Below are 50,697 nucleotides of genomic sequence, written 5' to 3'. Positions count from 1 at the left end.
CCCGCTTGCGCGGGCCATCGGCGGTTTGCTCTCTGTTGCACTGGTCGTGGGTTTCCCCCCCAGGCGTTACCTGGCACCCTGCCCTATGGAGCCCGGACTTTCCTCCCCTCCGCCCGTCTCCCCCGAAAGGGACGACGACGAAGCGGCGACTGTCTGGTCAGCTTCGGCGCGCAGTATAGAGGGTTTGCACGCCGCTGTCACCCTCAGGTATGGGAAAGCCGTGATTAACGCGCCACTTCCACCTTCGCCAGTTTTTCGTAATAGCATGCAATCGCGCTGTGATCTGCCGTGCCCAGGCCATCGGCACGCAGCGCCTGCATCATCTCCATGACCGCCGCGGTCAGCGGCAGCTGCGCGCCCACGCCGTGGGAGGTATCAAGTGCGTTCGCCAGATCTTTGATATGCAGGTCAATGCGGAAACCGGGTTTGAAATTGCGATCCATGACCATTGGCGCTTTGGCATCCAGCACGGTGCTGCCCGCCAGACCACCGCGAATAGCCTGGTAGACCAGGTCCGGATTGACGCCTGCTTTGGTTGCCAGCGTCAGCGCTTCAGACATGGCGGCAATGTTGAGTGCCACAATCACCTGGTTTGCCAGCTTGGTCACGTTACCCGCCCCAATCTCTCCGGTGTGCACCACGGAGCCCGCCATCGCTTTCATCAGGTCGTAGTATCTATCGAAAACGGCTTTATCACCGCCGACCATCACCGACAGCGTGCCGTCGATCGCTTTCGGCTCACCGCCGCTGACCGGCGCATCCAGCATATCGACGCCCTTTGCCTTTAGCGCCTCGCTGATTTCACGGCTTGCAAGCGGTGCGATAGAGCTCATATCGATCAGCACCAGGCCAGGCTTCGCGCCCTCGATAATGCCGTTTTCACCCAGCGCAACCTCTTTGACATGCGGGGAGTTAGGCAGCATGGTGATGATGACATCGCACTGCTCGGCAATGGCTTTAGCGGTGGTGGCCGTTTCAGCGCCAGCCGCTATCACCTCTGCCACGGCCTGCGGATTGTGATCGGATACCACCAGTGAGTAACCCGCTTTGATGAGGTTCTTACTCATTGGTTTACCCATGATGCCCAGGCCAATAAAACCCACTTTCAGCGTCATAATCTGTTTCCTCAATGATGGTTATTTTTTAAAAGCGTCGGCTAATTTCTGCGTGGCCGAGCGGAATACGCCGAGGTCGCTACCGACGGCAACAAACGTGGCTCCCCACTCCAGATAGCGACGGGCGTCAGCCTCAACAGGCGCCAGAATGCCGCACGGTTTGCCGTGAGCTTTAGCGCGGGCAAAGATGTGCTGGATCGCGCGCTGCACGTCAGGGTGGCTGGCGTTACCCAGATGGCCAAAGGCGGCCGCCAGATCGCTTGGGCCGACGAAGATACCGTCCACGCCGTTTGTGGCTGCAATCGCGTCAACGTTATCAACGCCCTGCTGGCTCTCGATCTGAACCAGAATGGTGATGTTGTTATTGGACTGCGCGAAGTAGTCCGGCACGGTGCCAAACATATTGGCGCGATGCGAAACGGAAACGCCGCGGATCCCTTCGGGAGGATAGCGCGTTGACGCCACGGCCAGCGCCGCTTGCTCTTCCGTCTCCACAAACGGGATCAGGAAGTTGTAGAAGCCGATATCCAGCAGACGCTTAATAATCACCGGTTCGTTGGTGGGGACACGCACCACCGGGGCACTGTTGCTGCCTTTCAGCGCCATCAGCTGCGGAATAAACGTGCTGATATCGTTTGGCGCATGTTCGCCGTCCAGCACCAGCCAGTCGAAACCGGCCAGGCCCAGCACTTCGGTGCTGATAGGGTTTGCCAGCGCGGACCAGCAGCCAATCTGAATCTGGTGTGCCGCGAGGGCCGCTTTAAATTTATTCGGGAAGATAGCGTTATTCATCGTATTTACCTTTTTAATTCCGCAGCCTTTTTCAGCATCATTTTATTTATTCAGACACCGCGCCATCATGATATTTATTATTCGGACATATTCTGGCGTAATAAAATCGTCATTCAGTATAAGATGCAATCCACGACCGCACATTGTTTTAATGCTCAGGTATTACGGTATATTTTGATAAAAATTTTTGCATATGCACAAAGCACTGGGCGCTAATGCACAGAATCAAGGATTACGGGCTCGCGAGCGATCGGGATCACATTTTGATATTGAATCTGCTGACATGCTTTATCTCTGAAAGCCGCGTATTTATTTCTACCATCAGAAAAACGGCTGAACTTATTATCAGAATTTTGCTGGAGAATACTGAACAATGGCCGACATTGAAATTCGACAGTCATCGCCGACGGCGTTTTATATAAAAGTCCACGACACCGATAATGTGGCGATTATTGTAAACGATAATGGCTTAAAAGCGGGCACCCGCTTTCCGGACGGGCTGGAACTGATTGAGCATATTCCGCAGGGACATAAGGTCGCCCTGGTGGATATCCCTGCTAATAGCGAAATCGTACGTTACGGTGAAGTCATCGGCTATGCCGTTCGCTTTATACCACAGGGGAGCTGGGTTGAGGAGTCGCTGGTGGCGCTTCCGGAAGCACCGCCGCTGAATACGCTTCCGCTGGCAACCCGCGTGCCGGAACCGCTTCCTCCGCTGGAGGGCTATACCTTCGAAGGCTACCGCAACGCGGACGGCAGCGTCGGCACAAAGAATCTGCTCGGCATTACCACCAGCGTACACTGCGTGGCGGGCGTAGTGGATTACGTGGTGAAAATCATCGAACGCGATCTGATGCCGAAATACCCGAACGTCGACGGCGTGGTTGGCCTGAACCACCTCTACGGCTGCGGCGTGGCGATTAACGCTCCCGCTGCCGTGGTGCCTATCCGTACCATCCACAATATCGCCCTGAACCCGAACTTTGGCGGCGAGGTGATGGTCATCGGTCTGGGGTGTGAAAAATTGCAGCCAGAGCGCCTGCTGCAAGGTACCGAAGATGTCAAAGCCATTCCGGCAGACGAGGCCAGCATCGTGCGCCTGCAGGACGAGCGCCACGTGGGTTTCCGCTCAATGGTCGACGATATCCTGCAGGTGGCTGAACGCCATCTGGACAAGCTCAACCGCCGCCAGCGCGAAACGTGTCCGGCGTCGGAGCTGGTGGTCGGAACCCAGTGCGGCGGCAGCGATGCCTTCTCCGGCGTGACGGCCAACCCGGCGGTGGGCTTTGCGTCCGATCTGCTTGTTCGCTGCGGCGCAACGGTGATGTTCTCCGAGGTGACCGAAGTGCGTGACGCCATCCATCTGCTGACGCCGCGCGCCGTTAATGAAGAGGTCGGCAAGCGTCTGCTTGAGGAGATGGCCTGGTACGATAGCTATCTCGAGATGGGCAAAACCGACCGCAGCGCCAACCCGTCTCCAGGCAACAAGAAAGGCGGCCTGGCAAACGTGGTGGAAAAAGCCCTTGGTTCGATTGCCAAATCCGGGCAGAGCGCGATTGTGGAAGTGCTCTCTCCGGGCCAGCGCCCGACGAAACGCGGCCTGATTTACGCGGCAACGCCGGCCAGCGATTTCGTTTGCGGCACGCAACAGGTCGCGTCCGGCATTACGGTGCAGGTCTTTACCACCGGGCGCGGCACGCCGTACGGCCTGATGGCGGTACCGGTGATCAAGATGGCGACCCGCACCGAGCTGGCAAACCGCTGGTATGACTTAATGGACATCAACGCGGGTACTATCGCGACCGGAGAAGAGAGTATTGAGGACGTGGGCTGGAAGCTGTTCCACTTCATTCTGGATGTCGCCAGCGGGCGGAAGAAAACCTTCTCCGATCAATGGGGATTACATAACCAGCTGGCGGTGTTCAACCCGGCACCGGTGACGTGATGGCTCCTCACCCTGCCCTCTCCCCCCAGGGGAGAGGGTAAAAAACCTTAAACCAGCACCACATCAATCCCGCTTTTCCGCAACCCGTCCAGGCTCTCCGCCGGAATGCCTTCATCGACAATAATCATATCAATCCTTTGCGTATCAATGATTTTATGCAGGCTTGAGCGGTTAAATTTGCTGGAGTCAGTGACAACGATAATACGCTCCGCCACCTCGCACATTTTGCGGTTCAGACGGGCTTCATCCTCGTTGTGCGTGCTCACGCCGCGGTCGAGATCGATGGCGTCAACGCCCAGGAACAGCAGGTCAAAATGGTAATTCTGTAGCGACTGCTCGGCCTGGTCACCGTAGAAGGATTGCGACTGACGGCGCAGATGCCCGCCGGTCATCAGCAGTTCCACCCCTTCCGCTTCCAGCAACGCATTCGCCACGTTCATCCCGTTGGTCATCGCAATGACGTCCGTGTGCTGGCGCAGCATGCGGGCGATTTCAAACGTTGTGGTGCCGGAGTCCAGAATAATACGGTGCCCGGGTTTGACCAGCGCGGCAGCGGCCTGGGCGATACTGCGCTTCACCGCCGTATTCAGCGAGCTTTTGTCCTCCACGGAAGGCTCAGCGCCCGGCATGTTGCCTTCGCAAATCAATGCCCCACCGTAAGCGCGAACGGCAATGCCCTGCTTCTCCAGGAACGCCAGGTCGTTGCGGATCGTCACCGTCGATACGCCGTACAGATGAGACAGATCGTTAACCTGCACGCTTCCCTGCGCCCGCAACCGCTGAATGATCTGCTCTCGCCTTTCACTGGTGCCGGTGATGCGCTTTTCCGCGGATGAATCGGTGCTGCTCATACGAGCTCCTTAATAAATAGTCTTTCGTTTCATTTCGTTTTGTCTATTAAGGCCTTTCCTTTGCGGGAATGCAACCCCCGCCTGGCGACCTTGCGCAAGATAGTCGTGGGCTGAAACCTTTCATTATGTTTCTTTTGTGAAACAGATCGGAAATCTATTATCTTTCTTTTTATTTTTATATCACCATGATGCAGGATTAAATGAAACAAAACGAAAGAAAAGTATCATTACCATCCGAAATGGAGAGGAAAGTGAAACATCTGACAGAAATGGTGGAACAACATAAACGAGGGAATTCAAACGGGATCTATGCCGTCTGTTCCGCACATCCGCTGGTACTTGAAGCTGCCATTCGTTACGCGCATTCGCATCAGTCACCGCTGCTGATCGAGGCCACCTCCAACCAGGTGGATCAGTTTGGCGGCTATACCGGCATGACGCCTGCGGATTTTCACGGGTTTGTCTGCCAGCTGGCCGAGTCGCTCGGTTTCCCGGCGTCACAGCTGATCCTCGGCGGCGATCATTTGGGCCCTAACCGCTGGCAAAATCTCCCTGCGGAACAGGCTATGGCAAATGCCGACGATCTGATCAAAAGCTATGTTTCTGCCGGATTCAAAAAGATCCACCTCGACTGCAGCATGTCCTGCGAGGACGACCCGGTTCCCCTGACCGACACGATCGTTGCCGGACGCGCCGCACGCCTGGCGAAGATTGCCGAAGCGACCTGTCGCGAGCAGTTTGGTGGATCCGATCTGGTCTACGTTATCGGCACGGAAGTGCCCGTTCCCGGTGGCGCGCACGAGACGCTCACCGAACTTGCCGTCACCACGCCGGACGCGGCCCGCGCCACGCTTGAAGCGCACCGCCACGCGTTCGAAAAGGAAGGCTTAAGCGACATCTGGCCGCGCATTATTGGCCTCGTGGTCCAGCCTGGCGTGGAGTTCGATCACGCGCACGTCTGCGACTATCAGCCGCAGAAAGCCGTTGCCCTGAGCAAAATGGTTGAAGCCTACGATACGCTGGTGTTTGAAGCGCACTCCACCGACTACCAGACGCCGCAGGCGCTGCGAAAGCTTGTCAACGATCACTTTGCGATTCTGAAAGTTGGCCCCGCCCTGACCTTCGCCCTGCGCGAAGCGCTGTTCTCACTGGCTGCCATAGAAGAGGAGCTGCTGCCGGCAAAAGCCAGCTCCGGCCTCCGCCACGTGCTGGAAAACGTCATGCTCGATCGCCCGGAATACTGGCAAAGCCATTACCACGGTGACGGCAACGCGCGTCGACTGGCGCGCGGCTACAGCTACTCTGACCGCGTGCGCTACTACTGGCCGGACAGCCAAATAGACGACGCCTTTGAACGGCTGGTGCGTAACCTGGCAGACGAGCCTGTTCCTCTGCCGCTGATCAGCCAGTACCTGCCGTTGCAGTACGGCAAAGTTCGCGAGGGCGCTCTCAAGTCAACGCCACGGGAACTCATCATCGACCACATTCAGTACATACTCCAGCAGTACCACGCCGCCTGTGAAGGCGTAACGACTCAAAACGCATAATTAGAAAAGAGGAAAACGCTATGCCAAACATTGTCTTATGCCGCATCGACGAACGACTGATCCACGGTCAGGTGGGCGTGCAGTGGGTGGGGTTTGCGGGGGCAAACCTGGTGCTGGTCGCTAACGATGAGGTTGCTGAGGATCCGGTTCAACAGAACCTGATGGAAATGGTGCTCGCGGAAGGGATCGCCGTGCGCTTCTGGTCGCTACAAAAAACGATCGACAGCATTCACCGCGCCGCTGACCGCCAGAAAATCCTGCTGGTCTGCAAATCACCCGCCGATTTTCTGAAGCTGGTTGAGGGCGGCGTGCCCGTCACCCGTATCAACGTCGGAAACATGCACTACGCCAGTGGCAAACAACAAATTGCCAAAACGGTCTCTGTCGACGCGAACGATATCGCCGCGTTCAACGGCCTGAAAGCGGCCGGTGTGGAATGCTTCGTTCAGGGCGTTCCAACAGAAACTGCTTTGGATCTCTTTAAACTGCTCTGAGGGATTCACAATGGAAATCAGTCTGTTGCAGGCGCTGGGGTTGGGCATACTCGCCTTTATCGCCGGTCTGGATATGTTTAACGGGTTAACGCACATGCACCGCCCGGTGGTACTCGGGCCGCTGGTCGGCCTGATTCTGGGCGATTTGCACACCGGCATTTTGACCGGCGGTACGTTAGAGCTCGTCTGGATGGGGCTGGCCCCGCTCGCCGGTGCCCAGCCGCCGAACGTCATTATCGGCACCATCGTGGGTACCGGATTTGCCATCAGCACCGGCGTGAAGCCAGAAGTCGCGGTTGGCGTCGCCGTGCCGTTTGCCGTGGCGGTTCAGATGGGGATTACGTTCCTCTTCTCGGTGATGTCCGGCGTCATGTCGCGCTGCGACCGCATGGCGGCCAATGCAGATACAAACGGTATAGAACGGGTTAACTATCTTGCGCTGCTGGCGCTCGGCATCTTCTATTTTCTGTGCGCGTTCCTGCCGATCTACTTCGGTGCAGAACATGCGAAAACCGCCATTGACGTTCTGCCAGCGCGTCTGATTGACGGCCTCGGCGTGGCGGGCGGCATCATGCCAGCCATCGGCTTCGCCGTGCTGCTGAAGATCATGATGAAAAACGTCTACATCCCTTACTTCATTATCGGTTTTGTTGCCGCCGCCTGGCTCAAGCTTCCGGTGCTGGCGATTGCGGCGGCCGCGCTGGCCATGGCGCTGATCGACCTGATGCGTAAATCACCTGAACCGACGGCTCCCGCCGCTCAGAAAGAGGAATTCGAAGATGGCATCTAACCAAACCACCCTGCCGGGCGTGTCTGAAAGCGAAGAGACGCTGCTGACCGGCATGAATGAAAACGTCTACGAAGACCAGAGCATCGGTGCCGAGCTGACGAAAAAGGATATTAACCGTGTGGCCTGGCGTTCCATGCTGCTGCAGGCCTCGTTTAACTACGAACGTATGCAGGCCTCCGGCTGGCTGTACGGGCTACTGCCCGCGTTGAAAAAGATCCACACCAACAAGCGGGACCTGGCGCGAGCGATGAAGGGCCATATGGGCTTCTTTAACACCCACCCGTTCCTGGTGACCTTTGTTATCGGCATCATTCTGGCGATGGAGCGATCCAAGCAGGATGTGAACAGCATCCAGAGCACCAAAATTGCCGTCGGCGCGCCGCTTGGCGGTATTGGCGACGCCATGTTCTGGCTAACCCTGCTGCCTATCTGCGGCGGTATTGGTGCCAGCCTGGCGCTGCAAGGATCGATTCTGGGCGCCGTGGTCTTTATCGTGCTGTTTAACGTGGTACACCTCGGCCTACGTTTTGGCCTGGCGCACTACGCTTACCGGATGGGCGTCGCGGCCATTCCGCTGATAAAAGCCAACACCAAAAAGGTCGGCCACGCGGCGTCTATCGTCGGGATGACGGTGATCGGCGCGCTGGTGGCAACCTACGTCCGCCTCAATACCACGCTCGAAATCAAGGCGGGTGATGCCGTGGTCAAACTGCAGGCCGACGTCATCGACAAGCTGATGCCCGCGTTCCTGCCGCTGGTCTACACCCTGACGATGTTCTGGCTGGTACGCCGCGGCTGGAGCCCGCTGCGGCTGATCGGTATCACCGTGCTGCTGGGCGTTGTCGGTAAATTCTGTCACTTCCTGTAAAAGCAAAGAGGTTGCGATGTTAGGCATTATTTTGACGGGTCACGGCGGTTTTGCCAGCGGGCTTGAGCAGGCGATGAAGCAGATCCTCGGCGAGCAGCCGCAGTTTATCGCCATTGATTTTCCGGAGACGTCCACCACCGCGCGGCTGACCGCTCAGCTTGAGCAGGCGGTGAGCGAACTCGATGCGCAGCACGATATTGTGTTTCTCACCGATCTGCTCGGCGGCACGCCGTTCCGCGTGGCGTCGACGCTCGCGATGCAAAGGCCGGGCAGCGAAGTGATAACCGGCACCAACCTGCAGCTGCTGCTGGAGATGGTGCTGGAGCGTGACGGATTAAGCAGCGAAGCGTTTCGTCTGCAGGCGCTGGAGTGCGGACACCGCGGCCTGACGAGCCTGGTAGACGAGCTGGGGCGCTGTCGCGAGGAAGCCCCTGCCGAGGAAGGGATATGAGCCCGCTGCTGCGCGCGAGGCGGGTGCTTACCGAACAGGGCTGGCTGGACGACCACCAGCTACGCATTGAAAGCGGTGCGGTTGCGGCGATTGAACCCATCCTGGCGGGCGTTACGACGCGCGATGCGGAGCTGCTTTGCCCGGCCTATATCGATACGCACGTCCACGGCGGCGCGGGCGTGGACGTCATGGATGATGCCCCCGACGTGCTGGATACCCTGGCAATGCATAAAGCCCGCGAAGGCGTGGGCGCATTTCTGCCTACCACCGTGACCGCGCCGCTGGAAGCCATCCACGACGCGCTTGTGCGTATTGCCCGGCGCGCCCGGTCCGGCGACCCCGGCGCGCAGCTCCTGGGCAGCTATCTGGAAGGACCGTACTTTACGCCGCAGAACAAAGGGGCGCATCCGCCGGAGCTGTTTCGGGAGCTGGATATCGCCGAGCTGGACAGGCTGGTTGCCGTTTCACAGGACACGCTACGGGTGGTGGCGCTCGCGCCAGAAAAGCCCGGCGCGCTGCAGGCGATCCGCTATCTTAAACAGCGCGGTATACGCGTGATGCTGGGCCACAGCGCTGCCACGTACCGGCAAACTCTTGCCGCGTTTGATGCGGGTGCCGACGGGCTGGTTCACTGCTACAACGGCATGACGGGGCTGCACCACAGAGAGCCCGGCATGGTCGGCGCAGGGCTTACGGACAAACGGGCGTGGCTGGAGCTGATTGCCGACGGCCACCACGTCCATCCGGGGGCGATACGCTTATGCTGCTGCGCGCAGGATCGCGTGGTGCTGATTACCGATGCCATGCAGGCGGCAGGTATGCCGGACGGTCGTTATACCCTGTGCGGTGAAGAGGTCACGATGCAAAACGGCGTGGTTCGAACCGGCTCCGGCGGGCTGGCGGGCAGCACGCTGTCGCTGGATGCCGCGGTCAGGAATATGGTGGAGTATGCGGGCGTAACCGCCGAAGACGCTATCCATATGGCCTCGCTGCACCCTGCCCGGCTGCTGGGCGTTGACGGTCAGCTCGGATCCTTAGCCCCGGGTAAACGCGCTAATATCATTGCGCTGGACGGGGGTTTACACCTCCAGCAGATCTGGATCCAGGGCCAGGCTCTCCCCCTTTAGGCCTTTCATTGTGTCTCCTGTTGGCCTTACGACACCCGATCGTAAGGCCTTTCTTTTCCTTTCCTTGACTCTTCCCTTTCCTTTCCCGATCACACTTTTCGTTTTATTTCTTTTCTTACATTGAACTTTCGATTTCTTTTCTATAGATTTTATTTAACTGCTTAAGTGAACAAGTGAAACGAAACGAAAGATAGCGACACGATTGCCAGCGTCTGATGTGGAATTCACACGACTAAGGACTGAGTTATGCCACAAACCACTACCGCCGCGACAACCGGCACATGGACCGAGGAAGAGATCCGCCAGCAGCCTGCCAGCTGGATCCGCTCGCTCAACAACATCGATAACCTGCGTGCTTCGATCGACAGTTTTCTGACGCCGCTGCTGCGCAAGGACGATCTGCGGATCGTCCTGACCGGCGCGGGCACGTCCGCCTTTATCGGTGATATCGTTTCTCCCTGGCTCGCGAGCTATACCGGGAAAAACTTCACTGCCGTCCCGACAACCGATCTGGTGACGAACCCGATGGACTACTTCAGCCCTGCGCATCCGCTGCTGCTGATTTCGTTTGCCCGCTCCGGCAACAGCCCGGAAAGCGTCGCGGCCGTCGAGCTGGCAAACCAGTTCGTGCCGGAGTGCTACCACCTGTCGATTACCTGCAACGAGGCGGGGAGCCTGTACCAGAACGCCGTCGACAGCGATAACGCATATGCCCTGCTGATGCCTGCCGAAACGCACGATCGCGGGTTCGCGATGACCAGCAGCATCACCACCATGATGGCGAGCTGCCTGGCGGTGTTCGCCCCGGAAACGATCAATCGCCACACCTTCCGCGACGTCGCCGAACGCTGTCAGGCGATCCTCACTACGCTCGGCGATTTCAGCCACGGCGTCTTTGGCAGCGAGCCGTGGAAACGCGTCGTCTATCTGGGAAGCGGCGGCCTGCAGGGCGCGGCGCGCGAATCGGCGCTGAAGGTGCTGGAGCTGACGGCGGGCAAGCTGGCGGCGTTTTACGACTCCCCGACGGGCTTCCGCCACGGGCCGAAATCGCTGGTCGATAGCGAAACGCTGGTGGTGGTGTTCATCTCCAGCCATCCGTATACGCGTCAGTACGATCTGGATCTTCTGGCCGAGCTGCGCCGCGATCGCCAGGCACTGCGCGTCGTCGCCATCGCCGCTGAAAACGATCCGGTCATTGAAGCGGGTCCGCACATTCTGCTGCCGCCTTCACGTCCGTTTATCGATATGGAACAGGCGTTCTGCTTCCTGATGTATGCCCAGGTCTTTGCGCTCACCCAGTCGCTAAGCGTAGGCAATACGCCCGATACGCCATCCGCCAGCGGGACGGTCAACCGCGTAGTGCAGGGCGTTGTTATTCACCCGTGGCAGGCTTAAGAGGATCGGCTCATGAGTATTATTTCTACCAAATATCTTCTGCAGGACGCGCAGGCAAAGGGCTACGCCGTGCCGGCGTTCAACATCCACAACGCGGAGACGATCCAGGCGATCCTCGAAGCGTGCAGCGAAATGCGATCGCCGGTGATCCTCGCGGGCACGCCGGGCACCTTTAAGCATATTGCGCTGGAAGAGATCTACGCCCTGTGCAGCGCGTACTCCCACACCTACGACATGCCGCTGGCGCTGCACCTCGATCACCACGAATCGCTGGACGATATACGCCGCAAGGTCAATGCGGGCGTGCGCAGCGCAATGATCGACGGCAGCCACTATCCGTTTGAACAAAACGTGAAGCTGGTGAAGTCGGTGGTCGATTTCTGCCACCTCAACGACTGCAGCGTCGAAGCCGAGCTGGGCCGCCTGGGCGGCGTGGAAGATGACATGAGCGTAGACGCCGAAAGCGCGTTCCTCACCGATCCGCAGGAGGCGAAACGCTTCGTCGAACTGACCGGCGTTGACAGCCTTGCCGTCGCCATCGGCACCGCGCACGGTCTGTATACCAAACGCCCGAAAATCGATTTCCAGCGTCTGGCGGAAATCCGCGAAGTGGTCACCGTGCCGCTGGTGCTGCACGGCGCGAGCGATGTGCCGGATGAGTTTGTACGCCGCACCATCGAGCTGGGCGTGTGCAAAGTCAACGTGGCAACCGAGCTGAAAATTGCTTTCTCTGACGCGGTTAAGGCCTGGTTTGCCGAAAACCCGCAGGGCAACGATCCGCGCTTCTATATGCGGGTCGGCATGGACGCCATGAAAGAGGTGGTCAGAAGCAAGATCGCCGTTTGCGGCTCGGCAAACCGGCTCCTGCTTCCTGCCGAAGCCTGATCCCATCGCGCATGACGTCAATACCTAAAAAATAACTATAAGCCTCGCAAATATGAAGGCGCGTCCTTAAGCCGGACAGCGCCTTCCATTATCCTAAAAATCCGAGGAGTCCCTACATGACACAGGAAAAGTCGTTTAAATCGAAAGCGTGGGCGTTTTTCCAAAGCCTGGGAAAGACGTTTATGTTCCCGGTCTCTCTTTTGGCCTTTATGGGGTTGCTGCTGGGTATCGGTAGCTCCGTCACCAGCCCTTCCACTATTAAAAGTTTTCCCTTTCTGGGCGGTGAGTTAACGCAGCTGACCTTTGGCTTTATCGCCATGGTGGGCGGCTTCGCCTTTACCTATCTGCCGCTGATGTTTGCCATGGCGATCCCGATGGGCCTCGCCAAACGCAACAAGGCCGTGGGCGCCTTTGCCGGGTTCGTTGGCTACATGCTGATGAACATGAGCATCAACTACTATCTGACCGCCACCCACCAGCTTGCCGATGCCGCCACCATGAGGCAGGTTGGGCAATCGATCGTACTGGGGATCCACACCCTGGAGATGGGCGTGCTGGGCGGTATCGTGGTCGGGGTAATCACTTACTTCCTGCACGAGCGTTTCCAGGACACCGTGTTACACGATGCCTTTGCCTTTTTCAGCGGCATTCGTTTTGTGCCCATCATTACCGCACTCACGCTGTCGCTGGTCGGGCTGTTTATCCCGCTATTGTGGGAATACGTGGCGCTGGGGATTGCCGGCATTGGCCATATCATTCAGAGCACCAGCGTTTTCGGACCGTTCCTGTACGGCGTAGGCGTGCTGTTGCTTAAACCCTTTGGTCTGCACCATATTCTGCTGGCGATGGTGCGCTTCACGCCGGCAGGCGGCATTGAGATGGTCAACGGCCATGAAGTGGCCGGCGCGCTGAATATCTTCTACGCCGAGCTGAAAGCCGGACTGCCGTTTAGCCCGCACGTTACTGCGTTTCTGTAACAAGGCTTTATGCCGACCTTTATCTTTGGCCTGCCTGCCGTGGCGTACGCCATCTACCGCACCGCGCGCCCGGAAAACCGCCCGGTGATTAAGGGGCTGCTGCTTTCCGGCGTGCTGGTTTCCGTCGTCACCGGTATCTCTGAGCCGATTGAGTTTCTGTTCCTGTTTATCGCCCCCGCGCTTTACGCCTTCCATATCGTGATGTCTGGCCTGGCGCTGATGGTGATGGCCCTGCTGGGGGTCACCATCGGCAACACCGACGGCGGGATTTTGGATCTGCTGATCTTCGGCGTGATGCAGGGGATGTCGACCAAATGGTATCTGCTGTTCCCGGTCGGTATCGCCTGGTTTGCCATCTACTTCTTCGTCTTCCGCTGGTACATCCTCAAACACGATATCAAGACGCCGGGCCGTGAGGTGGACGCGCAGGGTGCGCAGCAGGCCGTCGAAGCCAACACCCGCGCGCGTGGAAAATCGAAATACGATCACGGGCTTATCCTGCGCGCGCTCGGTGGCAAAGAGAACATCGAGTCGCTCGACAACTGCATCACCCGCTTGCGCCTGGTCGTGAAGGAGATGGGGCTTATCGATCAGCAGACGCTGAAAGCGGCTGGCGCCCTTTCGGTGGTGGTGCTGGACGCGCACAGCGTTCAGGTGATCATCGGCCCGCAGGTGCAGAGCGTCAAAACCGGCATTGAAGCCTTAATCTAACAGGGGGTTGTTGTGTTTGATTTCGACAAAATCATCGAGCGTAAAAGCGATAAGTGCCGTAAATGGGACCATGCGTTTGTCTGCTCACGCTTTGGTGATGTCCCGCAGGGGTTTATCCCGCTGTGGATCGCCGATATGGATTTCACCTCGCCGCCGGCCGTTATTGAAGGCTTCCAGCGCATCGTGGAGCACGGCACCTTTGGCTATACCTGGTGCTTCGACGAATTCTACGACGCGGTGATGGCCTTCCAGCGCACGCGGCATCAGGTTGAGGTGGAGAAGTCGTGGATCACCCTGACCTACGGCACCGTCTCCACGCTGCATTACACGGTCCAGGCGTTCTGCACGCCTGGCGACAGCGTGATGATGAACACGCCGGTCTACGATCCGTTTGCAATGGCGGCGCAGCGCCAGGGCGTGCGGGTGCTTGCTAACCCGCTATCCGTGAAGCAAAACCGCTATCAGCTGGATTTTAATCTGGTTGAAGATCAGCTCAAAACCCATCGTCCAAAACTGTGGTTCTTCTGCTCGCCGCATAACCCCTCGGGCAGGATCTGGCGCGCGGATGAGATACGCCAGGTCTCCGATCTCTGTAAACGCTACGGCACGATTCTGGTGGTCGATGAGGTTCACGCTGAGCACATTCTGGACGGCACATTCGTCAGCTGTCTGACCTCGGGCTGCGCCGCACAGGACAACCTGATCGTGCTGACGTCGCCAAATAAAGCCTTCAACCTGGGCGGGCTGAAAACGTCCTACTCCATGATCCCGGACGATTCGCTGCGCCAGCGCTTCCGCCAGCAGCTTGAGAAGAACTCAATTACCTCACCCAATATGTTCGGCGTATGGGGGATTATCCTCGCCTACCAGCACGGCCTGCCGTGGCTCGACGCGCTGAACGGCTACCTGCAAGGTAATGCCCGCTACCTTGCGGACGCTATTCAGACCCATTTTCCGGCCTGGAAGATGATGACCCCGGAATCGTCATATCTGGCCTGGATAGACGTAAGCGCCGACGACCGCAGCGCCACAGCGTTGACCCAACATTTCGCCCAACAGGCCGGTGTCGTGATTGAAGACGGCAGCCACTACGTGCAAAACGGCGAAAACTACCTGCGGATTAACTTCGGCACCCAGCGCTACTGGCTGGAGCAATCCATCAACCGAATGCTGAAGCATTACTGATTAGGATCTTAACCGATGAAAAAAGTGCTCACTCTCTCGCTGCTGGCTCTCTCTGTTTCTCATGGCGCGGCAGCAGCGAACTACGCGCTCAATAACGACAATATTGCTCTGTCGTTTGATGACGCAAACTCAACGGTAGTGGTTAAGGACAATAAGGCTAACCATCCGCTCACGCCGCAGGAGCTGTTCTTTCTGACGCTGCCGGACGAGACAAAAATCCACACCGCGGATTTCACCATCAAGCACGTCGAAAAGCAGGGTAACGCAATTGTCATCGACTTTACCCATCCGGGCTTTAACGTAACGGTGAAGCTGAACCTGGTGAAGGGAAAATACGCCAGCATCGACTACACCGTTGCCGCAGTCGGCCAGCCGCGGGACGTGGCGAAAATTACCTTCTTCCCGACGAAAAAGCAGTCTCAGGCACCCTATGTTGACGGGGCGATCAACAGTTCGCCGATCGTTGCTGATTCGTTCTTTATTCTGCCGAACAAGCCCATCGTTAACACATACGCCTATGAAGCGACCACCAATCTCAACGTAGAGCTGAAAACGCCGATCCAGCCAGAGTCGCCGGTCAGCTTTACCACCTGGTTCGGCACCTTCCCGGAAATCAGCCAGCTGCGCCGCAGCGTGAACCAGTTTATTGATGCCGTGCGTCCACGACCGTACAAGCCTTATCTGCACTACAACAGCTGGATGGATATCGGCTTTTTCAATCCGTACACCGAGCAGGATGTGCTGGGGCGAATGGACGAGTGGAATAAGGAGTTTATTACCGGACGCGGCGTGGCGCTGGACGCCTTCCTGCTGGACGACGGCTGGGACGACCTTACCGGGCGCTGGCTGTTTGGCCCGGCATTCAGTAACGGTTTTGGCAAGGTTCGGGAAAAAGCCGACAGCCTGCACAGCTCGGTTGGACTGTGGCTCTCGCCGTGGGGCGGCTACAACAAGCCGCGCGACGTTCGCGTCTCGCATGCAAAAGAGTATGGATTCGAAACCGTCGACGGAAAGCTGGCGCTGTCAGGACCGAACTACTTTAAGAACTTCAATGAGCAGATCGTTAAGCTTATCAAAAACGAACGCATTACCTCATTCAAGCTGGACGGCATGGGTAATGCCAACGCGCATATCCAGGGCAGCCCGTATGCCTCGGATTTTGACGCCTCTATCGCCCTGCTGCATAACATGCGCAGCGCCAACCCGAATCTGTTTATTAACCTGACGACAGGTACCAACGCCAGCCCGTCCTGGCTGTTCTACGCCGATTCTATCTGGCGCCAGGGCGATGACATCAACCTGTACGGCCCCGGCACGTCGGTGCAGCAGTGGATGACCTACCGCGATGCGGAAACGTACCGCTCCATTGTGCGCAAAGGCCCGCTGTTCCCGCTGAACTCGCTGATGTACCACGGGATCATCAGCGCGGAAAACGCCTATTACGGGCTGGAAAAAGTACAAACGGACAGCGACTTTGCCGATCAGGTCTGGAGCTACTTCGCCACCGGCACGCAGCTGCAGGAGCTGTATATCACCCCTTCAATGCTGAACAAGGCGAAGTGGGATACCATGGCGCAGGCGGCGAAATGGTCGCGGGATAACGCAAGCGTGCTGGTAGACACGCACTGGATTGGTGGTGATCCAACCGCGCTGCAGGTTTACGGCTGGGCATCCTGGAGCAAGGACAAAGCGATTCTCGGCTTGCGTAACCCGTCGGATAAGCCACAAAGCTACTTCCTGGATTTGGCGAAAGATTTCCAAATCCCGACGGGAAACGCGGCGCAGTTTAGTCTGAAGGCGGTGTACGGCAGTAATTCAACCGTACCGGAGGCGTACAAAAACGCGGTGGTGATTACGCTGCAGCCGCTGGAAACGCTGGTGTTTGAGGCGGTACCTGCTAGCTAAAAGACGTATAACGATCTGCAGGCCGGGTAAGGCGCAGCCACTACCCGGCAAAAACTGGCAGGGGATGCCTTACTCCCCCTGCAGCTCCAGCGCATGCTTATACAGCGCATTTTTCTTCACGCCGTGGATCTCTGCCGCCAATGCCGCCGCTTTCTTCAGCGGCAGTTCCGCCTGCAGCAGCGTCAGCGTGCGCAGCGCGTCGGCAGGAAGCGCGTCTTCTTCCGCCTCGTGCCCTTCGACAATCAGCACCATTTCACCCTTGCGGCGGTTTTCGTCTTCCTTCACCCACGCCAGCAGCTCGCCCACCGGTGCGCCGTGGATGGTTTCCCAGGTTTTAGTCAGCTCGCGCGCCAGCACCACATAACGGCCTTCTCCCCAGACGGTCACCATATCTTCCAGGCTTTCCAGCAGGCGGTGCGTGGATTCGTAGAAAATCAGGGTGCGCGGTTCTGCTTCCAGGTCTTTTAAGACGTCGCGGCGGCCTTTGGATTTGGCAGGCAGGAAGCCTTCATAGCAGAAACGGTCAGACGGCAGACCTGCAGCGCTTAATGCAGCAATCGCGGCGCACGGCCCGGGCAGCGGCACAACGCGAATACCGGCTTCGCGACAGGTACGCACCAGGTGATAGCCGGGATCGTTGATCAGCGGCGTACCGGCGTCGGAGACCAGAGCAATGTTCTGCCCCTCTTTCAGCTTCGCCACCAGCGTTTCGGCTTTTTGTTGCTCATTGTGATCGTGCAGAGCAAACAAACGGGCGTTAATCGCGAAATGTTGCAGCAGCAGGCCGGTGTGGCGAGTATCTTCAGCAGCAATTAAATCAACAGCTTGCAGTACGGTGAGCGCACGTTGGGTAATATCAGACAAATTCCCGATAGGAGTAGGTACAATATAAAGCTGGCCTTGAGAATTATCTGCCGTTTCGTGTTGTTTCATTGTTTCGTCCGTATTGCCGATTTAATATTGAGCATTGCGTAAAAAAAATCACTGGATACAGTATGGTACCGTTAACGTTTCTTCGAAAAAAAGCCACGCGCAGCGTGCCGCTTCTGCTGGCAGCCCTGATCTTTGCAGGCTGTGGCACCCAGGCACCTGACCAGAGCACCGCCCATCTTCAGGGTTCTGCTCAGGCTGATTCTGGCTTTTATCTGCAGCAAATGTCGCAGAGTTCAAATGATACCAAGACCAACTGGCAATTACTCGCCATTCGTGCACTGCTGAAAGAGGGTAAAACCCAGCAGGCTGCCGAACTGTTTAACCAGTTGCCGAAAGATCTTAACGACGCCCAGCGTCGCGAGCAGAGCCTGCTCTCTGCCGAGCTGAAGGTCGCGCTGAAAGATTACGCCGCCGCGAAGAAGATCCTCGGGGACATTGACGTGAGCGCGCTGGATAAAAACCAGCAGGCTCGCTTCTGGCAGGCGGGCATTACCGCTGAGCAGGGGCGCCCTTCCCTGACGCTGCTCCGCGCCCTCATCGCGCAAGAGCCGCTGCTCGGCGGTGCCGAAAAGCAGAAAAATATTGATGCCACATGGCAAGCGCTGGCTTCGATGACGCAGGAACAGGCGCAGGCTCTGGTCATCAACGCCGATGAAAACGTTCTTCAGGGCTGGCTGGATCTGCAGCAGATGTGGTTTAACAACCGCAGCGATCCAAAGATGCTGAAAGCCGGTATTACGGACTGGCAGACACGTTACCCGCAAAACCCGGGTGCGAAAATGCTGCCAACCCAGCTGGTGAACGTGCAGAACTTTAAGCCAGCGTCCACCAGCAAAATCGCCCTGCTTCTGCCGCTCAACGGCCAGGCGGCGGTGTTTGGCCGTACCATTCAGCAGGGCTTTGAAGCAGCGAAAAACGGCACGACGTCGGTCACCGGCAGCGCTGTTCCCGCTCAGGCGGCCCAGGCGGCTAACGTGAGTGATGTTGTCAGCCCATCCGCCGCCGAGACCAGCGACCTGACCACGGCGCAAGCTCCGGCGCAGGGCACGATGCAAAACCCGGTGACGGCCCCGACAACGCCTCCAGCTGAAGCTGCACCGGCTACAGCTGCACCGGCTACAGCTGCACCGGCTACAGCTGCACCAGCTACGGCAGCACCTGCGACCCAGGCTCCAGCCGAGACCCAAGCGGCACCAGCACCTGACGCAACGGCAGAACAGCCTCAGCAGCAAACTGCACAACCCGCGGCCCGGCCTGCCGCTCAGCCGCAGGCCGTAGCAACCACCAGCGCCAACCCGGGCGCTGAGGTGAAAATTTACGACACCAGCTCGCAGCCGCTTGACCAGGTTCTGGCTCAGGTTCAACAGGACGGGGCGAGCATCGTTGTCGGTCCGCTGCTGAAAAACAACGTGGAAGAACTAATGAAGAGCAATACCACGCTGAACGTGCTGGCGCTCAACCAGCCTGAGCAGGTTCAGAACCGGGCCAATATCTGCTACTTCGCGCTTTCCCCTGAAGATGAAGCCCGCGATGCGGCGCGTCATATTCACGAGCAGGGTAAGCAGGCTCCGCTGCTGCTCATCCCACGCAGCGCGCTGGGCGATCGCGTGGCGAATGCCTTTGCCGATGAGTGGCAGAAGTTGGGCGGCGGCGTCGTGCTGCAGCAGAAATTCGGCTCCGTCTCTGAACTGCGTGCGGGCGTAAACGGTGGAGCGGGTATCGCGCTTAACGGCAGTCCTGTCACCGCGAGCCTGCCGCAGCAGCAGGGCGTGACGATTGGCGGCCTGACGATCCCGGCCCCGCCTACCGACGCACAGATTAGCGGTGGCGGTAAAGTGGATGCGGCCTATATCGTTGCCACGCCGCAGGAGATCGCCTTTATCAAACCGATGATCGCGATGCGTAACGGCAGCCAGAGCGGCGCAACGCTCTACGCCAGCTCACGCAGCGCGCAGGGCACCGCCGGCCCGGATTTCCGTCTGGAAATGGACGGTCTGCAGTACAGCGAAATCCCAATGCTGGCTGGCAGCAATCCGGCGCTGATGCAGCAGGCGCTGAGTACCGTACGTAACGATTATTCTCTGGCGCGTCTGTATGCGATGGGTGTCGATGCATGGGCGCTGGCGAACCACTTTACCCAGATGCGCCAGGTGCCGGGCTTTGAGCTTAACGGCAATACCGGCGATCTGACCGCCACCCAGGACTGCGTGATCAACAGGAAGTTATCATGGCTCAAATACCAGCAGGGGCAGATCGTCCCGGCCAGTTAAGCCGAAAAGAGACCGGCGATGCGTGGGAATTAAAGGCGCGTCGCTGGCTTGAAGGCAAAGGACTGCGTTTTATCGCCGCCAACGTCCGCGGGCGCGGCGGCGAAATCGACCTGATCATGAAAGACGGTCAGGTCACCGTGTTTGTAGAAGTCCGCTTTCGACAGTCCTCTCGTTTTGGCGGTGCTGCCGCCAGCGTGACGCTCGCCAAACAACATAAATTATTACAGACTGCCCACTTGTGGCTTGCCCGCCATAATGGGAGTTTTGATACTGTGGATTGCCGGTTCGATGTGATAGCCTTCACCGGAAATGAGATCGAATGGCTTAAAAACGCTTTTGGCGAAGACGCATAATTAAGATTTAAAAGGGATAACGTGCTCGAAAGAATTAAAGTGTGCTTCACAGAAAGCATCCAGACTCAGATTGCCGCGGCGGAAGCCCTTCCGGATGCTATCTCGCGTGCCGCAATGACGCTGGTGCAATCCCTGCTTAACGGCAACAAAATCCTCTGTTGTGGCAACGGCACGTCAGCCGCCAACGCACAGCATTTTGCTGCCAGCATGATCAATCGTTTTGAAACAGAACGCCCCAGTTTACCTGCCATTGCACTTAATACCGATAATGTGGTCTTAACGGCGATTGCTAACGATCGTCTGCATGACGAAATTTACGCAAAGCAGGTGCGAGCTCTGGGTCATGCCGGAGATGTGCTGCTGGCCATCTCCACGCGCGGCAATAGCCGGGATATTGTCAAAGCCGTTGAAGCCGCCGTCACCCGCGACATGACCATCGTGGCCTTAACCGGCTATGACGGGGGTGAGCTGGCGGGTCTGCTTGGGCCGCAGGATGTGGAAATCCGCATTCCTTCTCACCGGAGCGCACGTATTCAGGAGATGCATATGCTCACGGTGAACTGCTTATGTGACTTGATCGATAACACGCTTTTCCCTCACCAGGATGATTAAGGAGTTCTTATGAAGGCTTTATCGACCCTCGCAGTCCTTATGTCTGCATTACTGCTTCAGGGATGTATCGCTGCGGCCGTTGTGGGTACCGCCGCGGTAGGCACCAAAGCGGCAACCGATCCGCGCACCGTGGGAACGCAGGTGGATGACGGTACGCTGGAGCTGCGCGTCAACAGTGCGCTGTCGAAAGACGAACAAATCAAGAAAGAAGCGCGTATCAACGTGACGGCTTATCAGGGCAAAGTGCTGCTGGCAGGTCAGGCACCGAATCTGGAGCTCGCCTCTCGTGCGAAACAGATTGCGATGGGCGTCGAAGGGACCACAGAGGTGTTTAACGAAGTGCGTCAGGGCAAGCCAATTGGCCTGGGTGATGCCTCTTCCGATACCTGGATCACCACCAAAGTACGCTCCCAGCTGCTGGGCTCGGACCAGGTGAAATCCTCCAACGTGAAGGTGACGACAGAAAACGGTGAAGTGTTCCTGCTGGGTCTGGTGACCGAACGTGAAGGGAAAGCGGCGGCCGATATCGCCAGCCGGGTGAGCGGCGTGAAGCACGTCACCACCGCGTTTACTTACATCAAGTAAGCTACACCCAACTGTAAGCCCGGTGAGCGCTCGTGCCACCGGGCTTTTTTTCACATCAACGCAATACTCCCCACTATCACCCCGCTCAACGCCACTAGCCCTGCGGTCAGCCACAGCGCTTTCGCCGGGAATGACTTACGCAGCATAATCAGCGACGGCAGGCTGATGGCAGGCAGCGTGATGAGCAATGCCAGCACCGGCGCGGTGCCCATACCGGCCAGCATCATGGTCTGAACAATGGGAATTTCTGCGGCTGTAGGGATCACAAACAGGCAGCCTGCAACGGCCATCGCAATGACCCACAACAGCGTGTTATCGATAGCGCCATCCGCATGCGGAAAGAGCCAGACGCGCGCCGCCCCGAGAACCAGTACCGCCAGGATATAGACCGGGATGGTGCTCCAGAAAAGCTGCCATAGCGCCTTGCCCCAGCGTGCGAAGAAACTGCCCTGCGGCTCGCTAACGTCCAGCTCAACAGACGCGGACTCTGGCGCCTTATCCTTCACCAGATTCTGCACCAGCGTCGCCACCACCAGCACGGTCAGCAGTCCGGCCACCAGACGAATGAACGCAAAATGCCAGCCCAGTACAAAGCCCATAAACACCAGCGTTGCCGGGTTGAGCAGCGGGTTGCCCATCCAGAACGCCAGCGCGCCGCCCATCGACACACGCTGGCGACGCATCCCGGCAGCCACAGGCGCGGCGCAACAGGAGCACATCATCCCCGGCAGGGAGAAGATCGTTCCCAGCAGCGTACCCTGAAAGCGCGGTTGTCCGAGGGTTTTCACCAGCCAGTTGCGCGGGATCAGCACCTGAATCAGTGAGCCCAGGATCACGCCTAAGACGGCGGCCTTCCAGACGGCAAGAAAGTAGACCATGGCATAGTCCCACGCCGCCTGAAGCGGGCTGGCATCAGCCTGAGCGAGAATAGATTTACCGATGCTGTGCGTTTCGGCGGCGGTGAAGGCTTTACCGTAGTACGGCTGCCATTTCACGTACCAGAGGCCAACAATGACCACGAGAAAAAAGAGTGCGGGCTTCCACCATTGAACAGGTGTTGCCACCTGAGATGAAGACTGACCAGTCATAGCATTCCCCGGAGAGTATGAGTTATTAGCCGGGGGAGTTTACGCCTCGCCCTGCGCGATTTCACGCAGTTTTGCCGAAGGGATAATGTTTACGCCCGCTTTCGACGGGGCCAGTCCCTCTTTTAACAGCGCACGCGCGACGTCCCGCGCCTCGATGGCTTTCCAGTTGCCGGGAAGGATGCGAAACAGCGGGGCCATGATGGACTCGTTAAAGCGGCGCTCGTCCCGGTGGCCGATCAGCATCGAGGGGCGCACAATCGTCAGCTGCTCCCATTTCTGCGCAATCAGCGCGTCCTCCATCTTACCCTTCACCTTGTTGTAGAAGAAAGGCGATCCGGCACTGGCGCCCAGCGCGCTGACCACCAGAAAATGTCTGGCTCCCAGCTTTTTCGCCGTAAGCGCGGTGTCCACCACCAGCGTATAGTCGGCGTGGATAAATGCCTCTTTGCTCCCCGCCTCCCGCCGCGTGGTGCCCAGACAGCAAAAGGCGATATCAATCGGGTCCTGGACCTGCGCCAGCGCATCCGTCAGCTGGGGATCGTGCGGATTAAAGACGCCGGAGATGTCCGCCAGCGGTCGACGCGTCGGGGCGGCGATGTAGTTCACGCGGCGATCCTGAATCAGCAGCCGCAGCAGGTGATCGCCCACTAACCCGGTAGCACCCGTAATCAATACCTGACTCATCTTATCCCCTTTACAGAATTGTCCGTTTGCGAACTCAGCGTCGTCGACCACACTTAGAAGTCTGTTACAGGTAAGTATTTACCACAAGCGGAGAAAAATCAGTCTGAAGCCAAAACAACGGAGGAAGCATGGGCAAGAAAATCGCAGTCTTGATTACCGACGAGTTTGAAGATTCAGAATTCACCTCTCCTGCAGAGGCGTTCCGCAAGGCGGGACATGAGGTCATCACCATTGAAAGAGAGGCGGGCAAAACGGTAACAGGCCATAAGGGCGAGGCCAGCGTGACCATCGACGAGACCATCGACAACGTTAGCCCCTCAGATTTCGACGCCCTGCTGTTACCCGGCGGCCACTCACCGGATTCCCTGCGCGGGGACGAGCGTTTCGTGACCTTTACCCGGGACTTTGTCTCTACCGGCAAACCGGTCTTTGCCATCTGCCATGGCCCGCAGTTGCTCATCAGCGCAGAAGTGGTCCGAGGGCGTAAGCTTACGGCTGTGAAACCGATCGTTATCGATCTCAAAAACGCGGGTGCTGAGTTTTACGATCAGGAGGTGGTCAACGACAAAGACCAGCTGATCACCAGCCGGACCCCGGACGATCTCCCGGCGTTTAACCGCGAAGCGCTACGCCTGCTCGGCGCGTAACCAGTGCAGCTTCTTGCCAAAGCCCAGGGTGTTGTCGGTAAATTTCAGCTCATCGAGGCGGATTTCCCACACCGGGGCTTTTAGCGCAGCGGCAACCGGAAAGCGGCGCGTGTAGTGCTTACGACGCGCGTCGCTCTCTTCTCCGTCCAGACGACGGATCTCCCCTTTAAACTGCACGCCGCGGATCAGCGCGACCGTTTTCGGCTGGCCGTTCACCGTGCCCGCGACCTTAGCCTGCTGGCCGGTCATCTGCGCATGGCGCGTTTTGTCTTCGCTCATAACATAAAACGCGACGCGCTCAGGATCGTAGTAGTAAAACGCGTTTGCGCACCACATCTCACCCTCGCTGTAGACGCACCAGGTGACGACGTGCTGCTTCGCCAGCCAGCGGTTAATGGCGGCCAGTGTTTCCATTTTCGTTCTCTCTCATGCTATGGTGCGTTCACCTTAACATACTGAATCTGTTTACCGTGTGCTGGTTTCTCTATCTTGTCCGAACCGCTGATAACGCACTCTACACCGGGATCACCACCGATGTGGGGCGGCGTTTTTTACAACATCAAACGGGGAAAGGGGCAAAAGCGCTGCGGGGGAAAGGAGAATTACAGCTCGCCTTCTCAGCAGCGGTCGGCGACCGATCGCTGGCACTCAGGCTGGAATACCGCATCAAGCAGCTGACGAAGCGCCAGAAAGAGCGCCTCGTGACCGGAGACGGCTCCTTTGAGGCGCTACGCGAGAGCCTGATTAAAAGCGGTTGAAATGGTCGTGGTACTCGACAAGCCCATTGACGCCGTTAAGCGCGTCGTCCGCCAGACGGTGTACCTGGAAAGCGGATTCCGTACCCGGCCAGCGGCAGCGCAGATCGTAACGCGCGGCCTGCTCGAAGCCTAAACGGCCATAGAACGCCGGATCGCCCAGCGTTACAACGGCCGCATAGCCGAACTCATTGAGCGAATCCAGCCCTTCATAGACCAGCTGACGCGCCAGCCCTTGCCCGCGATAGTTTTCATCCACCGCCAGCGGCGCCATACCGACCCACTGCAGCTCTTCGCCCTGAACGGTTACCGGACTGAAGGCTACATAGCCCACCACCTGACCTTCATCATCGGTGGCAACCAGCCCCAGCGTAATCAGGCCGTCTTCGCGAAGATCGTGGACCAGTTGGGCTTCGGCATCGCTCGTAAAGGCTCGGCGCAACAACGCATCGATCCCCGGCGCATCAATCCCAATTTCGACTCGAATCAGCATGGCTCACCTACTGAAGTGTGTTTACCGTCCGGCGGGGTTTTCAGCCCGGCCTCAACGAAATCTGCCATTTGCATTAGCATCACGCGCAGCGCTTTCGGCATCTGCTCCAGCTCAATGGCATCCATTAAATTCTTCACGTACAGGCCCAGCTCCGTGTCGCCTTCAATCACCAGACGGCGCTGGAAGAAGAGCGTATCCGGATCCTGCTTGCGCGCGGCGATCATCAGCAGATCGCTGGCGTTGGCGCTAAAGCTCACGTCCGCCTCGGCGGTTTCGCGGACGATGAGCTGGTCATTCTCAACGGAGGTAAACCAGCGCAGCCCGATGTCACGCACCTCAATGCTTAACCAGCGGCCTTCCAGGAACTCCAGCTCGCCATCCTGCAGCGCCTGGCGGAACTGCCAGCTCAGGACCTGCTCCAGCACCTGGCGTTTAAGCGCGAACGGCGCCAGCTTGACCGGCACGCTCAGCATTGATGGACCAAATTGTACGAGACGTGAACGCAGTTTATCCAGCACGAGCTTTACTCCCTGATATCTATAGTCCTGCTATTTTGCCATATCCGAAGCGCAACATAGCGGCGTAAATCAACAAACCATCGTCCGTCGTACCTCATTATTGGTGCCATCAATACGCCATTAGCTGCCTTAAATCAAAAATTGTCGCGTATGGGTTAATTAAAATCCCAGCTCGTTAACATTTTTGCGATCGACAACATCAGGATAAATTATGGAGCTGCTCTGCCCAGCCGGAAATCTTCCGGCGCTTAAGGCGGCCATCGAAAATGGGGCCGATGCGGTCTATATCGGGCTGAAAGATGACACCAACGCCCGCCATTTTGCCGGCCTCAACTTTACGGAGAAAAAGCTTCAGGAAGCCGTTAACTTCGTTCACCAGCACCGCCGCAAGCTGCATATCGCCATCAATACCTTTGCTCATCCTGACGGCTGCGCCCGCTGGCAGCGCGCGGTGGATATGGCGGCACAGCTGGGTGCCGATGCGCTGATTCTGGCCGACCTCGCTATGCTTGAGTATGCGGCAGAACGCTATCCCCATATTGAGCGCCACGTCTCTGTTCAGGCATCTGCCACCAACGAAGAGGCCGTGCGTTTTTATCACCGAAACTTTGACGTGGCCCGCGTGGTGCTGCCGCGCGTGCTCTCTATTCATCAGGTTAAGCAACTCGCGCGCGTCACGCCAGTGCCGCTGGAAGTTTTTGCCTTTGGCAGCCTGTGCATTATGGCCGAAGGCCGTTGCTATCTTTCCTCGTATTTGACCGGCGAGTCGCCGAATACCGTCGGGGCCTGCTCCCCTGCCCGCTTCGTTCGATGGCAGCAAACGCCGCAGGGGCTGGAATCTCGTCTGAATGAGGTGCTGATTGACCGCTATCAGGATGGTGAAAACGCCGGTTATCCGACGCTGTGTAAAGGCCGCTATCTGGTCGACGGCGAGCGCTACCACGCGCTCGAAGAGCCTACCAGCCTTAATACGCTCGAGCTGCTGCCTGAACTGCTGGCGGCCAATATTGCCTCGGTGAAAATCGAAGGTCGCCAGCGCAGCCCGGCCTATGTGAGCCAGGTGGCGAAAGTGTGGCGTCAGGCCATCGACCGCTGCATAGCGGACCCGCAGAACTACGCCCCGCAGCAGGCCTGGATGGAAACGCTCGGATCGATGTCCGAAGGCACGCAAACCACGCTGGGCGCGTATCACCGTAAATGGCAGTGAGAAAATCATGAAATATTCATTAGGGCCGGTGCTTTACTACTGGCCAAAAGAGACGCTGGAAGATTTTTACCAACAGGCTGCCTCCAGCAGCGCCGATGTGATTTACCTCGGCGAAGCGGTGTGTAGCAAACGCCGCGCCACCAAAGTGGGCGACTGGCTTGATATGGCGAAAAACCTGGCCGTCAGCGGCAAACAGGTCGTGCTCTCCACGCTCGCGCTGGTGCAGGCATCTTCTGAACTGGGCGAGCTGAAACGCTACGTAGAGAACGGCGAGTTCCTGCTGGAGGCGAGCGATCTCGGCGTGGTGAACATGTGTGCTGAACGCAAGCTGCCGTTTGTCGCGGGCCACGCCCTGAACTGCTACAACGCCGTGACCCTACGCCTGCTGCTCAAACAGGGGATGACGCGCTGGTGCATGCCTGTTGAGCTCTCCCGCGACTGGCTGACAAACCTGCTGACCCAGTGCGAAGAGTTGGGCATTCGCAACAAGTTTGAAGTGGAAGTGCTGAGCTACGGGCATCTGCCGCTGGCCTATTCCGCCCGCTGCTTTACCGCACGCTCGGAAGACCGTCCAAAAGACGAGTGCGAAACCTGCTGTATTAAGTACCCGAACGGACGCAGCATGCTGTCCCAGGAGAACCAGCAGGTGTTTGTTCTCAACGGCATTCAGACCATGAGCGGCTATGTCTATAACCTTGGCAACGAGCTGGCGTCTATGGACGGGCTGGTGGATATGGTGCGCCTGTCACCGCTCGATAACGGCGTGTTTGCGATGCTGGATGCCTTCCGCGCCAACGAAAACGGTGCTGCTCCGCTGCCGCTTACGGCAAACAGCGACTGTAACGGCTACTGGCGACGGCTCGCAGGACTGGAACTTCAGGCCTAAAAAAGGCTCACTTTGTTAACAACGGTTATCATTTTTTAATGCAGTATTAAAGATTCACCGTCGACAAAGTGAGCTGTTATGACTGACAAAACCATTCCGTTTTCGGTGCTGGATCTGGCGCCGATCCCACAAGGCTCCTCGGCAAGAGAAGCCTTTTCGCACTCTCTGGATCTGGCTCAGCTGGCCGAAAAGCGTGGCTATCACCGCTACTGGCTGGCCGAACACCACAACATGGTGGGCATCGCCAGCGCCGCCACCTCGGTACTGATTGGTTTTCTGGCGGCAAACACCACCACACTGCACCTGGGATCCGGCGGCGTGATGCTGCCGAACCACTCTCCGTTGGTGATCGCCGAGCAGTTTGGCACCCTGAATACCCTCTATCCGGGCCGTATCGATTTAGGGCTTGGCCGTGCGCCGGGCAGCGACCAGCCTACCATGCGTGCCCTGCGTCGCCATATGAGCGGCGATATCGACAACTTCCCGCGCGACGTGGCCGAACTGGTGGACTGGTTCGACGCACGCGATCCGAACCCGCACGTGCGTCCGGTACCGGGCTACGGCGAGAAGATCCCGGTGTGGCTGCTGGGCTCGAGCCTCTACAGCGCGCAGCTTGCCGCCCAACTGGGGCTACCGTTTGCATTTGCCTCGCACTTCGCGCCGGATATGCTGCATCAGGCGCTGCATCTCTACCGCACGAACTTCAAACCGTCCGAGCGTCTGGAGAAGCCGTACGCGATGGTGTGTATCAACATCGTTGCCGCCGACAGCAATCGCGACGCGGAATTCCTGTTTACCTCCATGCAGCAGGCGTTTGTGAAGCTGCGTCGCGGTGAAACGGGCCAGCTTCCGCCACCGGTGGAGAATATGCATCAGCTGTGGTCAGCCTCCGAACAGTATGGCGTGCAGCAGGCGCTGAGCATGTCGCTGGTAGGCGATAAAGCGAAAGTGCGTCACGGGCTGGAGGCGGTGCTGCGCGAAACGCAGGCGGATGAAATTATGGTTAACGGCCAGATTTTCGATCACCAGGCGCGTTTGCACTCGTTTGAGCTGGCGATACAGGTGAAAGAGGAGTTGGTGGGGTAGTTTTTGCTTTTCACCCTCTCCCTATGGGAGAGGGCCGGGGTGAGGGGTTCAAACAGCACGTTTTACTGGTAAACGGGCAACAGATTAAAACTCGACAGCACGTGTACCAGGGCATTGCCCGCGCCAAACACCAGGATCAGCGCAATCATCGGCTTGCCGCCCCAGACGCGGAATTTCGGGCTGCCGAAGCGTTTACGTGATTTGCGGGCCAACAGCGCCGGCACAATTGCTGCCCAGATGGTCGCCGCCAGACCGGCATAGCCAATGGCGTACAGAAAGCCGTTCGGCCACAGCAGGCCGCCCACAATCGGCGGCAGGAAGGTCAGCAGCGCGGTTTTGAAGCGGCCCATCGCAGAGTCATCAAAGCCAAACAGATCCGCCAGGTAGTCAAACAGGCCCAGCGTCACGCCGAGGAAAGAGCTCGCCACCGCGAAGTTAGAGAAGATCACCAGCAGTAAATCCAGGCTGCGGCTGTTCAGCACGCCGCTCAGGGCCTGCACCAGCACATCAATGTTACCGCCCTTCTGCGCAATACCGATAAACTCCGGGCGCGGGATATTGCCCATCGTCCCGAGCAGCCAGATGACGTACAGCGCCAGCGCCAGCAGCGTGCCGTAGACCAGACACTTCACAATCGTGCGCGGATCTTTGCCGTAGTACTTCATCAGGCTCGGCACGTTACCGTGGTAGCCAAACGACGCCAGGCAGAACGGCAGGGTCATCAGCAGGTACGGCGTATAGGAGGTATTCACTTCGGCAACGTTAAACAGCGTGGCAGGCGTCACATGCCCCAGCAGGCTGCCGAAGGTGAGGAAGAAGGTGATGACCTTCGCACCCAGCACGATCGCCGTCATCCGACTCACCGCTTTGGTACTCATCCAGACGATAAACGCCACGCCCAGCGCAAAGCACAGCCCGGCCAGACGCGCCGGTACGTTCAGCGACATCTCCGAGAAGGTGTGATGCAGAATCGAACCGCTTGCCGAGATATACGCGTAGGTCAGGATATAGAGCACAAACGCGATGGACAGCCCGTTCACCAGGTTCCAGCCTTTGCCCAGCAGGTCTTTGGTGATGGTGTCGAAGCTCGCGCCAATGCGGTAGTTCAGGTTGGCTTCGAGGATCATTAGCCCGGAATGGAGCATACAGAACCAGGTAAAGACCAGCGCGGCCAGCGACCAGAAGAACCACGCACCGGACATGACCACGGGCAGGGAGAACATCCCGGCACCTATAATGGTTCCGCCGATGATCACCACGCCGCCAAGCAGCGAAGGTGACGTTTGGGTGGTGGTTAGTGTCGCCATACAGCCTTTTCTCCAGTCAATCATACGGTTCTGCATTTTAATGTGACGCACTGTACCAGTACAAGAGTACAAAAGGAATAAAAAAAGCCCCGATCGCATGAATCGGGGCTGTATATTTTACTTTACGTCAGAAGCGTAAGGCTTACGCGTCACCGAAACGACGACGGCTGGTGCCTTCTTCACGACGCGGGCCACGGCTTTCGCGGCGCTCGCCGGAGAAACGACGACCTTCACCACCGCGACCTTCGCTGCGACCGCCTTCACGACGCTCACCGCCGAAACCGCGACCACCGCCACGACGTTCGCCGCCACGGTCAGGACGTGGCTGCGCATCACCCAGCAGCTGCATGTTCATCGGCTTGTTCAGGATGCGGGTACGCGTAAAGTGCTGCAGCACTTCGCCCGGCATGCCTTTTGGCAGCTCGATAGTAGAGTGGGATGCGAACAGCTTAATGTTACCAATGTAACGGCTGCTGATGTCGCCTTCGTTAGCGATCGCGCCAACGATGTGACGAACTTCAACGCCATCATCACGGCCCACTTCAATGCGGTACAGTTCCATGTCACCTGCGTCGCGACGTTCACGACGTGGACGGTCTTCACCACCGCGCTCTGGACGGTCACCACGTGGGCCACGATCGTTACGGTCGCCACGACGTTCGAAGCGATCGTCACGGTCACGGAATTCACGCTTAGGACGCATCGGTGCATCTGGTGGCACGATCAGGCTACGTTCGCCCTGAGCCATTTTCAACAGTGCTGCAGCCAGGGTTTCCATGTCCAGCTCTTCGCCTTCAGCAACAGGCTGAATCTGCGACAGCAGCGCACGGTACTGATCCAGATCGCTGCTTTCCAGCTGCTGCTGTACTTTAGCGGCGAATTTTTCCAGACGGCGTTTGCCCAGCAGCTCTGCGTTTGGCAGGTCCGCTTCTGGAATGGTCAGTTTCATGGTACGTTCGATGTTACGCAGCAGACGACGCTCGCGGTTCTCAACGAACAGCAGCGCACGGCCAGCACGACCCGCACGACCGGTACGGCCGATACGGTGAACGTAAGACTCGGAATCCATCGGGATGTCATAGTTAACAACCAGGCTGATACGCTCAACGTCCAGACCACGTGCTGCCACGTCGGTTGCAATCAGGATATCCAGACGACCGTCTTTCAGACGCTCCAGAGTCTGCTCACGCAGAGCTTGGTTCATGTCGCCGTTCAGCGCTGCGCTGTTGTAGCCGCTACGCTCCAGGGCTTCAGCCACTTCCAGGGTCGCGTTTTTGGTGCGAACGAAAATAATCGCCGCATCAAAATCTTCCGCTTCCAGGAAACGTACCAGCGCTTCGTTTTTACGCATGCCGTACACAGACCAGTAGCTCTGGCTGATGTCCGGGCGAGTGGTTACGCTGGACTGAATACGCACTTCCTGCGGATCTTTCATGAAGCGTTTGGTGATACGACGAATCGCTTCTGGCATGGTGGCAGAGAACAGCGCGGTCTGATGACCGTCCGGGATCTGCGCCATGATGGTTTCGACGTCTTCGATGAAGCCCATACGCAGCATTTCATCTGCTTCATCCAGCACCAGGCCGCTCAGTTTAGAGAGGTCCAGAGTACCGCGCTTCAGGTGATCCAGCAGACGGCCCGGCGTACCGACAACAATCTGTGGACCCTGGCGCAGGGCGCGTAACTGCACGTCATAACGCTGGCCGCCGTACAGGGCTACCACGTTTACGCCGCGCATATGTTTAGAGAATTCCGTCATTGCTTCTGCAACCTGAACAGCCAGTTCACGGGTTGGAGCCAGGACGAGGATCTGCGGTGCACGCAGGTCCGGATCAATGTTGTTCAGCAGCGGCAGCGAGAATGCTGCAGTTTTACCGCTACCAGTCTGGGCCATGCCCAGCACGTCACGACCAGAAAGCAGGTGTGGGATACACTCAGCCTGGATCGGAGATGGTTTTTCGTAACCCAGATCGTTAAGGGCTTCAAGGATAGGAGCCTTCAGGCCCAGATCTGCAAAAGTGGTTTCGAATTCAGCCATGTAGTACGAGTGCCTCAATGTCAATGGCGGCCAGTCTACTTAGCTCATCGTGAAAATGATTAGCAATTTTCATTGAAAAGTGTGAACCGGCTCAAAGTAGGTGTATTGACGAACAACAACGCCCTCACCAGTTAAGGTGATGGCAATCAAAAGATTACGGGCTGATGTTTATGTCGTCAGCTATTGCTGGTCCGATTCTGCCAGGTCGTCATGCTCCTGGCCCAAGAGCGATAATTCCAACAATGCATAACGGTGCTCAACGAAGTTGTGTACGTTGTTAGCAACCGCTAATTTGAACAGTGCCGTAGCGCTGTCCATATCCCCCAGACTTAGGTAGTACTTACCTAAATAGAAGTTGGTTTCACTGAGATGCTCAGCGAGCGAGGTGTTATCCGTTGCGTCCGCCTTGAGGCGTTCCATCAGCGTTGCTTCGCTAATGTTGCCCAGGTAGAACTCGACAATGTTCCATCCCCACTGTTCCTTGTCCGATTTATCGAAGCGCTGTTTCAGTGCCTCTTTTGCCTGCTTCTCATCGAGCTTCCGCTCAACGATGTAAAGCCACAGGCTACGGAAAGGATCATTAGGATCGTCTTGATAAAACGCCAGCAGATCATCTTGCGCTAACTTATCACGACCGCCGTAATACAATGCGATACCGCGATTCAAGTGCGCGTAGTTGTAAGTTGGATCAAGCTCAAGTACAGAATCAAACGCTTCATAGGCAGCATCAAAATTGCCTGCCTGCGTTAAATAAATGCCTAAGTAATTGAATACTTCAGGCATATCAGGTCGGATAGCCAGCGCTTGTGAAAAATCATTTCGCGCCAGTGCCCTCAGACCGAGACTATCATACAACACTCCGCGCTCATATAAAAGCTGTGCGCGTTCTTCATCGGTTAAAGCCCGACTGGCAAGTATTTGTTCCATGCGTGCCAGAATCACTTCCTGCTGCAAAGTCGGTTGCAATGGCACTGCGAGGACTTCGCTCTTACGCCAGGCAGAGTTGCTGCATCCTGCCAGCGTTAAAGCTGTCGCAACGAAACACCAGCGCAAAAAAGGCTTCATTTCCCACTCCCGAAGACAACTATTGGATGAACGTCCTGTCCCCCGGCGGCTTAACAAGGCGTCCTGCCTGATAATAGGCCCTCCGCAAAGCGGAGGGCAAATGGCAACTTACTCGCCTTGCTGTTCTGCTGCCTGTGCTTCTGGCGCAGCAGCTGGCTGAGACTGCTCGGTTGCTTCTTTAATGCTCAGACGGATACGGCCCTGGCGATCAACTTCCAGAACTTTCACCGGTACTTCCTGGCCCATCTGCAGGTAATCGGTCACTTTCTCAACGCGCTTGTCAGCGATCTGAGAAATGTGAACCAGACCTTCTTTACCGCCACCGATGGCAACGAACGCGCCAAAGTCAACGATACGGGTCACTTTACCTGCGTAGACGCGGCCCACTTCGATCTCTGCAGTGATTTCTTCGATGCGACGGATCGCGAATTTCGCTTTCTCGCCGTCGGTTGCTGCGATCTTCACAGTACCGTCATCTTCGATTTCGATGGTGGTGCCAGTCTCTTCGGTCAGCGCACGGATTACGGAACCGCCCTTACCGATAACATCTTTGATCTTGTCTGGGTTGATCTTGATGGTGTGGATACGTGGAGCGAACTGAGAAATGTCGCCACGCGGCGCGTTAATCGCCTGTTCCATCACGCCCAGGATGTGCAGACGCGCACCTTTAGCCTGGTTCAGAGCAACCTGCATGATCTCTTTTGTGATACCTTCAATTTTGATATCCATCTGCAGCGCAGAGATACCGTCGCGGGAACCCGCCACTTTGAAGTCCATATCACCCAGGTGGTCTTCGTCACCCAGAATGTCAGACAGAACAACGAAGTTGTCGCCTTCTTTCACCAGGCCCATTGCGATACCCGCAACGGCGGCTTTGATTGGCACGCCTGCATCCATCAGCGCCAGAGAAGCACCACATACGGAAGCCATGGAAGAGGAACCGTTGGATTCGGTGATTTCAGACACCACACGTACGGTGTACGGGAATTTGTCAGCTTCTGGCATTACTGCCAGCACGCCGCGCTTCGCCAGACGACCGTGACCAATTTCACGACGCTTCGGCGAGCCAACCATACCGGTTTCACCTACGGAGTACGGAGGGAAGTTGTAGTGGAACAGGAAGCTGTCAGTGCGCTCGCCCATCAGTTCGTCGATGATCTGTGCGTCACGTGCAGTACCCAGGGTCGCAGTAACCAGCGCCTGCGTTTCGCCACGGGTGAACAGCGCGGAACCGTGAGTACGTGGCAGAACGCCAGTCCGCACGTCCAGGCCGCGGATCATGTCTTTTTCACGGCCATCGATACGCGGCTCGCCTGCCAGAACGCGGCTACGAACAACGTTTTTCTCGATTGCGTGCAGGATTTCGCCAATTTCGTTAGCGTCCAGCGTTTCGTCTTCGGCAACCAGGGTCGCGGTTACTTCAGATTTGATCACGTCAACCTGAGCGTAACGCTCCTGCTTGTCAGTGATGCGGTACGCATCGCTCAGACGAGATTCTGCCAGAGCTGCAACGCGTGCGTTCAGCGCGTCGTTTGCCGCTTCTGGCTGCCAGTCCCAACGTGGTTTACCGGCTTCTTTCACCAGATCGTTGATGTTCTGGATAACGATCTGCTGCTGGTCATGGCCGAAGACCACAGCACCCAGCATCTGGTCTTCGCTCAGCAGTTCAGCTTCGGATTCAACCATCAGCACAGCTGCTTCAGTACCCGCAACAACCAGGTCCAGCTTACTTTCTTTCAGCTCTTCCTGAGTTGGGTTCAACACGTACTGGTCGTTGATGTAGCCAACGCGCGCGGCACCGATTGGGCCATTGAATGGAATACCAGACAGTGACAGGGCAGCGGATGCGCCAATCATGGCAACGATGTCCGGGTTAACCTGCGGGTTAACGGAAACAACAGTCGCGATAACCTGTACTTCGTTAACGAAGCCTTCCGGGAACAGCGGACGAACCGGGCGGTCAATCAGACGCGCGATCAGGGTTTCGCCTTCGCTTGGACGGCCTTCACGACGGAAGAAGCCACCCGGGATTTTACCGGCAGCGTAGGTACGCTCCTGGTAGTTAACGGTCAGCGGGAAGAAGTCCTGACCTGGTTTAGCTTTTTTCTGGCCAACTACGGTAACGAATACCGCAGTGTCATCCATGCTTACCATAACGGCAGCAGTAGCCTGACGAGCCATCATGCCGGTTTCCAGCGTGACGGTATGTTGACCATACTGGAATTTACGAACGATCGGATTCAGCAAAGTTCTGTCCTTTCTTAAATGTTTGAAAGCACACCACCGGTGTGCTGTCGTTTTAACCCGACCTTCTTCGCATCCTCGCGACTAATGACAACCAACACCCCCATGGGTGAAGCCTCTCATTAGCCGCGCGAACCTCTGCAATGAAGATCATTTATAGCAACAATACAATAGTTTCCAGTGAATTGCTGCCGTCTGGTTGAAAAAAGGGGCCATCAGGCCCCCTTTTCTGAAACTCGCAAGAATTAGCGACGCAGACCCAGACGCTCGATCAGCGCGGTGTAGCGTGCAACATCTTTACGTTTCAGGTAGTCGAGCAGTTTACGACGCTGAGAAACCATACGCAGCAGACCACGACGGCTGTGGTGATCTTTTTTGTGCTCTGCAAAGTGACCCTGCAGGTGGTTAATCTGTGCAGTCAGCAGTGCAACCTGAACTTCGGTAGAACCGCTGTCGTTAGTACCACGACCAAACTCAGAAACGATTTTAGCTTTAGCTTCAACGCTTAGAGACATTTTCAAACTCCAAAGTATAAAGAATGTAAGGATGCCGATCTCTAATTCAGCAATCCCATGTACGCCCCGCAGATTGTTAAACAATTTACCAGGCGTTAAGCGGCAATATTCTACTCGTCTCCCCTGCTTATCGCAAGGTGAGCCGTTATCACCGTCACGCGTCGACCGGATATTCGACGACCAGACGACGCGGCGCAACGCGCCCTTCGCCATCCATTTCGCCCATACCGATGAATTTCCCTTCGTCACCTTCGGTCACACGTACCAGGCCTTCCAGCGGCGCTTCCGCCGTACGAACCGGGTTGCCGTTCTTAAAGTAAACGGACGATGTTAAAGGAAGATTAACGACCGGGAAGTCCGCTGCCGGACTGTCCATCGGCATTAGCAGTGGATCCAGCAAATCTGCCGGCGCGATCCCCTGCGCTTCCGCCTGTTCTACCAGCTCGCGCAGACGTTCCAGGGTCACCATCCGCTCCACCGGGTACTTGCTCACCGCCAGACGGCGCAGGTAAATCACATGCGCGCCGCAGCCCAGCTTTTCACCGAGGTCGTCAATGATGGTGCGAATATAGGTCCCTTTCGAACAGTGTACTTCCAGCTCCAGCTCATCACCTTCGTGGCGAATAAACAGCAGCTCATACACGGTAATCGGACGGGCTTCACGTGGGACTTCAATGCCCTGGCGCGCATATTCGTAGAGTTTTTTTCCCTGATACTTCAGCGCCGAATACATCGACGGCACCTGCATCGTGTCACCACGGAAACTCTCCAGCGCAGCATCAAGCTGTTCCGCGCTGAACGTCACCGGGCGCTCTTCCACCACCTGACCATCCGCGTCGGAGGTATCCGTGCGCTGGCCCAGCTTAGCGATAACGCGGTAACGCTTATCGGAGTCGAGCAGGTACTGGGAAAACTTTGTCGCCTCTCCCAGGCAGACCGGCAGCATGCCGGTTGCCAGCGGATCGAGCGCGCCGGTGTGGCCCGCACGGTTGGCGTTATAAATACGCTTCACTTTTTGCAGCACGTCGTTGCTGGAAGCGCCCTGGGGTTTATCCAGCAGCAGCACACCATGCACGTCGCGACCACGACGACGAGGACGACTCATCAGTCCTCCTTGCTGTCGTCCGCCGGGTTAACACGACGCTCATCGTCATGTTTAACCACGCTGGTCACCAGGTTGGACATACGCATACCTTCAACCAGCGAGTTGTCGTAGAAGAAGGTCAGTTCAGGCACAATACGCAGGCGCATCGCCTTGCCGAGCAGAGAGCGGATGAAACCAGACGCTTCCTGCAGCGCTTTAATGCCGTTTTTCACTGCCGCTTCGTCCTGATCATTCAGGAAAGTAACGAACACTTTTGCATAGGCCAAATCGCGGGACATTTCGACACCGGAAACGGTGGTCATCATGCCGACGCGCGGGTCTTTGATTTCACGTTGCAGAATGAGCGCGATCTCTTTCTGCATTTCCTGCGCTACGCGCTGAGGGCGACCAAATTCTTTCGCCATAATAAATTCTCCAGACAAAAAAGGGGCTAAAGCCCCTTTTTGAAATTATTGCCGGGTGGCGCGAGGCGATCCCGGCTTACAATCGAAAATTAAGCGATGGTACGCTGAATTTCGATGATCTCGAACACTTCGATCATATCGCCAACGCGAACGTCGTTGTAGTTCTTCACGCCGATACCACATTCCATGCCGTTACGGACTTCGTTAACGTCATCTTTGAAGCGGCGCAGGGATTCCAGCTCGCCTTCGTAGATAACCACGTTGTCACGCAGTACGCGGATTGGGTTGTGACGCTTGATGTTACCTTCGGTAACCATACAGCCCGCGATTGCACCGAATTTCGGTGATTTGAACACGTCACGTACTTCAGCCAGACCGATGATCTGCTGTTTCAGCTCAGGAGACAGCATGCCGCTCATCGCTGCTTTCACTTCGTCGATCAGGTTATAGATGACGGAGTAGTAACGCAGATCCAGGCTTTCGGCTTCAATCACTTTACGCGCAGACGCATCCGCACGAACGTTGAAGCCAACCAGGATAGCGTTGGACGCAGCAGCCAGGGTCGCGTCGGTTTCGGTGATACCACCTACGCCAGAACCGATGATCTTCACTTTAACTTCGTCGGTAGACAGTTTCAGCAAGGAGTCGGAGATCGCTTCCACAGAACCCTGAACGTCGGCTTTCAGAACGATGTTCACTTCGTGAACTTCGCCATCGGTCATGTTGGCAAACATGTTCTCGAGTTTAGATTTCTGCTGACGAGCCAGTTTAACTTCACGGAATTTACCCTGACGATACAGTGCCACTTCACGCGCTTTCTTCTCGTCACGCACCACGGTCACTTCGTCACCAGCAGCCGGAACACCGGACAGACCCAGGATTTCAACTGGAATGGACGGACCTGCTTCCAGCACTTCCTGACCCAGTTCGTTACGCATCGCACGAACGCGACCGTATTCGAAACCGCACAGAACGATATCGCCTTTATGCAGCGTACCTTCGCGAACCAGAACGGTAGCAACCGGGCCACGTCCTTTATCCAGGAAGGATTCGATAACCGCACCGCTCGCCATACCGTTACGGATGGCTTTCAGCTCCAGAACTTCGGCCTGCAGCAGGATCGCGTCCAGCAGTTCGTCGATACCGGTACCCGCTTTGGCAGACACGTGTACGAATTGGCTTTCGCCGCCCCACTCTTCCGGCAGAATACCGTACTGGGAAAGTTCGTTTTTAACACGATCGGGATCCGCTTCTGGCTTATCGATCTTGTTCACTGCAACCACAACCGGCACACCCGCTGCTTTCGCGTGCTGGATAGCTTCGATGGTCTGCGGCATGACGCCGTCGTCTGCAGCAACAACCAGAACAACGATATCCGTCGCCTGAGCACCACGAGCACGCATTGAGGTAAACGCGGCGTGACCCGGGGTATCCAGGAAGGTGATCATACCGTTGTCAGTTTCTACGTGGTATGCACCGATGTGCTGGGTAATACCACCCGCTTCGCCAGAGGCAACCTTGGTAGAGCGAATGTAGTCAAGCAGAGAGGTTTTACCGTGGTCGACGTGACCCATGATGGTCACTACCGGTGCGCGCGGTTCTGCCGCAGCACCTGTGTCACGGTCGCTCATTACCGCTTCTTCCAGCTCGTTTTCACGACGCAGGATAACTTTGTGACCCATTTCTTCCGCAACCAGCTGTGCAGTTTCCTGATCGATCACCTGGTTGATGGTTGCCATAGCGCCCAGCTTCATCATCGCTTTGATGACCTGAGAGCCTTTAACCGCCATCTTGTTCGCCAGTTCGCCAACGGTAATGGTTTCGCCGATCACAACGTCACGGTTAACGGCCTGAGCTGGCTTCTGGAAGCCCTGCTGCAGAGCGGAACCTTTACGCTTGCCGCCTTTACCGCCGCGAACAGCCGCGCGTGCTTCTTCACGGTCAGCTTTAGATTCAGCGTGCTTGTTGCCTTTTTTCGCCGGACGCGCTGCTTTTGCATTACGACCACGGCCACGACCGCCTTCAACTTCACGGTCGTTATCATCTTCAGCCTGACGCGCGTGCTGAGAAGTGGTCACGTGATAGTCGCTGGTGTCTTCAGACTGCTCAACGGTATCAACACCGTTCTTCTCATTTTCTTCAGCCATACGACGCGCTTCTTCGGCGACGCGGCGAGCTTCTTCTTCCAGCTTACGGCGGGCTTCTTCTTCCGCTTTACGCTTCAGCTCGGCAGCTTCATTTTCACGGCGGGCTTTTTCAGCCTGGGCGGTTTTGGTCATTTCGTCTGTCTGTTGATTGCTCACTTTGTCTTTTTCCGCAGCGTCACGCTTCACTTTATCACTTGCGTCGCGTTTCGCTTTTTCTGCGGCCTCACGTTCAGCTTTTAATTCTGCTTCACGTTTGGCGGCTGCTTCCGCCTCACGCTGAGCTTGTTCTTCCGCTTCACGCTGTGCCTGCTCTTCCGCGGCAAGGCGTTCTGCCTCTTGCGGATCACGTTTTACAAAGGTGCGCGTCTTGCGGACTTCAATTTGTACCGATTTGCTTTTACCACCGGTACCTGGGATGTTTAACGTGCTACGCGTTTTGCGCTGCAGCGTTAACTTGTCAGGCGTAGAGCCGTGTTCACGGTTCAGGTGCGTTAACAAGGTTTGTTTTTCTTGCGCGGTCACCGAGTCATCAGCGGACTTCGGGATCCCTGCATCAGCAAATTGCTGTACCAGGCGGTCCACGGAGGTCTGAATCTCAGCAGCCAGCGATTTTACAGTTACATCAGTCATGCTGTTCCTTCCTGCTACAGTTTATTACGCTTCGTCGCCGAACCAGCAAATATTACGTGCGGCCATGATGAGCTCGCCGGCTTTCTCGTCGGTTAAACCTTCGATATCAGCCAGGTCATCAACGCCTTGCTCAGCGAGATCTTCCAGCGTACAAACACCACGGGCAGCCAGCTTGAACGCAATCGCACGATCAAGACCTTCCAGATTCAGCAGGTCATCAGCCGGCTTCTTATCGCCAAGGCTTTCTTCCTGAGCCAGTGCCAGGGTGGTCAGTGCGTTTTTAGCGCGTTCACGCAGGGCTTCAACGGTTGGTTCATCCAGACCGTCGATTTCCAGCAGCTCTTTCATTGGCACATAGGCCAGTTCTTCCAGCGTAGAGAAACCTTCTTCTACCAGAACAGTGGCGAAATCTTCGTCAATATCCAGGTATTTGGTGAAGGTATCGATCGCCGCATGGGCTTCAGCCTGATGCTTAGCCTGCAGGTCATCAACGGTCATGACGTTGAGTTCCCAGCCGCTCAGCTGTGACGCCAGGCGTACGTTCTGACCGTTACGGCCGATTGCCTGCGCCAGGTTGCCCGCTTCAACAGCGATATCCATGGTGTGTTTGTCTTCGTCAACAACGATAGACGCCACATCAGCTGGAGCCATTGCGTTGATCACGAACTGCGCCGGGTTGTCATCCCACAGAACGATATCAATTCGTTCACCGCCCAGCTCAGTAGAAACAGCCTGGACGCGCGCACCGCGCATACCGACGCAAGCACCGACCGGGTCGATACGCTTGTCGTTGGTTTTCACCGCAATTTTCGCACGGGAGCCCGGATCGCGAGCCGCCGCTTTAATCTCAATAACTTCTTCACCGATTTCCGGTACTTCAATACGGAACAGTTCTACCAGCATTTCTGGTTTAGAACGGGTCACGAAGAGCTGTGCACCACGCGCTTCAGGGCGAACGGCGTACAGAACACCGCGAATACGGTCGCCTGGACGGAAGTTTTCACGCGGCAGCATATCTTCACGCAGGATCACGGCTTCAGCGTTACCCGGCAACCCTTCGGATTTGATCTCCAGGGAGATGTTGTCGCGGTTCACTTTCTTCACCACACCGGTGATGATCTCGCCTTCCTGATCGCGGAACTGATCGACAACCAGCGCGCGCTCGGCTTCGCGCACTTTCTGCACGATAACCTGTTTAGCGGTCTGGGTGGTGATACGGTCGAAGGTCACAGATTCAATCTGATCTTCAACGTAGTCACCCACGTTCAGACTTTCGTCTTCGAAACGGGCGGCTTCCAGCGTGATCTCTTTGGTCGGCTGGGTCACTTCTTCAACGATTACCCAACGACGGAATGTATCGAAGTCACCGCTTTTACGATCGATTTCTACGCGAACATCGATCTCTTGTTCGTATTTTTTCTTGGTTGCTGTAGCCAGTGCACTTTCCAGCGCTTCGAAAATCTTCTCACGCGGCAGTGATTTCTCATTGGAGACGGCTTCAACAACAGCCAAAATTTCTTTGTTCATCGCGGGCTTTTCACCTCAATCCAGACTGTTAAAAGTGGGGAACCAGGTTCGCCTTCTGGATATTACTCAGCGCGAACACTTCATCTTTGCCTTCGACTGTCACCGTGATCATTTCACCATCAACGGCTTTGATAATTCCCTGCCATTTACGGCGGTTCTGTACGGCCATACGCAGAACGAGAGCCACTTCTTCACCGGTAAAGCGCACATAGTGCTCGGCCGTGAACATCGGGCGATCGAGGCCAGGTGAGGAAACTTCCAGGTTGTACGCAACGGTAATTGGGTCTTCAACATCAAGAACCGCACTCACCTGGTGGCTGACATCAGCACAATCATCAACATTGATGCCATCTTCACTATCAATATAGATGCGCAGCGTCGATGTACGGCCGCGAACGAATTCGATGCCGACCAGTTCGTAGCCCAGTGCTTCGACCGGTGCAGTAATCATCTCTGTTAATTTTTGCTCTAATGTGGACAAGCCCACCCCCAAGACATAAAAAAAGGGCGTAAAGCCCAGTTATTCTGTAGTCAGATAACAAAAAACCCCGATAAATCGGGGCTTTAGATAACTGAACCCTATAGCCACAACTGTGGCCTGGAGCACTTTCCGAAAGAATTTTTTCAAATCCAGCTACGAAGGCTCTAAGTCTTCACAGTATATTTGAAAAAGAACTTTATGGGAAAGTGGTTGCGGGGGCCGGATTTGAACCGACGACCTTCGGGTTATGAGCCCGACGAGCTACCAGGCTGCTCCACCCCGCGCCTGAAACGTGGCAAATTCTACGCGTTTTGGACAGAATTTGCAAATAATGCTGGGATTTGGTACCGAAGACGGGACGTAAAATCGGCGTTTAGTATATTGATAGTTGACCCCACCTGTCAACCCAACTTCCGCCAGATCAATTAGACCAAAATTTTTACAAAAAACGCACGAGTCTCTTCCGGTCTTCGCCAAAAGATGATTAAATGAATACTCACTTATTTTGCATAAAAATGCACAAGAGAGCGAAAGCGGTCTCTAATCAGTCAATCAAGCAGGGTTTTATTCTATGACGACGATTCTCAAGCATCTTCCGGTAGGACAACGTATTGGCATCGCTTTCTCAGGCGGCCTGGATACCAGCGCTGCACTGCTGTGGATGCGCCAGAAGGGAGCGGTTCCGTATGCTTATACTGCGAACCTGGGTCAGCCGGATGAGGACGACTACGATGCAATTCCTCGTCGCGCTAAAGAGTATGGTGCAGAGAACGCGCGCCTGATTGACTGCCGTAAGCAACTGGTCGCTGAAGGTATCGCAGCTATTCAGTGTGGTGCATTCCATAACACCACCGGCGGTCTGACCTATTTCAACACCACTCCGCTGGGCCGTGCGGTTACCGGCACCATGCTGGTTGCGGCGATGAAAGAAGACGGCGTCAACATCTGGGGTGACGGCAGCACCTATAAAGGAAACGATATCGAACGTTTCTATCGTTATGGCCTGCTGACCAACGCCGAACTGCAGATCTACAAACCGTGGCTGGATACCGACTTCATCGACGAGCTGGGTGGTCGTCATGAGATGTCCGAGTTTATGATTGCCTGCGGCTTTGACTATAAGATGTCAGTCGAGAAAGCCTACTCCACCGACTCCAACATGCTGGGTGCGACGCACGAAGCGAAAGACCTGGAATTCCTGAACTCCAGCGTGAAGATCGTTAACCCGATCATGGGCGTGAAGTTCTGGGACGAGAACGTCAAAATCCAGGCTGAAGAAGTTACCGTACGTTTCGAACGCGGCCATCCGGTAGCGCTGAACGGTAAAACCTTCTCAGACGATGTTGAGCTGATGCTGGAAGCTAACCGGATTGGCGGTCGTCACGGTCTGGGCATGAGCGATCAGATTGAAAACCGTATCATCGAAGCGAAAAGCCGTGGCATCTATGAAGCCCCGGGTATGGCACTGCTGCACATCGCTTACGAGCGCCTGCTGACCGGTATTCACAACGAAGATACCATTGAGCAGTATCACTCTCATGGCCGTCAGCTGGGTAAACTGCTGTATCAGGGCCGCTGGTTCGATCCTCAGGCACTGATGCTGCGTGATGCCCTGCAGCGTTGGGTGGCAAGCGCGATAACCGGTGAGGTGACCCTGGAACTGCGTCGCGGTAACGACTACTCCATTCTGAATACGGTGTCTGACAACCTGACCTATAAAGCAGAGCGTCTGACCATGGAGAAAGGTGAATCCGTGTTCTCACCGGACGATCGTATTGGACAGCTGACCATGCGTAATCTGGACATTACCGATACCCGCGAGAAGCTGTTCAACTATGTTGAGAATGGCCTGCTCTCCGCGAATTCCGGTAACGGCCTGCCTCAGGTTGAAAACCTGGAGCATAGCGATAAGAAGTAATCGCTATTCAGAAATGTAGAAGGCACCCTAAGGGTGCCTTTTTTATGGTCTTCGTAGGCCCGGTAAGCGCAGCGCCACCGGGCAAAACAGCGGGTGGCGCTGCGCTTACCCTACCCGCCCTACAAAATCACCACATAATATACAGACGAAAAAAAAGACGTCTTTCGACGTCTTTTTTCTGGAATATTGGTACCGAGGATGGGACTCGAACCCACAAGCCCGTTAGGGCACTACCACCTCAAGGTAGCGTGTCTACCAATTCCACCACCTCGGTACAGAATACTTAGTGCGGGATATCGCTGGTTGGCTTAGCCGGTGCAGCTGGCTGAGTCTGCTCAGTTTTCGCTGGCGCGCTCAGATTTTCCCACTCGCTTCCTTTGCTGGTCTTGTTACTGTTGATATTGCCAAGCACCAGGCTGATGATGAAGAACAGCGTAGCCAGAATCGCCGTAGTGCGGGTCATGAAGTTCGCAGAACCACTTGAACCGAACAGCGTACCGGAAGCGCCTGCTCCGAAGGAGGCTCCCATATCAGCGCCTTTACCTTGCTGCAGCATAATCAGCGCTACGAGAGCGATGGCTACAATAAGGAAAACAACTAAAAGAGCTTCGTACATAATCAACCTGTTCCTTGCGGATTTGCCGCATACCAATGCTTCGACCAATTAGCAGGATTTCTGTTTCCCACTGAAGCGGGTGTGAATACTAACCAAAGCGAATCACCTTCGCAAGGGCATTTTCGACGCATTGTATCAACTGCGGAAAAAAACAGCAAAAAGCCATTAATTGCTTAAAACAAAGGCGGCAAACGCCGCCTTTTTAAACATTTAGGGTGCAAGATTATGCAGCTTTTACAGCATCCGCAATACGGTGCGCAAATTCGGTTACCTGCGCTTCGTCTTCACCTTCCACCATCACGCGGATCAGCGGTTCAGTACCGGACTTACGCAACAGCACGCGTCCACGATTGCCGAGGGCCGCTTCAACGTCAGCCATCACCGCTTTGACGTTCTCATTTTCCAGCGGATCGCCTTTGCCGGCAGTGAAACGTACGTTTACCAGGATCTGTGGGAACATTTTCATGCCGCTGCACAGATCGTGCAGGCTCATATGGTTGCGCGCCATAGCGGCAACCACCTGCAGCGCGGCCACGATACCGTCACCGGTGGTGGTTTTGTCGAGCAGGATCACGTGACCCGAGTTTTCTGCACCGATACGCCAGCCCTTCTCCTGCAGTTTTTCCAGCACATAGCGGTCACCCACCTTCGCGCGGACAAACGGAATACCGAGCTGTTTCAGGGCCAGTTCCAGGCCCATGTTACTCATCAGCGTGCCCACCGCACCGCCGCGCAGCTGGCCCTGACGCAGGCCTTCACGGGCAATGATGTAGAGGATCTGATCGCCGTCGACCTTGTTACCTTCGTGGTCAACCATGATCACGCGGTCACCGTCGCCGTCCAGCGCAATACCCAGATCGGCTTTTTCTGCCAGAACACGCGCCTGCAGGGCACGAACGTCAGTTGCCCCCACCTGCTCGTTAATGTTCAGACCATCCGGCTCGCAGCCAATGGTGATTACTTTCGCACCCAGTTCGCGGAAGACATTCGGGGCGATGTGATAGGTCGCGCCATTCGCACAGTCCACCACAATTTTGAGGTGGGCCAGGCTCAGCTCATTCGGGAAGGTACCTTTACAGAATTCGATATAGCGACCCGCCGCATCAACGATGCGGTTCGCTTTACCCAGCTCTGCGGAATCAACACAGGTAATCTCTTTTTCCATCTCAGCTTCAATAGCTTCTTCCACGTCATCCGGCAGCTTGGTGCCATCAATGGAGAAGAATTTAATGCCGTTGTCGTAGAACGGGTTGTGAGAAGCTGAAATGACAATTCCCGCTTCCGCACGGAAGGTGCGCGTCAGATACGCGACCGCAGGCGTTGGCATTGGGCCCGTAAAGGAGGCGGACAGTCCCGCAGCCGCCAGCCCCGCTTCCAGCGCGGACTCCAGCATATAGCCCGAAATACGGGTGTCTTTACCGATGATAATTTTACGTGAGCCATGACGCGCAAGCACTTTACCAGCAGCCCAGCCGAGCTTCAGGACAAAATCAGGGGTGATGGGAGCATCGCCTACGCGCCCACGGATACCGTCGGTACCAAAATATTTACGATTACTCATAGCGTTTGTTTTCCTTCGCTGCCAGTGTGGCTTCCACCACACGCATGGCTTCTACTGTTTCTTTGACGTCATGGACACGAATAATGTGCGCACCCTGCATCGCCGCAATCACCGCGCAGGCCAGGCTGCCGCTCAGGCGTTCGCTCGGCCCCACGTTCAGCAACTGCCCAATCATCGACTTTCTCGACATTCCCACCAGTAACGGCAGGCCAAAATGATGGAATTCCGATAAGCGCGCAAGCAACGCATAATTGTGGGAGAGATTTTTACCGAAACCGAACCCTGGGTCGAGCAGCAATTTCTCTTTTGGGATACCTGCACGTTCACAGCGTGCAATATGCTCAATAAAGAAGCGATTCACGTCGGCAAAGACATCGTCATACTTTGGTGCTTCCTGCATAGTTTTCGGTTGGCCCTGCATGTGCATCAGGCAAACCGGCAGCCCCGTTTCCGCAGCCGCCTCAATCGCCCCCGGTTCGGTAAGTGAACGGATATCATTGATAATGTGAGCGCCTACTCTCGCCACTTCACGGATCACCTCCGGTTTGGAGGTGTCAACGGAGATCCACACTTCAAACCGCTGTGCGATTGCCTCAACGACCGGCACCACGCGCGCCAGCTCTTCTTCCACAGACACGTCCGCCGCGCCTGGACGCGTCGATTCGCCGCCAACGTCAATGATGGTGGCACCCGCATTAATCATTAAATTCGCGTGCTTAACCGCCTCGATAAGCGTGTTATGCGCACCGCCGTCAGAGAAGGAGTCAGGGGTAACATTCAGGATCCCCATCACGTGGGGATGTGAAAGATCGAGATGCGAGTCCTGAGCGAATAATTTCATGGCGAAATCCCTGGTATCTATATCGTTAAACAGAAATGAAAAACCCCGGAGCAAGCTCCAGGGTTTGAGGTACAGACAAACGCTTCAACAGCAGTGGCTTACTTATCGCCCAACTGTTCTGACATGGTGTTGCCCGGATTTGGCGTACGCGGTTCATCAACCGGACGCGGCGCACGCGGGGTGCCATTGTTGTCAGAATTATTGGAAGCGCCTGGGTCTTCCCAGCCTGCTGGCGGACGTACTTCGCGGCGCGCCATCAGGTCGTCAATCTGCGGTGCATCGATGGTCTCATATTTCATGAGCGCATCTTTCATCGAATGCAGGATGTCCATATTGTCGTTCAGGATCTGGCGCGCACGTGCATAGTTACGCTCTACCAGAGATTTAACTTCCTGGTCGATGATACGTGCCGTCTCATCGGACATATGTTTCGCTTTAGCCACAGAACGGCCCAGGAATACTTCACCCTCTTCTTCTGCATACAGCAGCGGACCGAGTTTGTCGGAGAAGCCCCACTGAGTCACCATGTTACGCGCCAGGTTTGTCGCCACTTTAATGTCGTTGGACGCACCGGTAGAAACATGTTCCACACCGTAGATAATCTCTTCTGCCAGACGACCACCGTAGAGGGTAGAAATCTGGCTTTCCAGTTTCTGACGGCTGGCGCTGATCGCGTCGCCTTCAGGCAGGAAGAAGGTCACACCCAGCGCACGACCGCGCGGAATAATCGTCACTTTATGCACCGGATCGTGTTCCGGCACGAGGCGACCAATAATCGCATGACCCGCTTCATGGTATGCCGTGGATTCTTTCTGTGCTTCCGTCATCACCATGGAGCGACGTTCCGCACCCATCATGATTTTGTCTTTCGCTTTCTCAAACTCCACCATCGATACGACGCGCTTGTTACCGCGAGCGGCAAACAGAGCAGCTTCGTTGACCAGGTTAGCCAGGTCCGCACCGGAGAAGCCTGGAGTACCGCGCGCAATGATTGCCGCATCGATATCTGGCGCCAGCGGTACGCGACGCATGTGAACTTTCAGAATCTGTTCACGACCGCGAACGTCCGGCAGACCCACAACAACCTGACGGTCGAAACGGCCTGGACGCAGCAGCGCAGGGTCAAGTACGTCCGGACGGTTAGTCGCCGCGATAACGATGATACCTTCGTTACCTTCGAAGCCGTCCATCTCAACCAGCATCTGGTTCAGCGTCTGTTCACGTTCATCGTGACCACCGCCCAGACCTGCGCCACGCTGGCGGCCTACGGCGTCGATTTCATCGATGAAGATAATGCACGGTGCTGCCTTCTTGGCCTGCTCGAACATGTCACGCACACGAGATGCACCGACACCCACGAACATTTCAACGAAGTCAGAACCTGAAATAGTAAAGAACGGCACCTTCGCTTCGCCCGCGATGGCTTTCGCCAGCAGGGTTTTACCGGTACCCGGAGGGCCAACCATCAGCACCCCTTTCGGGATCTTACCGCCCAGCTTCTGGAAACGGCTCGGTTCACGCAGGTATTCAACCAGTTCACCGACCTCTTCTTTCGCTTCGTCACAACCGGCGACGTCAGCGAACGTGGTCTTGATCTGGTCTTCCGTTAGCATACGCGCCTTGCTCTTACCGAACGACATGGCACCTTTGCCACCGCCGCCCTGCATCTGGCGCATAAAGAAGATCCAGACGCCGATAAGAAGCAGCATCGGGAACCAGGAAATGAAGATAGAAGCCAGCAGGCTTGGTTCTTCTGGCGGCTCACCTACCACCTTGACGTTTTTGGTCAGAAGGTTATCAAGCAGCTTAGGATCGTTCACCGGGATGTAAGTCGTGTAACGGTTACTATCTTTCTTGGTAACGTTGATCTCACGTCCGTTGATACGCGCTTCGCGAACCTGGTCCTGATTGACCTCCTGCAGGAAGGTAGAATAATCCACCTTGCGGCCATTCGACTCGCTGGGCCCAAAGCTCTGGAATACTGACATCAGCACAACGGCAATGACCAGCCAGAGTATTAGGTTTTTCGCCATGTCACTCAAGGGATTAACCTCATATTACAACTGTGTTAAAAACAGCGTCAGGATACTCTATATCCAGTTTCATTCAAACTTTCGCCTGAAATCCACCGGTTATCATTTTCGCCCGGTCGCTACAATATACACTTCTCGGGAACGGGCCCGGGAAGAGTCCGGCTTACGAACTTTAACCTTCGCAAACAGGGAGCGAATTTCCTTAAGATACTCCTCGAAACCTTCGCCCTGAAACACCTTCACAACAAAACTACCACCAGGCGCTAGTACATCACGACACATTTCTAACGCTAGCTCCACCAGATACATGGCGCGGGGGATATCCACCGCCGGTGTTCCGCACATATTTGGTGCCATATCTGACATGACAACCTGGACCTTACTGTCACCTACACGATCAAGTAACGCTTTCAGCACTAATTCATCACGAAAGTCGCCCTGAAGGAAGTCGACACCGACGATGGGATCCATTGGTAAAAGATCGCACGCGATGATTCGGCCCGTTCCGCCGATCTGCGTTACCGCATACTGGGACCATCCGCCAGGTGCCGCACCGAGGTCTACAACCGTCATCCCCGGCTTAAAAAGTTTGTCACTTTGCTGTATTTCATCAAGTTTAAACCAGGCACGGGAACGCAACCCCTTTTTCTGTGCCTGTTGAACATATTTATCGCTAAAGTGTTCCTGAAGCCAGCGGCTGGAGCTGGCAGAACGCTTTTTACCTGTCATTTAACATTTCCGTCCTGGTTCATCGTTACCTGCCTGTGACGTAAATTTCTACGCAGCTATTTGGCGATATAAGGGAGATGGCGGTAGAATGAACCGTTTTCAATCCCAACGTAAGCAAAAATATACGATGAATCTTAGTACTAAACAAAAACAGCACCTTAAAGGTCTGGCACATCCGCTCAAGCCTGTAGTGATGCTTGGCAACAATGGTTTGACCGAAGGGGTGCTTGCCGAGATTGAACAAGCGCTGGAACACCACGAGCTGATCAAGGTGAAAATCGCCTCTGAAGACAGAGACACTAAAAACCTGATCGTGGAAGCCATCGTGCGCGAAACCGGCGCCTGTAATGTACAGGTCATCGGTAAAACGCTGGTGCTCTA

At 56.2% G+C, this 50,697-nt stretch carries 47 protein-coding genes, 2 tRNA genes and 1 pseudogene; 23 read left to right on the top strand and 27 right to left on the bottom strand.

Features of this window, described 5'->3' with window-relative positions; translation table 11 throughout:
• Positions 1-224 precede the first annotated feature (224 nt).
• Both garR and garL read right to left on the bottom strand, forming a co-directional pair.
• Complete coding sequence (garR, locus tag ACWYRJ_RS10420; protein WP_111964944.1) at positions 225-1,115, bottom strand: 2-hydroxy-3-oxopropionate reductase; 891 nt, start codon at positions 1,113-1,115, stop codon at positions 225-227.
• 21 nt (positions 1,116-1,136) lie between these two features.
• Positions 1,137-1,907: a 2-dehydro-3-deoxyglucarate aldolase gene (garL, locus tag ACWYRJ_RS10415; protein WP_455507834.1), complete on the bottom strand. Its 771-nt coding sequence runs from the start codon at positions 1,905-1,907 to the stop codon at positions 1,137-1,139.
• 373 nt (positions 1,908-2,280) lie between these two features.
• On the opposite strand from garL, the gene garD reads away from it, so the two are divergent.
• On the top strand, positions 2,281-3,852 hold the full coding sequence (gene garD / locus ACWYRJ_RS10410; RefSeq protein WP_455507833.1) for a galactarate dehydratase: 1,572 nt from the start codon (positions 2,281-2,283) through the stop codon (positions 3,850-3,852).
• A 47-nt stretch (positions 3,853-3,899) separates the two neighbouring features.
• Here garD and ACWYRJ_RS10405 read toward each other — a convergent pair whose 3' ends face one another.
• The gene (locus ACWYRJ_RS10405; RefSeq protein ID WP_063143552.1) at positions 3,900-4,703 is read right to left on the bottom strand and encodes a DeoR family transcriptional regulator; all 804 of its coding nucleotides are present in this window, start codon (positions 4,701-4,703) and stop codon (positions 3,900-3,902) included.
• Between the two features lie 239 nt (positions 4,704-4,942).
• Here ACWYRJ_RS10405 and kbaZ point away from each other — a divergent pair, with 239 nt between their 5' ends.
• The 11 genes and pseudogenes from kbaZ to ACWYRJ_RS10350 all read left to right on the top strand — a co-directional run bounded on the left by kbaZ (position 4,943) and on the right by ACWYRJ_RS10350 (position 17,038).
• Complete coding sequence (gene kbaZ, locus ACWYRJ_RS10400) at positions 4,943-6,250, top strand: tagatose-bisphosphate aldolase subunit KbaZ (protein ID WP_455507835.1); 1,308 nt, start codon at positions 4,943-4,945, stop codon at positions 6,248-6,250.
• Between the two features lie 20 nt (positions 6,251-6,270).
• Positions 6,271-6,744, top strand: a complete 474-nt coding sequence (agaV, locus tag ACWYRJ_RS10395) for a PTS N-acetylgalactosamine transporter subunit IIB (protein ID WP_455507832.1) — start codon at positions 6,271-6,273, stop codon at positions 6,742-6,744.
• A gap of 10 nt (positions 6,745-6,754) precedes the next feature.
• Positions 6,755-7,534, top strand: a complete 780-nt coding sequence (gene agaW / locus ACWYRJ_RS10390; RefSeq protein WP_455507831.1) for a PTS N-acetylgalactosamine transporter subunit IIC — start codon at positions 6,755-6,757, stop codon at positions 7,532-7,534.
• Positions 7,524-8,402 carry a PTS N-acetylgalactosamine transporter subunit IID gene (agaE, locus tag ACWYRJ_RS10385; RefSeq protein ID WP_455507830.1) on the top strand — a complete coding sequence of 293 codons (879 nt, stop codon included), beginning with the start codon at positions 7,524-7,526 and terminating at the stop codon, positions 8,400-8,402. Before agaW ends, agaE begins: the two co-directional genes overlap by 11 nt.
• 16 nt (positions 8,403-8,418) lie before the next feature.
• Entirely contained in the window at positions 8,419-8,853 is a 435-nt protein-coding gene (gene agaF, locus ACWYRJ_RS10380; protein WP_023333563.1) for a PTS galactosamine/N-acetylgalactosamine transporter subunit IIA, read from the top strand.
• Complete coding sequence (gene nagA / locus ACWYRJ_RS10375; protein ID WP_455507829.1) at positions 8,850-9,980, top strand: N-acetylglucosamine-6-phosphate deacetylase; 1,131 nt, start codon at positions 8,850-8,852, stop codon at positions 9,978-9,980. Before agaF ends, nagA begins: the two co-directional genes overlap by 4 nt.
• 246 nt (positions 9,981-10,226) lie before the next feature.
• Complete coding sequence (locus tag ACWYRJ_RS10370; RefSeq protein WP_455507828.1) at positions 10,227-11,375, top strand: SIS domain-containing protein; 1,149 nt, start codon at positions 10,227-10,229, stop codon at positions 11,373-11,375.
• Between the two features lie 12 nt (positions 11,376-11,387).
• Positions 11,388-12,260 carry a tagatose-bisphosphate aldolase subunit KbaY gene (gene kbaY / locus ACWYRJ_RS10365; RefSeq protein ID WP_045134778.1) on the top strand — a complete coding sequence of 291 codons (873 nt, stop codon included), beginning with the start codon at positions 11,388-11,390 and terminating at the stop codon, positions 12,258-12,260.
• A gap of 116 nt (positions 12,261-12,376) precedes the next feature.
• Positions 12,377-13,948 (top strand): annotated as a pseudogene (gene malX / locus ACWYRJ_RS10360) (maltose/glucose-specific PTS transporter subunit IIBC).
• A 12-nt stretch (positions 13,949-13,960) separates the two neighbouring features.
• Positions 13,961-15,133, top strand: coding sequence for a MalY/PatB family protein (locus ACWYRJ_RS10355; protein ID WP_455507827.1), 1,173 nt, complete (start codon positions 13,961-13,963; stop codon positions 15,131-15,133).
• A 15-nt stretch (positions 15,134-15,148) separates the two neighbouring features.
• Positions 15,149-17,038, top strand: a complete 1,890-nt coding sequence (locus ACWYRJ_RS10350) for an enterotoxin (protein WP_455507826.1) — start codon at positions 15,149-15,151, stop codon at positions 17,036-17,038.
• 69 nt (positions 17,039-17,107) lie between these two features.
• Here ACWYRJ_RS10350 and rsmI read toward each other — a convergent pair whose 3' ends face one another.
• Positions 17,108-17,971, bottom strand: a complete 864-nt coding sequence (gene rsmI / locus ACWYRJ_RS10345) for a 16S rRNA (cytidine(1402)-2'-O)-methyltransferase (protein WP_455507825.1) — start codon at positions 17,969-17,971, stop codon at positions 17,108-17,110.
• A gap of 62 nt (positions 17,972-18,033) precedes the next feature.
• Here rsmI and ACWYRJ_RS10340 point away from each other — a divergent pair, with 62 nt between their 5' ends.
• The 4 genes from ACWYRJ_RS10340 to dolP are packed head-to-tail and all read left to right on the top strand — an operon-like array spanning position 18,034 to position 21,791.
• A complete protein-coding gene (locus ACWYRJ_RS10340; RefSeq protein WP_455507824.1) occupies positions 18,034-20,241 on the top strand; it encodes a penicillin-binding protein activator in 2,208 nt (735 codons plus the stop codon).
• Positions 20,199-20,594 carry a YraN family protein gene (locus ACWYRJ_RS10335; RefSeq protein WP_111964949.1) on the top strand — a complete coding sequence of 132 codons (396 nt, stop codon included), beginning with the start codon at positions 20,199-20,201 and terminating at the stop codon, positions 20,592-20,594. Before ACWYRJ_RS10340 ends, ACWYRJ_RS10335 begins: the two co-directional genes overlap by 43 nt.
• Before the next feature lie 21 nt (positions 20,595-20,615).
• The gene (diaA, locus tag ACWYRJ_RS10330; RefSeq protein WP_003861754.1) at positions 20,616-21,206 is read left to right on the top strand and encodes a DnaA initiator-associating protein DiaA; all 591 of its coding nucleotides are present in this window, start codon (positions 20,616-20,618) and stop codon (positions 21,204-21,206) included.
• 9 nt (positions 21,207-21,215) lie between these two features.
• A complete protein-coding gene (gene dolP, locus ACWYRJ_RS10325) occupies positions 21,216-21,791 on the top strand; it encodes a division/outer membrane stress-associated lipid-binding lipoprotein (RefSeq protein WP_111964950.1) in 576 nt (191 codons plus the stop codon).
• A 50-nt stretch (positions 21,792-21,841) separates the two neighbouring features.
• Here dolP and ACWYRJ_RS10320 read toward each other — a convergent pair whose 3' ends face one another.
• Both ACWYRJ_RS10320 and ACWYRJ_RS10315 read right to left on the bottom strand, forming a co-directional pair.
• Positions 21,842-22,879 carry a permease gene (locus tag ACWYRJ_RS10320; protein ID WP_149367579.1) on the bottom strand — a complete coding sequence of 346 codons (1,038 nt, stop codon included), beginning with the start codon at positions 22,877-22,879 and terminating at the stop codon, positions 21,842-21,844.
• Between the two features lie 39 nt (positions 22,880-22,918).
• A complete protein-coding gene (locus ACWYRJ_RS10315) occupies positions 22,919-23,563 on the bottom strand; it encodes an NAD(P)H-binding protein (protein ID WP_111964952.1) in 645 nt (214 codons plus the stop codon).
• A gap of 128 nt (positions 23,564-23,691) precedes the next feature.
• Between ACWYRJ_RS10315 and ACWYRJ_RS10310 the strand changes: the two genes are divergently transcribed.
• The gene (locus ACWYRJ_RS10310) at positions 23,692-24,210 is read left to right on the top strand and encodes a type 1 glutamine amidotransferase domain-containing protein (RefSeq protein WP_111964953.1); all 519 of its coding nucleotides are present in this window, start codon (positions 23,692-23,694) and stop codon (positions 24,208-24,210) included.
• Here the strand turns inward: ACWYRJ_RS10310 and ACWYRJ_RS10305 are convergent.
• On the bottom strand, positions 24,190-24,624 hold the full coding sequence (locus ACWYRJ_RS10305; RefSeq protein ID WP_008501485.1) for a YhbP family protein: 435 nt from the start codon (positions 24,622-24,624) through the stop codon (positions 24,190-24,192). The genes ACWYRJ_RS10310 and ACWYRJ_RS10305 overlap by 21 nt on opposite strands.
• Before the next feature lie 14 nt (positions 24,625-24,638).
• On the opposite strand from ACWYRJ_RS10305, the gene ACWYRJ_RS10300 reads away from it, so the two are divergent.
• Positions 24,639-24,968, top strand: coding sequence for a GIY-YIG nuclease family protein (locus ACWYRJ_RS10300; RefSeq protein ID WP_111964954.1), 330 nt, complete (start codon positions 24,639-24,641; stop codon positions 24,966-24,968).
• Here the strand turns inward: ACWYRJ_RS10300 and ACWYRJ_RS10295 are convergent.
• Together ACWYRJ_RS10295 and ubiT are read right to left on the bottom strand one after the other, a co-directional pair.
• Positions 24,955-25,458, bottom strand: coding sequence for a GNAT family N-acetyltransferase (locus ACWYRJ_RS10295; protein ID WP_111964955.1), 504 nt, complete (start codon positions 25,456-25,458; stop codon positions 24,955-24,957). The two genes, ACWYRJ_RS10300 and ACWYRJ_RS10295, sit on opposite strands and share 14 nt — an antisense overlap.
• Positions 25,452-25,976 (bottom strand): ubiquinone anaerobic biosynthesis accessory factor UbiT, encoded by a 525-nt coding sequence (gene ubiT, locus ACWYRJ_RS10290; RefSeq protein WP_024906374.1) that lies wholly within the window; start codon positions 25,974-25,976, stop codon positions 25,452-25,454. The genes ACWYRJ_RS10295 and ubiT overlap by 7 nt, the downstream gene beginning before the upstream one ends.
• Positions 25,977-26,187: 211 nt before the next feature.
• Here ubiT and ubiU point away from each other — a divergent pair, with 211 nt between their 5' ends.
• The 3 genes from ubiU to ACWYRJ_RS10275 all read left to right on the top strand — a co-directional run bounded on the left by ubiU (position 26,188) and on the right by ACWYRJ_RS10275 (position 29,155).
• The gene (gene ubiU / locus ACWYRJ_RS10285) at positions 26,188-27,183 is read left to right on the top strand and encodes a ubiquinone anaerobic biosynthesis protein UbiU (protein ID WP_455507823.1); all 996 of its coding nucleotides are present in this window, start codon (positions 26,188-26,190) and stop codon (positions 27,181-27,183) included.
• Between the two features lie 7 nt (positions 27,184-27,190).
• Complete coding sequence (locus tag ACWYRJ_RS10280; RefSeq protein WP_455507822.1) at positions 27,191-28,069, top strand: U32 family peptidase; 879 nt, start codon at positions 27,191-27,193, stop codon at positions 28,067-28,069.
• Positions 28,070-28,147: 78 nt separating this feature from the next.
• Positions 28,148-29,155 carry a luciferase-like monooxygenase gene (locus ACWYRJ_RS10275; protein WP_455507821.1) on the top strand — a complete coding sequence of 336 codons (1,008 nt, stop codon included), beginning with the start codon at positions 28,148-28,150 and terminating at the stop codon, positions 29,153-29,155.
• 62 nt (positions 29,156-29,217) lie between these two features.
• Here the strand turns inward: ACWYRJ_RS10275 and mtr are convergent, their stop codons facing one another.
• From mtr to ACWYRJ_RS10215, 12 genes are all read right to left on the bottom strand, one after another.
• Positions 29,218-30,462, bottom strand: a complete 1,245-nt coding sequence (gene mtr, locus ACWYRJ_RS10270) for a tryptophan permease (RefSeq protein ID WP_008501478.1) — start codon at positions 30,460-30,462, stop codon at positions 29,218-29,220.
• 142 nt (positions 30,463-30,604) lie between these two features.
• Positions 30,605-32,500 (bottom strand): DEAD/DEAH family ATP-dependent RNA helicase, encoded by a 1,896-nt coding sequence (locus tag ACWYRJ_RS10265; RefSeq protein WP_111964959.1) that lies wholly within the window; start codon positions 32,498-32,500, stop codon positions 30,605-30,607.
• A complete protein-coding gene (yrbN, locus tag ACWYRJ_RS10260; RefSeq protein WP_100122156.1) occupies positions 32,493-32,573 on the bottom strand; it encodes a protein YrbN in 81 nt (26 codons plus the stop codon). The genes ACWYRJ_RS10265 and yrbN overlap by 8 nt, the downstream gene beginning before the upstream one ends.
• Before the next feature lie 107 nt (positions 32,574-32,680).
• A complete protein-coding gene (gene nlpI / locus ACWYRJ_RS10255; protein ID WP_023309331.1) occupies positions 32,681-33,565 on the bottom strand; it encodes a lipoprotein NlpI in 885 nt (294 codons plus the stop codon).
• A gap of 108 nt (positions 33,566-33,673) precedes the next feature.
• Positions 33,674-35,812 carry a polyribonucleotide nucleotidyltransferase gene (gene pnp / locus ACWYRJ_RS10250; RefSeq protein ID WP_111964960.1) on the bottom strand — a complete coding sequence of 713 codons (2,139 nt, stop codon included), beginning with the start codon at positions 35,810-35,812 and terminating at the stop codon, positions 33,674-33,676.
• Positions 35,813-36,054: 242 nt separating this feature from the next.
• The gene (gene rpsO, locus ACWYRJ_RS10245) at positions 36,055-36,324 is read right to left on the bottom strand and encodes a 30S ribosomal protein S15 (RefSeq protein ID WP_003861789.1); all 270 of its coding nucleotides are present in this window, start codon (positions 36,322-36,324) and stop codon (positions 36,055-36,057) included.
• A 154-nt stretch (positions 36,325-36,478) separates the two neighbouring features.
• Positions 36,479-37,429 (bottom strand): tRNA pseudouridine(55) synthase TruB, encoded by a 951-nt coding sequence (truB, locus tag ACWYRJ_RS10240; RefSeq protein ID WP_455507820.1) that lies wholly within the window; start codon positions 37,427-37,429, stop codon positions 36,479-36,481.
• Positions 37,429-37,833 (bottom strand): 30S ribosome-binding factor RbfA, encoded by a 405-nt coding sequence (gene rbfA, locus ACWYRJ_RS10235; RefSeq protein ID WP_003024988.1) that lies wholly within the window; start codon positions 37,831-37,833, stop codon positions 37,429-37,431. The genes truB and rbfA overlap by 1 nt, the downstream gene beginning before the upstream one ends.
• 89 nt (positions 37,834-37,922) lie before the next feature.
• Positions 37,923-40,610 carry a translation initiation factor IF-2 gene (gene infB, locus ACWYRJ_RS10230; RefSeq protein ID WP_115876346.1) on the bottom strand — a complete coding sequence of 896 codons (2,688 nt, stop codon included), beginning with the start codon at positions 40,608-40,610 and terminating at the stop codon, positions 37,923-37,925.
• A gap of 24 nt (positions 40,611-40,634) precedes the next feature.
• Positions 40,635-42,137 carry a transcription termination factor NusA gene (gene nusA / locus ACWYRJ_RS10225; RefSeq protein WP_003861798.1) on the bottom strand — a complete coding sequence of 501 codons (1,503 nt, stop codon included), beginning with the start codon at positions 42,135-42,137 and terminating at the stop codon, positions 40,635-40,637.
• A 28-nt stretch (positions 42,138-42,165) separates the two neighbouring features.
• Positions 42,166-42,618: a ribosome maturation factor RimP gene (rimP, locus tag ACWYRJ_RS10220; protein WP_014833432.1), complete on the bottom strand. Its 453-nt coding sequence runs from the start codon at positions 42,616-42,618 to the stop codon at positions 42,166-42,168.
• A 207-nt stretch (positions 42,619-42,825) separates the two neighbouring features.
• A tRNA-Met gene (locus tag ACWYRJ_RS10215) sits at positions 42,826-42,902 on the bottom strand.
• A 287-nt stretch (positions 42,903-43,189) separates the two neighbouring features.
• On the opposite strand from ACWYRJ_RS10215, the gene argG reads away from it, so the two are divergent.
• Positions 43,190-44,536, top strand: a complete 1,347-nt coding sequence (gene argG / locus ACWYRJ_RS10210; RefSeq protein ID WP_023309336.1) for an argininosuccinate synthase — start codon at positions 43,190-43,192, stop codon at positions 44,534-44,536.
• Between the two features lie 187 nt (positions 44,537-44,723).
• Here the strand turns inward: argG and ACWYRJ_RS10205 are convergent.
• The 6 genes from ACWYRJ_RS10205 to rlmE form a co-directional block, all read right to left on the bottom strand.
• Positions 44,724-44,810, bottom strand: a tRNA-Leu gene (locus tag ACWYRJ_RS10205).
• 9 nt (positions 44,811-44,819) lie between these two features.
• Complete coding sequence (gene secG, locus ACWYRJ_RS10200) at positions 44,820-45,152, bottom strand: preprotein translocase subunit SecG (protein ID WP_023309338.1); 333 nt, start codon at positions 45,150-45,152, stop codon at positions 44,820-44,822.
• A gap of 223 nt (positions 45,153-45,375) precedes the next feature.
• Positions 45,376-46,713, bottom strand: a complete 1,338-nt coding sequence (gene glmM, locus ACWYRJ_RS10195) for a phosphoglucosamine mutase (RefSeq protein ID WP_023309339.1) — start codon at positions 46,711-46,713, stop codon at positions 45,376-45,378.
• Positions 46,706-47,554 (bottom strand): dihydropteroate synthase, encoded by an 849-nt coding sequence (folP, locus tag ACWYRJ_RS10190; protein ID WP_455507819.1) that lies wholly within the window; start codon positions 47,552-47,554, stop codon positions 46,706-46,708. The genes glmM and folP overlap by 8 nt, the downstream gene beginning before the upstream one ends.
• 98 nt (positions 47,555-47,652) lie before the next feature.
• The gene (gene ftsH / locus ACWYRJ_RS10185) at positions 47,653-49,587 is read right to left on the bottom strand and encodes an ATP-dependent zinc metalloprotease FtsH (RefSeq protein WP_010436002.1); all 1,935 of its coding nucleotides are present in this window, start codon (positions 49,585-49,587) and stop codon (positions 47,653-47,655) included.
• Positions 49,588-49,689: 102 nt separating this feature from the next.
• Positions 49,690-50,316, bottom strand: coding sequence for a 23S rRNA (uridine(2552)-2'-O)-methyltransferase RlmE (rlmE, locus tag ACWYRJ_RS10180; RefSeq protein ID WP_003861812.1), 627 nt, complete (start codon positions 50,314-50,316; stop codon positions 49,690-49,692).
• Positions 50,317-50,443: 127 nt separating this feature from the next.
• Here rlmE and yhbY point away from each other — a divergent pair.
• The coding region (gene yhbY / locus ACWYRJ_RS10175) for a ribosome assembly RNA-binding protein YhbY (protein ID WP_455507818.1) at positions 50,444-50,697 on the top strand (254 nt) is incomplete at its 3' end.

The organism is Enterobacter sp. (genome assembly GCF_977039595.1).
This window is presented reverse-complemented; position numbering and strand designations above follow the sequence as displayed.

What these genes read in the sequence shown, in the direction of transcription:
- ACWYRJ_RS10335 (WP_111964949.1), top strand. Translation starts at nt 20,199, where the DNA reads ATGGCTCAAATACCAGCAGGGGCAGATCGTCCCGGCCAGTTAAGCCGA.
- infB (WP_115876346.1), bottom strand. Translation starts at nt 40,610, where the DNA reads ATGACTGATGTAACTGTAAAATCGCTGGCTGCTGAGATTCAGACCTCC.
- ubiU (WP_455507823.1), top strand. Translation starts at nt 26,188, where the DNA reads ATGGAGCTGCTCTGCCCAGCCGGAAATCTTCCGGCGCTTAAGGCGGCC.
- ftsH (WP_010436002.1), bottom strand. Translation starts at nt 49,587, where the DNA reads ATGGCGAAAAACCTAATACTCTGGCTGGTCATTGCCGTTGTGCTGATG.
- agaF (WP_023333563.1), top strand. Translation starts at nt 8,419, where the DNA reads ATGTTAGGCATTATTTTGACGGGTCACGGCGGTTTTGCCAGCGGGCTT.
- secG (WP_023309338.1), bottom strand. Translation starts at nt 45,152, where the DNA reads ATGTACGAAGCTCTTTTAGTTGTTTTCCTTATTGTAGCCATCGCTCTC.
- ACWYRJ_RS10275 (WP_455507821.1), top strand. Translation starts at nt 28,148, where the DNA reads ATGACTGACAAAACCATTCCGTTTTCGGTGCTGGATCTGGCGCCGATC.
- ACWYRJ_RS10280 (WP_455507822.1), top strand. Translation starts at nt 27,191, where the DNA reads ATGAAATATTCATTAGGGCCGGTGCTTTACTACTGGCCAAAAGAGACG.
- ACWYRJ_RS10295 (WP_111964955.1), bottom strand. Translation starts at nt 25,458, where the DNA reads ATGCTGATTCGAGTCGAAATTGGGATTGATGCGCCGGGGATCGATGCG.
- agaE (WP_455507830.1), top strand. Translation starts at nt 7,524, where the DNA reads ATGGCATCTAACCAAACCACCCTGCCGGGCGTGTCTGAAAGCGAAGAG.
- yrbN (WP_100122156.1), bottom strand. Translation starts at nt 32,573, where the DNA reads ATGAAAATTGCTAATCATTTTCACGATGAGCTAAGTAGACTGGCCGCC.
- rsmI (WP_455507825.1), bottom strand. Translation starts at nt 17,971, where the DNA reads ATGAAACAACACGAAACGGCAGATAATTCTCAAGGCCAGCTTTATATT.
- garD (WP_455507833.1), top strand. Translation starts at nt 2,281, where the DNA reads ATGGCCGACATTGAAATTCGACAGTCATCGCCGACGGCGTTTTATATA.
- truB (WP_455507820.1), bottom strand. Translation starts at nt 37,429, where the DNA reads ATGAGTCGTCCTCGTCGTCGTGGTCGCGACGTGCATGGTGTGCTGCTG.
- kbaY (WP_045134778.1), top strand. Translation starts at nt 11,388, where the DNA reads ATGAGTATTATTTCTACCAAATATCTTCTGCAGGACGCGCAGGCAAAG.
- nusA (WP_003861798.1), bottom strand. Translation starts at nt 42,137, where the DNA reads ATGAACAAAGAAATTTTGGCTGTTGTTGAAGCCGTCTCCAATGAGAAA.
- garR (WP_111964944.1), bottom strand. Translation starts at nt 1,115, where the DNA reads ATGACGCTGAAAGTGGGTTTTATTGGCCTGGGCATCATGGGTAAACCA.
- agaV (WP_455507832.1), top strand. Translation starts at nt 6,271, where the DNA reads ATGCCAAACATTGTCTTATGCCGCATCGACGAACGACTGATCCACGGT.
- ACWYRJ_RS10320 (WP_149367579.1), bottom strand. Translation starts at nt 22,879, where the DNA reads ATGACTGGTCAGTCTTCATCTCAGGTGGCAACACCTGTTCAATGGTGG.
- ACWYRJ_RS10405 (WP_063143552.1), bottom strand. Translation starts at nt 4,703, where the DNA reads ATGAGCAGCACCGATTCATCCGCGGAAAAGCGCATCACCGGCACCAGT.
- rlmE (WP_003861812.1), bottom strand. Translation starts at nt 50,316, where the DNA reads ATGACAGGTAAAAAGCGTTCTGCCAGCTCCAGCCGCTGGCTTCAGGAA.
- ACWYRJ_RS10370 (WP_455507828.1), top strand. Translation starts at nt 10,227, where the DNA reads ATGCCACAAACCACTACCGCCGCGACAACCGGCACATGGACCGAGGAA.
- garL (WP_455507834.1), bottom strand. Translation starts at nt 1,907, where the DNA reads ATGAATAACGCTATCTTCCCGAATAAATTTAAAGCGGCCCTCGCGGCA.
- rpsO (WP_003861789.1), bottom strand. Translation starts at nt 36,324, where the DNA reads ATGTCTCTAAGCGTTGAAGCTAAAGCTAAAATCGTTTCTGAGTTTGGT.
- ACWYRJ_RS10265 (WP_111964959.1), bottom strand. Translation starts at nt 32,500, where the DNA reads ATGGCTGAATTCGAAACCACTTTTGCAGATCTGGGCCTGAAGGCTCCT.
- dolP (WP_111964950.1), top strand. Translation starts at nt 21,216, where the DNA reads ATGAAGGCTTTATCGACCCTCGCAGTCCTTATGTCTGCATTACTGCTT.
- ACWYRJ_RS10315 (WP_111964952.1), bottom strand. Translation starts at nt 23,563, where the DNA reads ATGAGTCAGGTATTGATTACGGGTGCTACCGGGTTAGTGGGCGATCAC.
- ACWYRJ_RS10350 (WP_455507826.1), top strand. Translation starts at nt 15,149, where the DNA reads ATGAAAAAAGTGCTCACTCTCTCGCTGCTGGCTCTCTCTGTTTCTCAT.
- nlpI (WP_023309331.1), bottom strand. Translation starts at nt 33,565, where the DNA reads ATGAAGCCTTTTTTGCGCTGGTGTTTCGTTGCGACAGCTTTAACGCTG.
- mtr (WP_008501478.1), bottom strand. Translation starts at nt 30,462, where the DNA reads ATGGCGACACTAACCACCACCCAAACGTCACCTTCGCTGCTTGGCGGC.
- kbaZ (WP_455507835.1), top strand. Translation starts at nt 4,943, where the DNA reads ATGGAGAGGAAAGTGAAACATCTGACAGAAATGGTGGAACAACATAAA.
- ACWYRJ_RS10305 (WP_008501485.1), bottom strand. Translation starts at nt 24,624, where the DNA reads ATGGAAACACTGGCCGCCATTAACCGCTGGCTGGCGAAGCAGCACGTC.
- rbfA (WP_003024988.1), bottom strand. Translation starts at nt 37,833, where the DNA reads ATGGCGAAAGAATTTGGTCGCCCTCAGCGCGTAGCGCAGGAAATGCAG.
- ACWYRJ_RS10310 (WP_111964953.1), top strand. Translation starts at nt 23,692, where the DNA reads ATGGGCAAGAAAATCGCAGTCTTGATTACCGACGAGTTTGAAGATTCA.
- ACWYRJ_RS10340 (WP_455507824.1), top strand. Translation starts at nt 18,034, where the DNA reads ATGGTACCGTTAACGTTTCTTCGAAAAAAAGCCACGCGCAGCGTGCCG.
- argG (WP_023309336.1), top strand. Translation starts at nt 43,190, where the DNA reads ATGACGACGATTCTCAAGCATCTTCCGGTAGGACAACGTATTGGCATC.
- nagA (WP_455507829.1), top strand. Translation starts at nt 8,850, where the DNA reads ATGAGCCCGCTGCTGCGCGCGAGGCGGGTGCTTACCGAACAGGGCTGG.
- ACWYRJ_RS10300 (WP_111964954.1), top strand. Translation starts at nt 24,639, where the DNA reads ATGCTATGGTGCGTTCACCTTAACATACTGAATCTGTTTACCGTGTGC.
- folP (WP_455507819.1), bottom strand. Translation starts at nt 47,554, where the DNA reads ATGAAATTATTCGCTCAGGACTCGCATCTCGATCTTTCACATCCCCAC.
- glmM (WP_023309339.1), bottom strand. Translation starts at nt 46,713, where the DNA reads ATGAGTAATCGTAAATATTTTGGTACCGACGGTATCCGTGGGCGCGTA.
- agaW (WP_455507831.1), top strand. Translation starts at nt 6,755, where the DNA reads ATGGAAATCAGTCTGTTGCAGGCGCTGGGGTTGGGCATACTCGCCTTT.